At 60.3% G+C, this 40,781-nt stretch carries 34 protein-coding genes, 5 tRNA genes, 1 rRNA gene and 1 pseudogene; 29 read left to right on the forward strand and 12 right to left on the reverse strand.

Features of this window, described 5'->3' with window-relative positions:
* The first annotated feature begins 24 nt into the window (after positions 1–24).
* The 8 genes from rrf to SOR61_RS00840 all read left to right on the forward strand — a co-directional run bounded on the left by rrf (position 25) and on the right by SOR61_RS00840 (position 2,689).
* Positions 25–140: ribosomal RNA gene (rrf, locus tag SOR61_RS00805) — 5S ribosomal RNA — on the forward strand.
* Positions 141–176: 36 nt separating this feature from the next.
* Positions 177–252 (forward strand) — tRNA-Asn (locus SOR61_RS00810).
* A gap of 55 nt (positions 253–307) precedes the next feature.
* Positions 308–384 (forward strand) — tRNA-Ile (locus SOR61_RS00815).
* Between the two features lie 3 nt (positions 385–387).
* A tRNA-Trp gene (locus SOR61_RS00820) sits at positions 388–463 on the forward strand.
* A gap of 5 nt (positions 464–468) precedes the next feature.
* Positions 469–545: transfer RNA gene (locus tag SOR61_RS00825), tRNA-Asp, on the forward strand.
* A gap of 5 nt (positions 546–550) precedes the next feature.
* A tRNA-Thr gene (locus SOR61_RS00830) sits at positions 551–626 on the forward strand.
* A 229-nt stretch (positions 627–855) separates the two neighbouring features.
* Positions 856–1,248: a BlaI/MecI/CopY family transcriptional regulator gene (locus SOR61_RS00835; protein WP_320610806.1), complete on the forward strand. Its 393-nt coding sequence runs from the start codon at positions 856–858 to the stop codon at positions 1,246–1,248.
* The gene (locus SOR61_RS00840) at positions 1,241–2,689 is read left to right on the forward strand and encodes a M56 family metallopeptidase (protein WP_320610807.1); all 1,449 of its coding nucleotides are present in this window, start codon (positions 1,241–1,243) and stop codon (positions 2,687–2,689) included. Before SOR61_RS00835 ends, SOR61_RS00840 begins: the two co-directional genes overlap by 8 nt.
* Positions 2,690–2,844: 155 nt before the next feature.
* Here the strand turns inward: SOR61_RS00840 and SOR61_RS00845 are convergent, their stop codons facing one another.
* Entirely contained in the window at positions 2,845–3,768 is a 924-nt protein-coding gene (locus tag SOR61_RS00845; RefSeq protein WP_320610808.1) for a DMT family transporter, read from the reverse strand.
* Between the two features lie 242 nt (positions 3,769–4,010).
* Between SOR61_RS00845 and SOR61_RS00850 the strand changes: the two are divergent.
* A pseudogene (locus SOR61_RS00850) lies at positions 4,011–5,050 on the forward strand (threonine aldolase family protein).
* 47 nt (positions 5,051–5,097) lie between these two features.
* The gene (locus SOR61_RS00855) at positions 5,098–5,958 is read left to right on the forward strand and encodes a fumarylacetoacetate hydrolase family protein (protein WP_320610809.1); all 861 of its coding nucleotides are present in this window, start codon (positions 5,098–5,100) and stop codon (positions 5,956–5,958) included.
* A gap of 121 nt (positions 5,959–6,079) precedes the next feature.
* On the opposite strand, the gene gdhA is transcribed toward SOR61_RS00855, so the two are convergent.
* Both gdhA and SOR61_RS00865 read right to left on the reverse strand, forming a co-directional pair.
* Positions 6,080–7,429, reverse strand: a complete 1,350-nt coding sequence (gdhA, locus tag SOR61_RS00860) for an NADP-specific glutamate dehydrogenase (protein WP_320610810.1) — start codon at positions 7,427–7,429, stop codon at positions 6,080–6,082.
* A 322-nt stretch (positions 7,430–7,751) separates the two neighbouring features.
* Positions 7,752–8,294: an ECF transporter S component gene (locus SOR61_RS00865; RefSeq protein WP_320610811.1), complete on the reverse strand. Its 543-nt coding sequence runs from the start codon at positions 8,292–8,294 to the stop codon at positions 7,752–7,754.
* A gap of 246 nt (positions 8,295–8,540) precedes the next feature.
* Here SOR61_RS00865 and SOR61_RS00870 point away from each other — a divergent pair, with 246 nt between their 5' ends.
* From SOR61_RS00870 to SOR61_RS00955, 18 genes are all read left to right on the forward strand, one after another.
* A complete protein-coding gene (locus SOR61_RS00870) occupies positions 8,541–10,013 on the forward strand; it encodes an aminotransferase class I/II-fold pyridoxal phosphate-dependent enzyme (RefSeq protein WP_320610812.1) in 1,473 nt (490 codons plus the stop codon).
* A 136-nt stretch (positions 10,014–10,149) separates the two neighbouring features.
* On the forward strand, positions 10,150–10,686 hold the full coding sequence (locus SOR61_RS00875; protein WP_320610813.1) for a flavodoxin family protein: 537 nt from the start codon (positions 10,150–10,152) through the stop codon (positions 10,684–10,686).
* A 106-nt stretch (positions 10,687–10,792) separates the two neighbouring features.
* Positions 10,793–10,939 (forward strand): six-cysteine ranthipeptide SCIFF, encoded by a 147-nt coding sequence (gene scfA, locus SOR61_RS00880; RefSeq protein WP_320610814.1) that lies wholly within the window; start codon positions 10,793–10,795, stop codon positions 10,937–10,939.
* Between the two features lie 89 nt (positions 10,940–11,028).
* Entirely contained in the window at positions 11,029–12,408 is a 1,380-nt protein-coding gene (gene scfB / locus SOR61_RS00885) for a thioether cross-link-forming SCIFF peptide maturase (RefSeq protein WP_320610815.1), read from the forward strand.
* A gap of 16 nt (positions 12,409–12,424) precedes the next feature.
* Entirely contained in the window at positions 12,425–12,613 is a 189-nt protein-coding gene (locus SOR61_RS00890) for a hypothetical protein (RefSeq protein ID WP_320610816.1), read from the forward strand.
* A gap of 121 nt (positions 12,614–12,734) precedes the next feature.
* A complete protein-coding gene (locus SOR61_RS00895; protein WP_320610817.1) occupies positions 12,735–13,406 on the forward strand; it encodes an ElyC/SanA/YdcF family protein in 672 nt (223 codons plus the stop codon).
* 193 nt (positions 13,407–13,599) lie between these two features.
* Entirely contained in the window at positions 13,600–14,823 is a 1,224-nt protein-coding gene (locus SOR61_RS00900) for an adenine-specific methyltransferase EcoRI family protein (protein ID WP_320610818.1), read from the forward strand.
* Between the two features lie 3 nt (positions 14,824–14,826).
* A complete protein-coding gene (locus tag SOR61_RS00905; RefSeq protein WP_320610819.1) occupies positions 14,827–15,936 on the forward strand; it encodes a DUF262 domain-containing protein in 1,110 nt (369 codons plus the stop codon).
* A 267-nt stretch (positions 15,937–16,203) separates the two neighbouring features.
* A complete protein-coding gene (locus SOR61_RS00910) occupies positions 16,204–17,037 on the forward strand; it encodes a MoxR family ATPase (protein ID WP_320610820.1) in 834 nt (277 codons plus the stop codon).
* 19 nt (positions 17,038–17,056) lie between these two features.
* Positions 17,057–18,253: a VWA containing CoxE family protein gene (locus SOR61_RS00915; RefSeq protein WP_320610821.1), complete on the forward strand. Its 1,197-nt coding sequence runs from the start codon at positions 17,057–17,059 to the stop codon at positions 18,251–18,253.
* Between the two features lie 71 nt (positions 18,254–18,324).
* On the forward strand, positions 18,325–19,251 hold the full coding sequence (locus SOR61_RS00920) for a 4Fe-4S binding protein (protein ID WP_320610822.1): 927 nt from the start codon (positions 18,325–18,327) through the stop codon (positions 19,249–19,251).
* Between the two features lie 2,020 nt (positions 19,252–21,271).
* Positions 21,272–22,963, forward strand: a complete 1,692-nt coding sequence (locus tag SOR61_RS00925) for a response regulator (protein WP_320610839.1) — start codon at positions 21,272–21,274, stop codon at positions 22,961–22,963.
* Positions 22,964–23,321: 358 nt separating this feature from the next.
* On the forward strand, positions 23,322–24,761 hold the full coding sequence (locus SOR61_RS00930) for a sodium-dependent transporter (protein ID WP_320610823.1): 1,440 nt from the start codon (positions 23,322–23,324) through the stop codon (positions 24,759–24,761).
* A 282-nt stretch (positions 24,762–25,043) separates the two neighbouring features.
* Positions 25,044–25,883, forward strand: a complete 840-nt coding sequence (locus SOR61_RS00935) for a purine-nucleoside phosphorylase (protein WP_320610824.1) — start codon at positions 25,044–25,046, stop codon at positions 25,881–25,883.
* A gap of 3 nt (positions 25,884–25,886) precedes the next feature.
* Entirely contained in the window at positions 25,887–27,191 is a 1,305-nt protein-coding gene (locus SOR61_RS00940) for an amidohydrolase (protein WP_320610825.1), read from the forward strand.
* A gap of 27 nt (positions 27,192–27,218) precedes the next feature.
* The gene (locus tag SOR61_RS00945; RefSeq protein WP_320610826.1) at positions 27,219–28,811 is read left to right on the forward strand and encodes a polysaccharide biosynthesis protein; all 1,593 of its coding nucleotides are present in this window, start codon (positions 27,219–27,221) and stop codon (positions 28,809–28,811) included.
* Between the two features lie 63 nt (positions 28,812–28,874).
* Positions 28,875–29,675 (forward strand): nucleoside triphosphate pyrophosphohydrolase, encoded by an 801-nt coding sequence (gene mazG, locus SOR61_RS00950; RefSeq protein ID WP_320610827.1) that lies wholly within the window; start codon positions 28,875–28,877, stop codon positions 29,673–29,675.
* 21 nt (positions 29,676–29,696) lie between these two features.
* Positions 29,697–29,972, forward strand: coding sequence for an HU family DNA-binding protein (locus SOR61_RS00955; protein WP_320610828.1), 276 nt, complete (start codon positions 29,697–29,699; stop codon positions 29,970–29,972).
* A 64-nt stretch (positions 29,973–30,036) separates the two neighbouring features.
* Here the strand turns inward: SOR61_RS00955 and SOR61_RS00960 are convergent, their stop codons facing one another.
* The 6 genes from SOR61_RS00960 to rny form a co-directional block, all read right to left on the reverse strand.
* On the reverse strand, positions 30,037–30,276 hold the full coding sequence (locus SOR61_RS00960) for an RNA-binding S4 domain-containing protein (protein ID WP_320610829.1): 240 nt from the start codon (positions 30,274–30,276) through the stop codon (positions 30,037–30,039).
* Between the two features lie 18 nt (positions 30,277–30,294).
* On the reverse strand, positions 30,295–30,927 hold the full coding sequence (gene lepB / locus SOR61_RS00965; protein WP_320610830.1) for a signal peptidase I: 633 nt from the start codon (positions 30,925–30,927) through the stop codon (positions 30,295–30,297).
* Positions 30,928–31,038: 111 nt separating this feature from the next.
* Positions 31,039–32,919 (reverse strand): AAA family ATPase, encoded by a 1,881-nt coding sequence (locus tag SOR61_RS00970; RefSeq protein WP_320610831.1) that lies wholly within the window; start codon positions 32,917–32,919, stop codon positions 31,039–31,041.
* On the reverse strand, positions 32,916–34,013 hold the full coding sequence (locus SOR61_RS00975) for a DNA repair exonuclease (RefSeq protein WP_320610832.1): 1,098 nt from the start codon (positions 34,011–34,013) through the stop codon (positions 32,916–32,918). The genes SOR61_RS00970 and SOR61_RS00975 overlap by 4 nt, the downstream gene beginning before the upstream one ends.
* Positions 34,014–34,046: 33 nt before the next feature.
* Positions 34,047–34,832 carry a TIGR00282 family metallophosphoesterase gene (locus tag SOR61_RS00980; protein WP_320610833.1) on the reverse strand — a complete coding sequence of 262 codons (786 nt, stop codon included), beginning with the start codon at positions 34,830–34,832 and terminating at the stop codon, positions 34,047–34,049.
* A gap of 160 nt (positions 34,833–34,992) precedes the next feature.
* Entirely contained in the window at positions 34,993–36,540 is a 1,548-nt protein-coding gene (gene rny, locus SOR61_RS00985; RefSeq protein ID WP_320610834.1) for a ribonuclease Y, read from the reverse strand.
* Between the two features lie 533 nt (positions 36,541–37,073).
* Here rny and SOR61_RS00990 point away from each other — a divergent pair.
* Entirely contained in the window at positions 37,074–37,490 is a 417-nt protein-coding gene (locus SOR61_RS00990) for a hypothetical protein (RefSeq protein ID WP_320610835.1), read from the forward strand.
* A gap of 10 nt (positions 37,491–37,500) precedes the next feature.
* Here the strand turns inward: SOR61_RS00990 and SOR61_RS00995 are convergent, their stop codons facing one another.
* From SOR61_RS00995 to SOR61_RS01005, 3 genes are all read right to left on the reverse strand, one after another.
* Positions 37,501–37,929 carry a CBS domain-containing protein gene (locus SOR61_RS00995; RefSeq protein ID WP_320610836.1) on the reverse strand — a complete coding sequence of 143 codons (429 nt, stop codon included), beginning with the start codon at positions 37,927–37,929 and terminating at the stop codon, positions 37,501–37,503.
* A gap of 81 nt (positions 37,930–38,010) precedes the next feature.
* Positions 38,011–38,844, reverse strand: coding sequence for a QueG-associated DUF1730 domain-containing protein (locus SOR61_RS01000; RefSeq protein ID WP_320610837.1), 834 nt, complete (start codon positions 38,842–38,844; stop codon positions 38,011–38,013).
* A 14-nt stretch (positions 38,845–38,858) separates the two neighbouring features.
* The coding region (locus tag SOR61_RS01005; protein ID WP_320610838.1) for a polyribonucleotide nucleotidyltransferase at positions 38,859–40,781 on the reverse strand (1,923 nt) is incomplete at its 5' end.

Consider the following 40,781-nt stretch of genomic DNA (forward strand, 5'->3'; position numbering starts at 1 on the left):
GGGTGCGGAGCTCTCAAAAGAGCAGTTGGTGTTGATTGCAGTGAGGGTCCACCCGTTCCCATTCCGAACACGGAAGTTAAGCTCACTTGCGCCGAAGATACTTGTTTGGAGACGAACCGGGAAAATAGGTAACGCCAACACTTGGAGAGCTGATTCAGCTCAGCTCTCCACTCTATGCCTCCTTAGCTCAGTCGGTAGAGCACGCGGCTGTTAACCGCGGTGTCGTAGGTTCGAGTCCTACAGGGGGCGCCACTTTATCCATAACTTGGACTCCCAAGTGTTTATATAAGGGTAGAAAACCGGAAATGGGCCTTTAGCTCAGTTGGTTAGAGCAACCGGCTCATAACCGGTCGGGCCACGGTTCGAGTCCGTGAAGGCCCACCACATAGGGGTATAGCTCAGTTGGTAGAGCAGCGGTCTCCAAAACCGCGTGCCGAGGGTTCAAGTCCTTCTGCCCCTGCCAAATATGGCGCGGTAGTTCAGTTGGTTAGAACGCCGGCCTGTCACGCCGGAGGTCGAGGGTTCAAGTCCCTTCCGCGTCGCCATATTTGCTGCTGTAGCTCAGTAGGTAGAGCGCATCCTTGGTAAGGATGAGGTCGGCGGTTCAAATCCGCCCAGCAGCTCCAAAAACCTTGAAAACTTTGGTTTTCAAGGTTTTTTGTTGCAATTTTGAGTTGAGAGTGCCGGGCAGGAAGTTTGCGCTTCCTGCCCGGCTTTTTTGTTCTGCGTGATAATCTTTGATACGATTCTTTCTCTGTGCCAAAGAAACAATCCGAACTGATCTTTGCACTGTTGACATCTGTAAACAGTTGTGATACGATGTGTTTACAAAAGTAGACAGAAAGGAGGAAGGAAATGAAACAGGACAGAATGGGCCTGACCCAAGCAGAGTGGAGTGTGATGGAGTGTCTGTGGGAGGCGGGGCCGCTCACAGGCCGAGAAGTCATCCAGAGGATGGAACAAAGCTGCGGCTGGAGCCGAAGCACTACGCTCACCCTGCTGCGCCGTCTGGAAAATAAGGGCGTGCTGACGAGTGTTCTGGCGGAGAAGGGCCCTAAGGTATTTTCTCCCCTCCTGAGGCGGGAGGATGCTGCCCTGGAGGAGACAAAGAGTTTTCTTGATCGAGTGTACCAGGGAAGTTTGAGCCTGATGGTCAGTTCCCTGACAAAAAAACAGGCGTTGCCTCAAGAGGAGTTAGACGAGCTCTATGCGTTGCTGAAAGGATTGGAGGAGAAGGAGCATGATTGAGTGGGCAATTCCCTCCAGTGTTTTGATCTTGGTGGTGTTGGTGCTGCGGCGCTTGCTGAAGGGAAAGATGAGCCTGCGGCTCCAGTACGCCTTGTGGGCCCTGGTGCTCCTGCGGCTGCTCCTCCCCATAAGTTTTGGCGCGACGTCGGTGAGCGTACTCAATGCGATGGAGCGCACACAGATACAGATGAGCGATCCAGTGCCTGGTTATGTGAGAAGCGACACCCCGCCGGTCTTCGATCCTGTGATTCCTTTGGGAGCGCAGGAGGAACAGAACGTGTCGCAGAGAGTGGCAGAGAACGGGGACCGCCCCATCGACCGGGGGACTGTACTCCTGGGTGTGTGGGCGGTGGGGGCCGTGGGCATGGGCCTTTGGCTTTTGTGGGTGAATGTCCGCTTTGCCCGGAAACTCCGCCGCAGTCGTGTGCCGCTGGCTGTGGGTTGTTCCCGGCCGGTCTATGTGACCGGTGAGATCCAAACCCCGTGCCTCTTTGGGCTGCTTCGCCCCTGCATTTATGTGACGGAGGAGGCGGCTGCTGACGAGATGGTGCTGCGCCACACCCTGGCCCATGAGCTTACCCACTACCGTCACGGGGATCCTGTCTGGGCAGCTCTGCGGGGGCTGTGCCTGGCACTTCACTGGTACAATCCCCTGGTGTGGGTGGCCGCTGCGCTGTCTCAAAGGGATGGAGAGTTGTGCTGTGACGCGGCCACGGTAAAGAAACTGGGGGAGGGGGAGCGGGCTGCCTATGGCCGTACCCTGCTGGCTGTCACCTGTCAGGGCCGCATTGATCCCATGCTCGCTGCCACCAGCATGACAGGTAGCGGGAAGGGCATCAAAGAGCGCATCACCCTGCTGACCAAATATCCCAAAACGGCGGTCTATACCTTGGTAGTGGTGGGGATCGTCGCTGCCATGGCGGTGGGTTGTACCTTCACCGGGGCAGAGAAAGGAGAAGGTCAGATCACCCTGGGGCAGGAAATCCATGTGCCCCAGGCGGTAGCCGATTACGCCCGAGACTATGTACAGGAAGCATGGAACAACTATGAGGAGCAGGAGGGCTACCACATCACCGGCGGGGAGATCGTGGGCATAACCCAGATCGACACCGGTACCGCCGCCGAAAGCAGCGGTGTGAATCTGTATCGGCTGGAGTATCGTCTCTGGGCTTCTGACCCCGATCAGGTGGTGCTGGCAGACGGAATGACGATGGAGGAAGGCGCCATCACCGAGTGGAGCAGCGCTGGACAGCCTTACTTGTTGCTCTGCTGGCAGGATGGGGACAAAGGGAGAGATTGGGAGCCGGTGTGTGTGACCGACACCAACACCATTGCCCAAACGTACGGCACGCCGGAGATGCTGGAGAAATACGGGAACCAGGATACAGCGGCGGCCATGGAGCTGTATCTTCAGTTCCAGGGGGAAAGGAACGATGGATGAGACCGTTTATCTGCCCAGAAATCCCCGGCCTATCCCATAAAAAGAGCCTTGGACCCTTTTAGGGTCCAAGGCTCTTTTGCCGCATGAAAGAGGGGGATGGCAGTTTGTGAGGCTTTCTCCGCCTCTGTGTTTCGAATAAGGGCATCTTGAAAGGGTCAGGGTGTCTTGCTGCGGGTCAGGACGGTGGGCCCCAGGGCGGCGCAGACTACAACCACTGCCCCGATGATTTGCAGAGGGTTCATGGTCTCGTGGAAGGCCAGCAGCCCCACTACGGCCCCTACGATGACCTCCAGGGAGGAGAGGATGCTGCAAGTGGTGGTACTGATCCATACTGTGGCCTTGACCATAGCCGTGTTGGCCACCATGGTGCAGAGGAGGCCCAGGCAGAGGATGTTGACCAGGACCAGAGGGGCGGAGGGACTTTGCAGGCTGATGAAAATGGTGGAGAAATCTGTGAGGAACCCCAGGCCCACGCAGGCGCCCAGGAAGCCGTATACCAGAATGGTGTCCCGGTCGATGGTTTTGGCAAAGTACCGGGGGACCATGATCTGAAGGGCGACGCAGAATCCGTTGACGATCCCGGCCAGGAGGCCGAGGCCGTCCATGGTCCCAGCGGAGGCGGAAAAAACATCTGCAACCAGAGCGGCCCCCAGCACACAGACCAGGACGGTCACAACAGTTTTCTTGCGGACAGGGTCATGAAAGACCAGAACCCCCAGGACCACCACCCAGATGGGGCTCATAAACATAAGGACCGTGGCCACTGCCACAGGGATGCGGGCCACGGCCACGCTGTAGGTGAGAAAGCCCAGGCCATAGGCGGACAGCCCGTAGAGAACAGCAATGACCAGCCCCTTGGGGGTGATGCGCAGGGCAGTGGGTTTGGTGATGGCAGTGAGCAGGAACAGCCCGCTGCCGGCCAACAGACAGCGCAGGAAGGAGATCTCTGCGCTGGTGTACCCGGAGGCGGTCAGGTTCCGGACAAAGATCCCCATGATTCCCCACATGGTGGCGCCGGTGATGGCAAGAAGGCTTCCCTTGACGGCAGAATAGGGGGAAGCGGCGGGGACAGGTTTCATGGGAACACACTCCTTTTCTATCGTTTTCTCATTGTATTCTGGCCCGTTGGAAAAGTCAAGGAAGAGGGAGTTCCCGTGGTTGGGGGGATATTGACCTGGCTGAGGGAAGACCGTATAATGAAAGTATCTCTTCGCCCGGGTGAGCCCCAGGGCGGCCGGAAGGAAGGACGAGGGAGAGGTTTTTTCCGGGTAAGTGGACCAAATCGCGGAAGGCTGCTTACACTGGAATAGGAGGGATTGTTATGATTCGATTGGAATGTGATTACGCTGAGGGCGCCCATCCGAGAATTTTACGGCGCCTCATGGAGACCAACCTGGAGCAGACCCCGGGATACGGGGAGGACCCCTATTGTGAGAAGGCCAGAGCCAGCATCCGGGCGCTGTGCCAGGATGACCATCTGGATGTGCATTTCCTGGTAGGGGGGACCCAGACCAACGCAGTGGTCATCGCTTCGGCCCTGCGGCCCCATCAGGGGGTGATCGCTGCGGAGACGGGCCACATTAACGTCCACGAGACCGGGGCCATCGAAGCTGGCGGCCACAAGGTGCTGGCGGTCCCCAGCCAGGACGGGAAGCTCACCGCCCAGGATATCCAGCATGTGTACGGCGCCCACTGGGCAGACGTGTCCCGGGAGCACATGGTGCAGCCGGGGATGGTCTACATTTCTCAGCCCACGGAGACCGGTATGCTCTACTCCAGCCAGGAGCTGCGGGAGATCCGCAAGACCTGTCTGGACTGCGGCCTGTTCCTCTTTGTAGACGGCGCCCGGCTGGGCTACGGACTCATGAGCGAGAAATGCGACCTGACCCTGCCGGAGCTGGCCCAGCTGTGCGACGTCTTTTACTTAGGGGGCACCAAGCAGGGGCTCCTCTTCGGTGAGGCGGTGGTGATCTCCAACCAGACCCTCTCAAGCGGGACTTCCGGTATATCATGAAGCAGCGGGGTGCCATGCTGGCCAAGGGTCGGCTGCTGGGCCTTCAGTTTGCTGCCATGCTGGAGGATGGCCTCTACTTTGACCTGGCCTCTGCCGCCGACCGGCTGGCCATGGAGATCCGCCGGGCATTTGAGGAGCGGGGCTATCCCATGCTGTACGATTCCTACACCAACCAGCAGTATCCCATTCTGCCCGATCAGGTGCTGAAAGAGCTGGAGAAATCCTATGCCTTCACCTTCTGGAGCAAGGTGGACGCAGCCCATACTGCGGTACGGATCTGCACCAGCTGGGCCACGGAGCCCAAGGCAGTCCGCCAGCTGATCGCCGCCCTGGACCGGGCCAGATAAACCAAAGAACGCGGCCCCCTCCGGGCCGGAGAAAGGAAGCGCGTCTCATGAGACTGTATACCGTTGCCCACCAGGGAAAGGAACTGGTGTGTCTGGAAACTGCGGGGGAGCGTCTGGTCCCCCTGCCCTATGAAACCATGAACCATTTGCTGGGAGACGACCCGGACCACCGGGACAGGGTCCTGCAGGAGGCTGCGGGGCAGCCCGGCAGCCTGGACCTGGCGCAGGTGCAGGTGCTGGCCCCCATTCCGTCCCCCCGGCAGGACCTGATCTGCCTGGGGATGAACTACCAGAAGCACAAGGCGGAGGCGGAGAAGTTCCACGCCCAGGCCTTTACCCGGGAGAAGGAGCGGGCGGTGTATTTCTCCAAGCGGGCCAGCCGCTGCCCCGGCCCTGGGGCGCCCATCCCCGGCCACTTTGACATTGTGGAAGGGCTGGACTACGAGGCCGAGCTGGCGGTGGTTCTGGGCCGGGACGCCAGGAACGTGCCCCTGGAAGAGGCCTTTTCCTATGTGTTTGGGTATACGGTCGTGAATGACGTCTCTGCCCGGAATTTACAGACCGGCCACAAGCAGTTCTATTTCGGGAAGAGCCTGGACGGGTTCACCCCCATGGGCCCCTGCCTTGTGACTGAGGATGAATTTTCCCGTCCCCCTGCCCTGGCCATCCGCACCTGGATCAACGGGGAGCTGCGGCAGGATGGCATGACCGATGAGCTCATCTTCGGCATCGCCTATGTGATCCATGAGCTGTCTCAGGGGATGACCCTGCAGGCAGGGACCATCATCGCCACGGGGACCCCTGCGGGGGTGGGCATGGGCTTCGATCCGCCCAGGTTCCTGAAGCCTGGCGACGTGGTCCGCTGCGAGATCCAAGGCATCGGCGTACTGGAAAACACCGTAGAGTAATAAATTACCCCCGGCAGCCCAAAGGCTGCCGGGGGTAATTTATTACAGCGCATGAAAAACGGGACCAAGCCATTGGCTTGGTCCCGTTTGGGTTCAAAGAAGAATGGTCAGGAATCTTAAATTAGAAGATGCCCTGCTCCATCATAGCCTCAGCGACCTTCTTGAAGCCAGCGATGTTAGCGCCAGCAACCAGGTTGTAGCCCAGGCCATACTCCTCAGCAGCCTCAGCAGAGACTCTGTGGATGTTCTCCATCATCTTCTTCAGCTGGCCGTCAACTTCGTCAACAGTCCAGGACAGACGCTCGGAGTTCTGGGACATTTCCATAGCGGACACGCCAACGCCACCGGCGTTAACAGCCTTGGAGGGAGCGACGATCATGTGCTTCTGCTCCATCAGGAAAGCCAGAGCGTCGTTGGTGGTGGGCATGTTAGCAACTTCGATGTAGTACTTAGCGCCGCACTCAGCGATCTTCTTAGCCTGCTCCATGTTGACGTCGTTCTGCATTGCGGAAGGCATGATGATGTCAGCCTTGACGCCCCAGGGCTTCTGGCCTTCGAAGAACTCAACGCCGAACTTGTCAGCATAGTCCTTGACCTTGTTGCGGCCGGAGGAACGCATCTCGAGCAGGTACTCGACCTTCTCGTCGGTGGACACGCCGTCGGGATCGTAGACATAGCCGTCGGGGCCGGACAGGGTGATGACCTTAGCGCCCAGTTCCTTAGCCTTCTTGCAGATACCCCAGGTAACGTTACCGAAACCAGCAGCAGCGATGGTCTTGCCCTTGATGTCCTCGCCTTCGTGCTTCAGCACTTCGACCAGATAGTAGACAGCGCCGTAGCCGGTAGCTTCGGGACGAGCCAGAGAACCACCGTAGGACAGGCCCTTACCGGTGAGAACGCCGTTCTCGAAGGTGCCCTTCAGGCGGCGATACTGACCATACAGGTAGCCGATCTCACGGCCGCCCACGCCCATGTCGCCAGCGGGAACGTCGATGTCGGGACCGATGTAACGATACAGAGCAGTCATGAAGCTCTGGCAGAAACGCATGATCTCAGCGTCGGACTTGCCGGAGGGATCGAAGTCGGAGCCGCCCTTACCGCCGCCGATGGGCAGGCCGGTCAGGCTGTTCTTGAAGATCTGCTCAAAGCCCAGGAACTTGATGATGCCGGAGTAAACATTGGGCTGGAAGCGCAGGCCGCCCTTGTAGGGGCCGATAGCGCCGTTGAACTGGCAACGATAACCAATGTTGGTGTGAGCCTTACCAGCGTCGTCGGTCCAGACAACACGGAAGGTGAACATACGCTCGGGCTCAACCATACGGCCCAGCAGGTCAACAGCTTCATATTCGGGATGAGCATCCACAACGGGGCTCAGAGAGTTCAGAACCTCTTCAACGGTCTGCACGAACTCGGGCTCGTTGCCGTGCTTCTTCTTAACGGTTTCAATAACGCTTGCGATATAAGCATTCATGATGTTTTGGCTCCTTCTTTGATATTTTATTTTGACCTGCGCCGGGCAGGCGAAAATACAAGAACAAACAAAATACAAGGATACTTGCAGCCAGAAAGAAAAACGTTCCTTTTCTGTTCCGTTTGCATCTGAAAGTATATCACGTCCTCTTTGTGAATGCAACAATTATTTTCAAAAATCCGGCATAAAATTTGCGGCATCGCACAAAAATAGGAGACTTATCCAAGAATGAAAGATACTTTCGATGAGATTGCAAAAGACGCCGAAATTGCATCGGCGCCTTTTGCAAGACTGAAATACACAATGAAGGGGAGGCCTTCTCTTACCGCCGCAAGATGGTGTGGGAAGCGGCGATGCGAAGGGGCTCGATCACGATGAGCGTAATGACGGCGGCCACGCCGATCTGAATCAGATTGCCCGGGATGGAGGTCACCGGTGCGATCCAGTTTCCATAGATGATACCTTCGGCCACGTAATATCCGCCGATCTTAATGGCGCAGGCCAGCACCAGAGCCAGCAGATACAGAGGGAAGGATTTCTTCTTTTCGGTCACAGCACCTACCACAAAGCCCATAAGGCCCACGATCACCAGGGTGAAGGGAGCCCAGAGGGTGAAACTGGAGGTGAGATCAAACAGGGCCATGCCCACGCCGCCGGCAATGGCGCCGGTGCGCTTGCCGAAGAGGATGGCCGCCACAAACAGGGGGACGTTGCCCAGGTGGATGAGGCCGCCGTTGGGGGCGAAGGGGAGACGGATGTTTACCACCGCCGTAAAGACATAGACCAGCACAAGGCAGATGGCGGTGAGGGCCAGGGTTCGCACGCTCTCAGAGGAGCTGCTTCGGGTGACAGTTTTGGACCGCATGGATCACACACTCCTTTGTTCATGGGATAGGGGAATTTGCAGGAATTCTTGTTTCCAGCTCTCAGCCTATCATAGAACTGACCCGTTCAAAAGCGCCAAAACAGAACTTTTTGGCAGGTCAGATCATGCGCCTTCCGGTTCACCCACAGGCCAGATGCCTTCGATTGGTTGTCATCTGGCCTGCTTTCTGGTATCATAAGTCTATAAAAAAACTTACAAAAAACATCCAAGGGGAGGCTGCATCCTATGCCAAAGGAAGATCGCTCACTGTTGGAGCGCCTGTCAGACCATCATCGGGAGGGCTATCTCTCCCTGCACATGCCCGGCCACAAGGAAAACGTGGACCTGGCGCCCTATCTGAACACTCTGTCCGCCGGGCTGGACATCACGGAGCTGCCCGGATTCGACGATCTTCACGATCCCGAGGGGGTCCTGGCGGAGAGTATGCGCCGGGCCGCTGCCCTCTGGGGCAGCCGGAAGAGCTTTTTCCAGGTCAACGGCAGCACCGGCGGCCTGTTGGCGGCCATCCGGGCGGCTACCCGCCGGGGAGATACCATTTTAATGGCCCGGCATTGTCATAAGGCCATTTACCACGCAGTGGAGCTGTGCGGCCTGAACCCGGTGTTCCTGCTGCCCCCGGTGGAGGAGACCTTCGGCCTGTCCGGGTCCATTTCCCCGGAAATGGTGGCCCAGGCCCTGGAGGCCCACCCGGAGACCAAACTGGTGGTGTATCCCAGTCCCACCTATGACGGGGTGGTGAGCGACACCGCCGGGATCTGCGCTGTGGCCCACGAGAAAACCATTCCGGTGCTGGTGGACGAGGCCCACGGAGCCCATCTGGGCTTTTCCTCTGCCTTTCCCCCCAGCGCTGTGGCCCAGGGGGCGGACCTGGTGGTGGCAAGCCTCCACAAAATGCTCCCCAGTCTGACCCAAACCGCCATTCTTCATGCCAGCGGACAGCGGGTCCCCATGCCCGAGGTGGCCCGGCAGACGGGGATCTTCCAGTCCAGCAGCCCTTCTTACCTGCTCATGGCCTCCATGGACGGGTGTGTCCGGCTGTTGGAAGAGCAGAAAGACGCCCTTTTTGCCGCCTGGACCCGTCGGCTGGAGACCTTTGACCGTCTGGCAAAGGACCTGAAGTTCCTCCGCCTGGCGGGACACGGGAAGGAGGCGGGGGCTTCCTATCCGGGGATCTTTGCCCTGGACCCGGCCAAGATCGTGATCTCCACCCGGAACAGCGCCCTCACCGGAGTGGAGCTCAAGGAGAAGCTGGCGGAGCAGTACCATATTGAATTGGAGATGGCCCTGGACCACTATGCCGTGGCCATGACCGGGCTGGGTACCGACGACACCATGCCAGAGACCCTGGCTCGGGCTCTGCTGGAGCTGGACGAGGCCTATGGCCCGGCCCAGGAGGAACCTGCCCCCCTGGAACAGGTCAACCAGCTGCCTCCCCGGCGGATGCCCCTGGAGGAAGCGGCCCGGACCGCAGGGGGACTGACCTTCCTGTACGACGCCATGGGCAAGGTGTGCGGAGAGTATATCTGGGCCTATCCTCCCGGCATCCCCCTCATTACCCCGGGAGAGGAGATCACCACGCCCCTGGTGCAGACCATCGAGAAGCTGTACCGGGCGGGAGTCCACCTCATCGGGACTCGGGGGAAGCCCCCCTTCACCACCGCGGCCCTACAAGATGAAGAAGCCAATCCCACGCCGTAATTGTCTCTCAAAAGGAAAGAGGAGTCCGGGGGCTGATACTGGTCTTTTTCGGCGCTCTGTGGTATGATAGCCTCAGAAAATCGAGAAATGGCCGGACCCAAGGCCCCGGCCTGTCAGGAAAAGGATGTGTTTCACCATGAAAATTGTAGTGCTCAGCGGCAGCCCCCATAAGAAGGGGACCTCTTCGGCTCTGGCTGACGCCTTCATCCAGGGAGCCCAGGAAGCAGGCCATGAGATCTTCCGGTTTGACGCTGCCTTCCAGGATGTCCACCCCTGCATCGCCTGCGAGCGCTGTCATAAAACCGACAAGGGCTGTGCCTTCCAGGACGATATGACCACCCTGAACCCCCATCTGCTGGCGGCAGATGCGGTGGTGTTCGTGTCTCCCATCTATTACTACGACTGGAACGCCCAGCTGAAAACCGTCATCGACCGGTTCTACGCCAACAGCGCCGCCCTGCGGTCCAGCAGCAAAAAGGCGGTTCTGATGCTCACCATGGGGGATGAGACCATGGAGTCCGCCGACGGTGCCATCCTGACCTACAAGGGCATGACCCGGTTCCTGGGCTGGGAAAACGTGGGCATCCTCCCTGCCCGGGGCTGCTCCGACCTGGAGGACCTGGAGGCCAGCGACTATCCCCGCCAGGCCTACGAAATGGGCAAAACAATCTGAGGGGTTTCCCCGGAAGCCCTGGGGGCACCCATTGACATCCCAGGGAAAGTACATTATAATACTTTCGATTAACATCATGAAACGGTAACGAAAGGAGTTGCTTCCTATGAAGAGAATCCAGACTCTGCAGACCCGGGATCTGTCCAAGAGCCTGAAGACCGGCGGCTGCGGCGAATGCCAGACCTCCTGCCAGTCTGCCTGCAAGACCTCCTGCGGCCTTGCCAATCAGCAGTGCGAGAACGAAAATCGCTGATTTTTTGAACGCGAGGAAAGCTGCCGCCTGATCGGACCCGATCAAGCGGCACTTTTTTCTGCCTCATCGGACGGAAGTGAGAATAACCTATGATTCATCAGTACAAACTTAACGGATACAACATCGTGCTGGACGTGTACAGCGGTTCGGTCCACCTGGTGGACCCGGTGGCCTACGACATCATCGGCCTGTACGAGACCACCCCCAAGGAGGAGATCGTGGCCCGGATGCTGGAGACCTACGGCCACATGGACGGGGTGGACGAAGGGGAGATCCGGGACTGTCTGGCAGACATCGAGGAACTGAAGCAGGCGGGGAAGCTCTTCTCTGAGGACCTGTGGAAAGAGGTGGAGCAGGAGGCCTTCCGCCGCTCCAAGCCGGTGCTCAAGGCCCTGTGTCTCCACGTGGCCCACACCTGCAACCTCAACTGCAACTACTGTTTTGCCAGCCAGGGCAACTACCACGGGGACCGTGCCCTCATGTCGTTTGAGGTGGGCAAGCAGGCTCTGGACTTCCTCATCGCCAACTCCGGCACCCGGGTGAACCTGGAAGTGGACTTCTTCGGGGGCGAGCCCCTTATGAACTGGCAGGTGGTGAAGGACCTGGTGGCCTATGCCCGGACCCAGGAGCCCATCCACCACAAGAACTTCCGCTTTACCCTCACCACCAACGGCCTGCTACTGGACGACGAAGTGACCGAGTTCTGCAACAGGGAGATGCACAACGTGGTGCTGAGTCTGGACGGCCGGAAGGAGGTCCACGACCGCCTGCGGAAGAACCTGGCCGGTCTGGGCAGCTATGATATCATCGTGCCCAAGTTCCAGCGCTTTGTGGAGCAGAGAGGGGACCGGGAATACTATATGCGGGGAACCTTCACCCACAACAACGTGGACTTCACCCAGGATATCTTCCACATGGCGGACCTGGGCTTTACCGAGCTGAGCATGGAGTCGGTGGTGAGCGCCCCCGGTGATCCCTGGGCCCTCACGGAAGAGGACCTGCCCAAGCTCTTCGAGCAGTATGAGATCCTGGCCAAGGAGATGATCCGCCGGGAGAAGGAAGGCCGTGGCTTTACCTTCTACCACTATATGATCGACCTGGAGGGGGGCCCCTGCCTCCACAAGCGGATGTCCGGCTGCGGCTCGGGTACGGAGTACCTGGCTGTCACCCCCTGGGGCGAGCTCTTCCCCTGCCACCAGTTTGTGAACGACCCCAACTACTCTATGGGCAACGTCTGGGACGGGGTGAAGAACACCCAGCTGGGGGAGAAGTTCCACCGGTGCAACGTGGTGGCCAACCCCGACTGCCGGGAATGTTGGGCCCGTCTTTACTGCGCCGGCGGCTGCGCAGCCAACGCCTACCACGCCACAGGCGACATCAACGGCACCTATCAGTACGGGTGTGAGCTCTTTAAAAAGCGCATCGAGTGCGCCATCATGATCAAAGCGGCCCTCATGGGTCAGGAATAAAAGGAGAACGACCGCCATGGAAATGAAGAAAGTGATCTATTCCGGCCAGGACACTGAGGAAGTGACCCTGGAGATGGAGAAGGGCGAAGCCAAGATGGCCAAGAAGGGCTGGGAGGCTCGCCGGGTGGACATGCTCAGCTCCTCCACCGTGCAGGTGACCTACGTCCGCGGTCCTGAGGACGACGAGGACGAGGAAGAGGACTGAGACAGAAAGGAAGCGCGCAATGGCCATCGGACTGGTGGTAGGGATCGTGTTCATTGCGGCGGTGCTCTTCCTTCAGCACCGGAACCGCTGACCCCTCCCTGCCGTATTTGAGAGCATAGCAATGAAAGAAAAAACAAAGAAATGGATCTGGCTGAAACGGTGTGTGGTGGCCCTGCTGGCGGTGGTGGTACTGCTGGTTGGGCTGGTCTTTGGCGGCAGCGCCTGGGTGGTGACCTCTACTCAGGACCGGCTGCTGTCCACAGAGGACACCCCGCCGGAGGGGGCAGAGTGCATCCTGGTCCTGGGGTGCAGCGTCCGTCCGGACGGCAGCCCCAGCCTGATGCTGGCCGACCGGCTGCGCCGGGCAGTGGAACTCTACCAGGCAGGCTGGGCCCCGAAACTTCTCATGTCCGGAGACAACGGGCAGGAGGAGTACAACGAGGTGGCAGTGATGAAGGCCTGGGCCATGGAGCACGGGGTCCCCTCCGAGGACATCGTGCTGGACTACGCCGGGTTTTCCACCTATGACAGCGTGTACCGGGCCCGGGACATCTTCGGCGTGTCCCGGATGATCGTGGTCACCCAGGAGTACCACATGTACCGGGCTCTGTACCTGGCCCGGGCGCTGGGTGTGGAGGCCTGGGGCGTGGCCGCTGAGGGGCAGAACTACCCCGGCCAGCAGGCCCGTGACCTGCGGGAGATCCTGGCCCGGGATAAGGACATCCTGTCCGCCCTCCTCCAGCCCCAACCCAAATACCTGGGGAAAAAGGAACCTCTCACCGGAACCCCATAACCAAATCCTGCGCCGCAGACCCCTTTGGGGCCTGCGGCGCTTTTCTATGGGATTGATTTTTTCGCTATTTTGCGATACGCTATTAGACAAATATATGGCAGAGTAGAGTTATCTGTTGAGAGGGAGAGAACGGTCACAGAAAATGTATTGCGCTTGACAACTGTGATAAACGAGAGAAGGAGATGGGGCAGTGATGGCAAATACAGCTTTGGGGGCTGCTAAAACAGCGAAAAATGATGAATTCTATACGCAACTGACCGACATCGAAAAGGAAATGCGGCATTACCGAAAGCATTTTCAAGGCAAGACTGTGCTGTGCAACTGCGATGATCCTTTTGAGAGCAATTTCTTTAAATATTTCGTTTTGAATTTCAATCGTCTAGGGCTGAAAAAGCTGATTGCGACCTGTTACTATTCCTCTCCGATAGCAGGCAGGCAGCTGAAATATAGTTTTGACCCAGATGGGCAGCTGACTTTTGTATTTGAAACGAAAACTGATGAAGAAAACAAAGACCAGCGTCCCTACAAGGCCGTAGTTACACGGGTATATGATGCGACTGGCGACGGCAGCGTGGACATGTTAGATGTAGCAGAACTGTTCCGCTCTGGCGAAAACGAGTTGGTGGAGTTGGAAGATGACGGGGATTTCCGTTCGCCCGAATGTCTGAATTTGTTGGATGAAGCCGACATTGTGGTCACAAATCCCCCGTTTTCGTTATTCCGGGACTATATTTCTGTTTTGATGGAGCATCAGAAGTATTTTATTATCATTGGAAATATGAACGCCATCACATATAAGGAGTTTTTTCCGCTGCTGAAAGATAACAAAGTATGGATTGGTGCAAAATCCTTGAATCAGGATATGTATTTTGATATTCCGGATGAACGCAAACAATGGTTGCTTGCAAATAAGAAAGAAGGCTCTGCTTACAAGATTATCAACGGTGTGGTCATGGGAAGATTGGCATCCGCGTGTTGGTTTACTAATCTCGATATTAAAAAGCGCCATGAAGAAATGATTCTGGTAAAGCGCTACAATCCGGAAGAGTACCCTACTTATGATAACTATGATGCTATCGAGGTATCTAAAACTGCTGATATTCCATGCGATTTTAGTGGAGTGATGGGTGTGCCCATTACTTTTCTGGATAAATACAACCCGGATCAATTTGAAATTGTGGGTATTGCAAAAACATGGTTTGGAGCAGCAAGTAAGGTGTATGGCCAGCAAATACAGGTTGATAAAAATGGGAAACAATCTGTTGTAACAAAATTAAATGATGGACCTGTCCTAAAAGTATCGACTCCGCCAGTAGGAAAAACCTATTATATTGTAGACAACGAGTTTTATGTACAAGGGTATGCCCGCATTCTTATTCGCAACAAACACCCAGAGCCGCCGAAAGAGGTGAAATGATATATGCAGATCGATGAGTTGAAAGTGACTGTCGGTGAAGTCTGTGAGAAATACTTCAATGACGCAGAGGAAGGTGTTGTCGGTTATAACGAGCGCCTTGATATAAGACCGAAGTATCAGCGGGAGTTTGTCTACAAAGATGCCCAGCGGGATGAAGTCATTCGCACCGTCATGAAGGGCTTGCCGCTCAACGTGATGTACTGGTGCAAGGTGAAGAAAGAGGACGGTTCCGACGGATTCGAGGTGCTGGACGGCCAGCAGCGCACCATTTCTCTGTGCGAATACGTGGACGGTTCTTTCTCAGTGGATGACAAGTATTTTTATAATCTGCCGGCTGACAAGAAGCAGCAGATTCTTGACTATCCCCTGTTCGTGTATGTTTGCGACGGTACAGACAGCGAAAAGCTGGAGTGGTTCCGCATTATCAACATTGCAGGCGAAGAATTGACCGATCAAGAACTGCGGAACGCTGTCTATGCCGGTAGCTGGACTGCTGACGCAAAGCGGTATTTTTCCAAAAGTGGCTGTGCAGCAGGGGTTTTGGCTGGCGATTATCTGAAAGGTTCCAGTATCCGGCAGGAATATCTGGAAACAGCTATTTCCTGGGCAGCCAGTGCCGAAGGGAAAACCATTGAAGCGTACATGGCAGAGCATCAGCATGACCGTAGTGCAGTGCAGCTGTGGAATTATTTCCGGTCCGTCATCGACTGGGTGCAGGTTGTATTCCCCAAAGTTAGAAAAAAAGAAATGAATGGTCTGCCGTGGGGCCTTTTCTACAATCAGCACGGCAAGCGGACAGACCTTGACCCCAAAAAGCTGGAAATGGAAATTCAGCGACTCATGGGGGATGAAGATGTAAGTAAAAAATCTGGTATTTATGAGTATTTGCTGACAGGCGAAGAGAAAAAGCTGTCAATCCGTGCCTTTGACCGGCGGGATGCCTTGGCTGCCTACGAGAAGCAAGGACATAAGTGTGCTATCTGTGGTGAAGAATTTGAGTTTGAACGGATGCACGCCGACCATATCACGCCGTGGAGCAAAGGCGGCAAGACGATTCCCGATAACTGTCAGATGCTCTGCCGAGACTGCAATTTGAGGAAAGGCTCCCAATGAGCCGTTGATAGGGGCTTATGCCGGAACCCCATAACCAAATCCTGCGCCGCAGACCCCTTTGGGGCCTGCGGCGCTTTTCTCTGCCGGGCTTTTCCTCAATTCACAAAAAAAGGGGAGGGGATTTCCTGAGAATTGGCGTGGAGAATAGGGAAAAGGCCATGACTTCCCCGGGGGTTTATGGTACAATGAAAGAGATTGTAAACAGCAAACAACGAGGGCTCCCTCGTCGTCATACCACATTTTACCAAGGGAAAGGAACACACTGCTATGAAAGAATTCAAGGGAAGCAGCAATTACGTGGTCTCTGAGGACCTGCTGCGCATCGTCAACATCTCCATCGCCCTGCAGAAGCCTCTGCTCATCAAGGGCGAGCCCGGCACCGGCAAGACCATGCTGGCCGACGCCATCGCCGAGGCCCTGGGCAAGAAGCTCATCATCTGGAACATCAAGTCCACCACCAAGGCTCAGGACGGTCTGTACGTGTACGATACCGTCCAGCGTCTGTACGACAGCCAGTTCGGCGGCGAAGGCGTGGACGACATCAAGAAGTATATCAAGCTGGGCAAGCTGGGCGAGGCCTTCAACTCCGACGAGCAGGTGGTCCTGCTCATCGACGAGATCGAAAAGGCCGACCTGGAGTTCCCCAACGACCTGCTGTGGGAGCTGGACAAGATGGAGTTCTACATCCCCGAGACCAAGCAGACCATCTCTGCCAAGCAGCGCCCCATCGTCATCATCACCTCCAACGCGGAGAAGGAGCTGCCCGACGCTTTCCTGCGCCGCTGCATCTTCCACTATATCGCCTTCCCCAACCAGGACATGATGACCGACATTGTCCACGCCCACTTTGACAACATCGAGGACCACCTGCTGGATATGGCCATGCGTGCCTTCTATCAGGTGCGCGATCTGCCCACCGTGGCCAAGAAGCCTTCTACCTCTGAGCTGCTGGACTGGCTCCAGGCCCTGCGCCTGGGCGGCGTGGACCCGGACAAGATCGAGAAGGAACTGCCCTACGCCGGCATCCTGCTGAAGAAGACCGAAGACCTCACCGCCGTGAAGAACGCCAAGAACCGGGTGAAGAACGGCTACCGCTGGTAAGAGCCAAGGAGGGGACACCGTGTTTACCGATTTATTCTACCTCATGCGTGCCCGGGGGCTGAAGGTGTCCATGAACGAGTGGCTTTCCCTGATGGATGCCCTGGAAAAGGGCCTGTGCCGGAACAGCCTGCTGGAATTCTACTATGTCAGCCGGGCCATTCTGGTGAAGACCGAGGCGGACTTTGACAAGTTCGACGAGATCTTCCTGGAGTATTTCGACCGCATCCAGCACATCGAGGACATCCCCAACGAACTCATGGACTGGCTCCACGACCCCAAGAACATGAAGAAGTACGACAAGGACGAAGTGGACGCCCGAACCACCTACGACCTGGAGAAGCTCCGCCAGATGCTGGAGGAGCGGCTGCAGGAGCAGCACGAGCGCCACGACGGCGGCCAGTACTGGGTGGGCACCGGCGGCACCTCCACCATGGGCCACTCCGGCTACGCCGCCACCGGCATCCGGGTGGGAGGCAAGGGCCAGCACCGCCACGCCCTGCAAGTGGCTGGCGAGCGGGACTTCCGGGACTTCCGGGAGGACAATGTGCTGGACCAGCGGTCCTTCCAGCTGGCCTTCCGCCGCCTGCGGCAGATGACCACCCGGCAGGACGGCCCCATGGACGTGCTCAACCTGGACCGGACCATCGACGAGACCTGCAACAACGCCGGATACCTCCAGCTGGAGTTTGACCGACCCAGAACCAACGACATCAAGGTCATGGTCCTCTTTGACTCCGGTGGTTCCATGACCCCCTACGCCCGCCTGTGCAGCCAGCTCTTCCAGGCGGTGAACCGGGCCAACAACTTTAAGGACCTGAAGATCTATTACTTCCACAACTGCTTCTACTCCGAGCTGTATACCGACCCCCGCTGCATTTACGGCGAGTCGGTGCAGACCCAGTGGGTGATCAACAACCTCAGCCGGGAGTACAAAGTCATTGTGGTAGGCGACGCTTCCATGGCGCCCTCGGAGCTGACCTGGATCGGCGGCAGCAGCTTCTATAACCGCTACAACGCTGAGACCGGCCTCACCTGGCTCAACCGCTTCCACAGCCGGTTTGAGAAAATGGTGTGGTTCAATCCCATCCCCGAGGCCATGTGGGAGTATGATTACGGCTATCAAACCATCGAGATGATCCGCAACGTGGTGGATATGTATCAGCTGACCGTGGAGGGCCTGGGCCGGGGCCTGAAAAAGTTGGTGTCGGCCAGATAAGAACTTCCAAACGGCTTGTCGGTATTCCCGACAAGCCGTTTTTTCCCAAGAACATCCAGGAGGAATCTGTCATGAACGTATATGAACTCTGTTTCAGTCCCACCGGCGGCACCCGCAAGGTGTCCCGCTGCCTGGCAAACGCCCTGAGCCCCGACCCGGTGTTCGTGGACCTCACGGACCGGAAGGAGGACTTCTCCCTTCGGACCTTCTCCCCGGAGGACCTGTGCATTGCGGCGGTCCCCTCTTACGGCGGGCGGGTCCCCGCCCCGGCGGCAGACCGGCTGCTGGCCATGAAAGGCCAGGGCGCCCGGGTGGTGCTCCTGGCGGTGTACGGCAACCGGGACTACGACGACACCCTTCTGGAACTGGATGAAGTGACCCGGGAGGCAGGCTTTGTCCCGGTGGCCGGGGTGGCGGCGGTGGCGGAGCACTCCATTGTGCGGGCCTTCGGCCAGGGCCGTCCGGACGAGGCCGACCGGGAAGCGCTGGCGTCCTTTGCCGAGACCATTCTGGCCCGCCTGGACCAGGACGATCTGACCCTCTCTCTGCCGGGCAAGCGGCCCTATGTGGACTACCACGGGGTCCCCATGAAGCCGGCCGCCGGTGAGGCCTGCACCGGCTGCGGGGCCTGCGCCAAGAACTGTCCCGTGGGGGCCATTCCCGAGGAAACTCCGGCGGAAACCGATCAGGCAGTCTGCATTTCCTGTATGCGCTGCGTGGCGCGCTGTCCCAAGAAGGCCCGGACCATTGGGGAGGCCGCCCTGGCCGGCGCTGCCCAGATGCTCCAGAAGGTGTGCAGCGGACGGAAACCCAACCAGCTGTTTTTGATCCCGGCCCCCGCCGGGGAGAAGAGAGAAAAAGGGGGAGTGCCCTGTGAAGCGGCAGAAAAAGAAGACCCACCGGAAAGCGGTGGGATACATTCGGACCCTGGCCATTCTGGTGGCCTGTTTTGTGGCGACTACGGTCATCCTGCGGCTGGAGCTGGAAAAGCGGGATGAGCAGGCCGCCCTGGATAACCTGCCGGTCTTTGCCCGGCAGAGCAGCGCCAGCGTGGAGACGGCGGCCCGGGAGCTGGCGGGGCGACTGGAGACCGCCAGCCGCCTCATTGGAGCGGGGAGCGACCCCAGCAGCCAAAAGACCATCGCCATTTTACAGGCGTTGGAGGAGTCGGACCCCTTTGTGGAAGCGGGAATTCGGATGAAGGACGGCTCGGCCATCTTACAGGATGGGACCGTCCGCCATGATATGCAGTGGACAGAGATCAGCGACTGCAACCTGGACACAGGGATGTTCCGGATCGGACGGGTCCAGGAAGTGGAGGTGGACGGAGTGCGCCTCTGGGCGGTGCGGCTGTTTGTCACCGACACCCTGTCCGGGGTGGAAACCTTCGGGACCGTGGAGCTGAGCAAGCTCTTTGACTACTCCTACTTCCGGGGCCTGGGAGAGCAGGACCGGCACATTGTGGTCTTTGAGCAGGAGAGCGGTGCGGTGCTGCTGGATACCCTGTACCAGGAGGACCTGATCGGCCAGAGATTCTATGACTGGAACCTGCTGGACCAGGTGCAGAAGGAGCAGCTGGAAAAGCCGGCCAACGGCCTCTGGGATGGGACCGTGACCCACCAGATGGCGGACGGGCAGAAGATCTACCTCTATGCCCAGAGTACCGGCATCCCCGGGTGGAGCCTGTGCGCAGCCCTGCTGGAGGATGACATCGACAGCGCAGTGGGGATCGGGATCCCCTCTGTGCTGGCCTATGTGCTTCTGGTGCTGCTGTATGTGGTGGCCACCGTGGCGGTGCTGCTGTACCAGGCCATGCGGGAGAAGGCTGGCAGGGCCCAGCTGGCCCAGGAGGTGGCCCGGAACAACACCCTGATGAACGCAGCTTTGCCCAGCTCGGATGTGCAGCTGTTTGAGCTGCTCCCGGACGGAATGATCCGCCTGATCTCCCCGGAGAAGGGGCAGGGCCAGCTGCTGAAGACCACCCTGGAGACCCCCCGGCAGCTGCTGGCCTTCCTGAACTGTTCCGGGCAGTGGGAGGGGGCTTTTCTGGCCGCCCTGGAGCAGGCAGCCCATGGGCAGGACAGCGAGGTCACCTTCCAGACCGTGGATGACCAGGAGACCTGGATCCAGCTGAAGTTGGAACCCCTGTCCGACAACGAGGGGACCACGGCGGTGGGCACCATCCGGGATATTACCGAGGACGTGAAGCAGAAGCGCCAGAGAGAAGCGGCCTCGAAACTGCTGAACCGGATGATGCTGGGCACGGTGGCAGGCATTGAGATCTCTCTGGAGGAGGACACCTGGCGGATGCTGTGGGGCTGGGACACCTACGCAGATCTGCTCCGGGAGGCGGGGGAGAACCAGCCGTACAGCGCCTTTGTCAAGGAGCAGATCGCCCCCACCATCCATCCCAAGGACCGGGAGAACTACTGCTACTCCATGGACCGCCGGGCCCTGCTGAGCCTCTTCTTCAGCGGTACCACACGGGTGGTGCAGGAGTACCGGGTGAAAACCGACGAGGCCCCGGGGTATGAGTGGCACTCGGCAGAGCTCTACTTCTTCCGGGACCCGGAGAGCCGGCAGGCCAAGTGCAACTTCTTCATCCGTCAGGTGACCGAGGAGAAGATGCGGGAGCTGGAAGAGCGCCGTGAGCTGGAGGAAAAGCAGCAGGAGCTCTTCCTCCGGGCCAAGAAACTGGTGGAGTCCGAGGACGAGCTGGACTTTGTCCACGTGATCGCCGACTACTACCAGGGCATCTATGTGGTGAACCTCAACGACGACCTGGCCCGCAGCATCAAGGTCCCCCGATACTTTGCAGAGCTGCTGGCCAGCGAACACAATCACCTCAGCGCCACCCTGCAGCGGTACGGGGCAGAGCTCATGCAGGAGGAGTACCTGCCGGCCATGGATGAACTGCTGGACTATGACCGCCTGCGGGAGAAGCTGGACACCGAGCGGCAGATGGAGGTCACCTACCAAAAGCGCAACGGGACCTGGATCTGTGTCCGGGTGCTGCCCATGCCCGGGTATTCCCCCCAGAAGCCGGACACCCTCTGGGTCTTTGAGGACGAGACCGCCACGGTGAACCTCCGCCACGAGGAGGAGAAGGCCCGGGTCACCGCCCAGGCGGCGGAGGCGGCCAGCCGGGCCAAGAGCCAGTTCCTGGCCAACATGAGCCACGACATCCGCACCCCCCTCAACGCCATTCTGGGCATGTCGGAGCTGGGCCTGCGGGAGGATTCTGCGGAGAAGAAGGACAACTGCTTCCGGGACATCCGGGGCAGCGGCCGCATCCTGCTGGAGAACATCAACAGCATCCTGGACCTGTCCAAGATCGAGGAAGGAAAGATGGAACTGGCCCCCGAGAACTACAACATCCTCAGCACCCTCCACGACACCATTACGGTGCTGCGGATGCGGGCCCAGGAGAAGAAGCTGGAGTTCCAGGCGCAGGTGGACGAGACCATCCCCACCACCCTCTACGGAGACGATGTGAACATCAGCCATATCATCATGAACCTGGGCAGCAACGCAGTGAAGTACACCCAGGAGGGGACCATCACCATGACCGTCACCTGGGAACCCCAGCCGGAGGACGGCATTTTGGTGATCCATATGGAGGATACGGGCATCGGCATCCGCAAGGAGGACCTGCCCTACATCTTCCAGAGCTACGGCCGGCTGGACAGCAAGGAAAACCGCCACATCGAGGGAACCGGCCTGGGCCTGCCCATCTGTCAGAAGCTCACAGAGCTCATGGATGGCCAGCTGGGCGTTGAGAGCGTCTATGGGGTGGGTAGCGACTTCTGGGTGCGTCTGCCCCAGAAGGTGGTGAACCCCCTGCCCTGCGGTCCCTATCAGGAGGGCGTCCGCCACGAAAACGACCAGAACTACAACAGCTTCATCGCCCCCGAGGCGGCGGTGCTGGTGGTGGACGACCAGCCCTTGAACCTGAAGGTGTGTCAGGGCCTGCTCCAGCCCTACGGCATGGAGGTGTACACCGCCCGCTCCGGCCGGGAGGCCCTGCGGCAGATGACCCAGGTCTGGCCGGACCTGGTGTTCATGGACCATATGATGCCCGACATGGACGGGGTGGAGGCCACCCGGGCCATTCGGGAGATGGGGAAGAAGGACCCCTACTTTGCGGTGGTGCACATCATCGCCCTCACGGCCAACGCCATGAAGGGGGTGCGGGAGTTCTTCCTGGAAAACGGATTCAACGACTTTGTCTCCAAGCCCATTGAGCTGGACCGGCTGGACGATGTGCTGCGGGTGTGGCTCCCGGAGGACAAGCAGAAGGCCCCCACTCTGCCGGAGAAAGCCCAGGAGGACGAGGTGCTGACCCAGGCCATCGCCCACCTGCCCGGGGTGGACACCGCCCAGGGTATGGCCTACTGCGGCACGGCGGCCATTTACCAGAGCACCCTGACCCTCTTCTTCCAGCAGCTGCCCGAGCGGATCACCCAGCTGGAGGCCACCTGGAAGAGCGAAGATTGGGAGACCTTCAGCCGGGAGGCTCACAGCCTGAAGAGCGCCTCCCGCTGGATCGGCGCCATGGAGCTGGGCCGCCAGGCCGAGCAGATGGAGATGGCCGGACGGGCAGGGGACAAGGCCCAGATCGACCAGGGAGTCCCCCTGCTGCTGCTGCTCTGCCGCCAGCTGGAGGAGGCCATGGGCTATCTGGAGACGGATCTGCCGCCGGAGGCCTGAGGAACTGCCCTGACAGAGGAAAAAATTTTGGAAAAGGACGGGCCCGGCAGGGTGTTGATTTGGTAGATCGTCACCTTTTTAGATAGAAATAAACAAATTGTTTCAAATGTATGGCCCGTCCTTTTCTCTTGTGCGGCAAGGGATTTCAGAAGCCCGCCCCCGATTTTTTGGGAAAAAAGTTGACAGAAACTGTAGAAAAAAACATTATCTTGCAATCTTTGTTGGTTTAGTGTAAAGTGGTAGCAAGCGAACGGTGCCGCCTCCCTGTCTCAGAGGGAGGCGGGCCCTCTTGTTTCCGCGGCGCTGCCTCCCGCTTCCCGGGGAGGCGGCAGATTCGAACAAAGGAGAGAGAAAACCTATGGAAATGTCGAAACGAGGGCAGTGGGGCAGCAACTTTGGCTTCCTCATGGCCTCCATCGGTTCCGCCATCGGTCTGGGCAACCTCTGGGCGTTCCCCTATAAAATGGGTAAGACCGGCGGCTTTGCCTTTCTGATCGTTTACCTGATCCTGGTGGTTCTGGTGGGCTCTGTGCTGATGCTGGGCGAGTTCGCCCTGGGCCGGAAGACCGGCAAAGGTGTGGGCGCATATGCGGCCCTGTCCAGGAAGTATTCCTTCGTGGGCTATATGGCGGTCATATCCCCCTTCCTGATCCTCAGCTTCTACTCCGTGCTGGGCGGCATGGTCCTGCGCTACTGCCTGGGCTTTTTGGTCCAGCTCTTCGGCGTGGACGGCTTCTCCGGTCAGGGCAGCGACTTCTTTTCCTGGCTGCTCTATGACGGCAGCAGCATGATCCTGTTCTTTGCCATCTTTATGGTCTGCACCATGGTGGTGGTCATGGGCGGCATCAAGGGCGGTATCGAGAAGTTCAGCAAGACCGTGATGCCTGCGCTGGGTGTGATCCTGGTGATCATCATCGTCTTTGTGGCTCTGCAGCCCGGCGCCATCGAGGGCTACAAGTTCATGTTTGTGCCCGATATGAGCCTCTTTTCCACCCCTGAGAGCTTCTTTAACGTGCTGAAAACCGCCTCCGGGCAGGTGTTCTTCTCCCTGTCTCTGGCCATGGGTATCAACATTACCTTTGGTTCCTATCTGGACAAGCAGAAGAGCCTGCAGAGAAACGCTACCATCGTGCCCCTGTCCGACACCCTCTTTGCGCTGCTGGCCGGTATGATGATCCTGCCCGCCTGCGCAGCCTTTGACGTGGACTACGCCCAGGGCCCTGGCCTGCTCTTTGCCTCCATGCAGAAGGTCTTCCTGGACGGTATGGGCGGCTTTACCGGCAACCTCATGGGCTTCCTGTTCTACTTCCTGGTGTTCATCGCCGCCATCACCTCCTCCATTGCGCTGCTGGAGGTGTGCACCGCCAGCGTGGTGGACCGGCAGCTGGATAAGGGCAAAGAGCCCAACCGGAAGAAGATCGCCCTGGTCTTTGCCGTCCTCATCTTCCTCATCGGCATCCCCGTGGCCCTGGACGCACTGGGCAGCGGCGACGCTGTGGTGAAGGCGCCCTATGAGCTGCTGGGCATCGCCAAGGACAGCGCAGGCTTCGCCATGTGGAACGACTGCTGGCTGGACTTCTACGACATGATCTCCGAGGGCATCCTCATGCCCCTGGGCGCTCTGTGCATGAGCATCATCCTGGGCTGGCTCCTGCCCAACCTGGTGAAGGACGAGTGCGAGGAGAGCGGCCATACCTTCAAGGGTGCAGGCTTCCTGAAGGTCTGCTTCCGCTTCATCATCCCCGTGGTGATGGTCATCGTGCTCTACACACAGATCACGTCCTTCTTTAACTTGTGAACCGCAAATACCCTGTTTGAAAAAGAAAAGGATCGCCGCAGAACCATGGTTCTGCGGCGATCCTTTTTGGGCTTCCAGCATCAGGAATCCCTGTCATCCAATGGATGACCACCCGGGGAAGGGGAGGGGGAAAACGGAAAAAGTCCTGATTTTCAAGGGATTTTCATTGCTTTTTCTATGGCATGGGTGTAATATAGTCCAATATGACCATAAAGGAAGACTATCTGCCCCGGCCGGTTGGCCGGGAGGATCGGGGCGCTGCCCCGAGATGGAGGTTATCACATGAACTATACCTACGCACAGTATGAAGAGAGCGCAGCGTATCTGCGGGGCAAACTGAACGGCTTCCGGCCCAGAGTTGCCATGGTCCTGGGTTCCGGCCTGGGCTACCTGGGCGACCAGGTGGAAAACCCGGTGATCGTCCCCTATGGTGAGATCCCTCACTTTAAACACTCCACCGCGCCGGGCCACAAGGGCCAGCTGGTGTTCGGCACCCTGGCCGGCCAGCCTGTGGCGGTGATGCAGGGCCGGATGCACCACTACGAGGGCTACTCCTATGAGGAAGTGAGCTACGGGGTGCGGGTGCTGCGCCTGCTGGGCTGCGACACCCTCTTTGTCACCAACGCCGCCGGCGGGGTCAACTTTACTTTCCACGCCGGAGACCTGATGCTCATCACTGACCAGATCAAGATCTTTATGGAGTCTCCCCTTCGGGGCGAGAACCTCCCGGAGTTTGGCGTGCGCTTCCCCGACGCCAGCTATCTCTACACCCCTGCTCTCCGGGAGCTGGCCCGTCGGCAGGCCCGCCGCCTGGACATGGACCTGAAGGAAGGCGTGTATATGTACTTCCCCGGTCCTCAGTATGAGACCCCTGCGGAGATCCGCATGGCTCGTGTCCTGGGGGCAGACGCTGTGGGCATGTCCACCGCTCCGGAAGTCATCGTGGCAGGCCACTGCGGCATGCAGGTGCTGGGCTTTACGCTGGTGGCCAACATGGCTGCCGGGATGCTGCCCCAGCCCCTGAGCGAGCAGGAAGTGCTGGACGCTGCGGAAGCGGCCCGGGAGAAGTTCTCTGCTCTGGTGCTGGCCTGCCTGGAGCACCTGCCCGCAGAGGAGGCGTAAGCCATGGGGACCATTCTGCTGCACAACTGCCGGGCTCTGCTCATGGATGAGGCGGGCACCCTGCTGGACAACGCCTATGTGGCGGTGGACGGGGCGAACATCGCTTCCGTGGGCACCACCCGCCCGGAAGGGACCTTTGACCGGGAAATCGACTGCGGCGGCAACGTGCTGATGCCCGGCCTGGTGAACGCCCATACCCACATCCCCATGACCCTTCTGCGGGGATACGGCGGGGGCTGCGACCTGCACACCTGGCTCAACCAGTGGATCTTCCCGGCGGAAGACAAGCTGGACGGACGGGCCGTCCGGGCAGGCACCGGTCTGGCCCTGGCGGAGCTCATCGCCTCCGGCGTGACCACCATCGCAGATATGTACATGTTCTGCGATGAGATCACCGATGAGGTGGTCAAGGCGGGCATTTCCGCCAACATCGCCCGGGGCGCCACGCTGTTTGCCCAGGACTTTGATTTCCAGACCTATCCCGCCTGCGTGGAGACCCGCGAACTGGTGGAGACCTGGCACGGGTACAACCAGGGGCAGATCCTGGTGGACGCCTGCATTCACGGGGAGTATACCTCCCGCCCCGACCTCTGGATCGCCATGGCCCAGTACGCCAGGGAGAAGAATCTGGGCATGCACGTCCATGTGTCGGAGACCCAGTCGGAGCACGAGGAGTGCAAGAAGCGCTGGGGCAAGACCCCCTTCCAGATCCTGGACCGCCATGGCGTGTGGGACACCCGGGCCATTGCTGCCCACTGCGTCTGGACCACCGAAGAGGACTGGGCGCTCATGGCGGAGAAAAAGGTCTCCTGCATCCATAACCCGGTCTCCAACCTGAAGCTGGGGTCTGGTGTGGCCTGGATCCCTGCCATGAAGAAGGCGGGGGTCAACATTGGTCTGGGTACCGACGGAGTTTCCTCCAACAACAGCCACGATATGTTTGAAGAGATGAAGTTTGCTGCGATCATCCACAACGGTGTGACCCACGACCCGCTGGCCCTGCTGCCCATGGACGTGCTGCGGATGGCCACCTGCCAGGGCGCCCAGGCCCTGGGCCGCCGTACCGGCCGGATCCAGGCGGGTTACACCGCAGACCTGATCCTGGTGGACTTTGACCGCCCCAATCTGACCCCCTGCCACAGCGTGGCGGACAATCTGGTGTACTCCACCCGGGGCAGCGACGTGGTGATGAATATGGCCCGGGGTAACATCATATACAAGGATGGGATCTACTTCACCCTGGACCTGGAACGGATCAAACGAGAGGTGTCGGACTATGCCATGCCCCTTTTGTTTGGCGCTCCTTAACCCTTGCGCGACCGGAGGAATTGACCGTTGAAACAAGCATCCAAAAACACCTTTTTTGGCGGGGCTGCCATCCTGGCGGCCAGCATCGCCATCGTAAAAGTCATCGGCGCCCTGTACAAGATCCCTCTGGGCCGAATTTTGGGTGACGTGGGCTTTGGCCACTTTAACAACGCCTACGCTATCTATAATTTGCTGCTCATGATCTCCACGGCGGGCCTGCCGGTGGCCATGTCCAAAACCATCTCCGAGGCCAACGCCCTGGACCGGCGCAACCAGGTCAACCGGGTCTTCCGGGTGGCCCTGGTGACCTTTGTGATCCTGGGTGCGGTGAGCAGCCTCATTATGTTCGTCTTTGCCCAGCCCCTGGCGGAGCTCCAGGGGGACAGCCTGGCCGCTCCGGCGGTGCGGGTCATGTCTCTGTCCTGCTTCTTTGTGTGCACCATGTCTGCCTACCGAGGCTATGCCCAGGGCCACTCTGACATGGTGCCCACGGCGGTATCCCAGGTGCTGGAAGCCCTCATCAAGCTCTCCGTGGGCCTGCTGCTGGCCTGGTATATCCTGAAGCTGGGCTTTGGCAGCGAGTACTCCGCCGCCGGCGCCATTGGCGGCGTCACCACCAGCGGCCTGGTGGCCCTGCTCTACCTGATGGTCCGCCACCACCGAAGAAACACGGCCCGGATGCGGCTGGCGGGCCAGGACACCCCGGAGTCACCGGGGCGTATCATCAAAACCCTGGCTGCCATCGCCGTGCCCATCACTCTCAGCTCTTCTGTGGTGCCTATCACCACCTATCTGGATACCATCCAGGTGCAGAACCTGCTCCAGAGCGCCCTGGGCTACCCGGAGGAGCTGGCAGTGAGCCTCTACGGCTGTTACCAGAAGGCCGTGACCATCTACAACCTGCCCTCGGCCTTCATGGTCTCTCTGACCGCTTGTATCGTCCCGGCCGTGGCAGCAGCCCTGACCCAGAAGGATAAGATCGGCGCCGGCAAGATCGCAGAGTCCGCCCTGCGGGTGGGGGCCATGCTGGCCCTGCCTGCCGGCGTGGGTCTGGCGGTCCTCAGCGCCCCCATCATCCAGTTCCTCTATCCGGAGACCAACCAGGAAGTGGCCAGCCACTGCCTCTTTATCCTGGGCATCGCTTCGGTCTTCGTCTGCATGATGCTCCTGTGTAACGCCGTCCTCCAGGCCAACGGCCATGCGGCCCTGCCCATCTGGTTTATCGCCATCGGCAGCGCCACCAAGCTGGTGGTGAACTTCATCCTGGTGCAGATCCCCGCTGTGGGCATCAAAGGCGCACCCATGGGCACCCTGGTCTGCTTCCTGCTGGTGGCGATCATGGAACTGGTGGCCATCAAGAAGGTCACCCCCCACCCCCCCAAGTATCTCCGTGTCTTTGTGAAGCCCACTCTGGCTGCCCTCATCATGGGTGCGGCCGCCTGGGCCAGCTACGGGATGCTGTCCCGCCACCTGGGCGTGAGCCTGTCGGTGGTGGGGGCCATCGCTGTGGGCGGTGTGGTCTATGTGATCCTGGTGGTCCTGCTGCGGGTGGTGTCCCGGGACGACCTGGCCCTTATGCCCAAGGGCGATAAGATCGCCAAGCTCCTGCGGATCAAGTAAAGAAGATATCTCTGAGACGAGAGAAAAAATTATCCCATAAAGGCTTGTGAGAAAGGGAATAATATGATAAATTTTGAAGACAAAGCGTCCTATACGGTAGAAGATCTTCGGGAGATCGTCCGCCTCCTGCGGGGGCCGGGCGGTTGTCCCTGGGATCAGGTGCAGACCCACGAGAGCATCCGCCGGAACTTTATCGAAGAGGCCTACGAGGTGGCGGAAGCCATCGACGAGGCCAGCACCCCCCACCTGAAGGAAGAGCTGGGCGATGTGCTGCTGCAAGTCTTCTTCCATGCCTCCATTGAGGAGGACGCCGGCCGGTTTACCCTGGACGACGTGGCGGATGGGATCTGCAAAAAGCTCATCTTCCGCCACCCCCATGTGTTTGGGACCGGCCAGGCGGACTCGGTGGGGGAGGTCCTCACCAGCTGGGAGGAGCTCAAGCGCCAGGAGAAGGGACAGGCCACCCACACCGACACCCTGAAGAGCGTGGCGCGCAGCCTGCCCGGCCTGTGGCGGGCGGAGAAGATCCAGTCCAAGGCAGAAAAGGCCGGGTTCGAGTGGCCCAACGTCCAGGCCGCCATGGACAAGCTGGAGGAAGAGCTGGGCGAGCTGAAAGCCGCCGTGGCAGAGAACAGCAACGTGGAAGAGGAGCTGGGCGACCTGCTGTTTGCAGCGGTGAAGATCGCCCGCTTCTTCGGGATCGACCCGGAGACTGCGCTGGCGGGCACCTGCGATAAGTTCATCCGCCGGTTTTCCGGCGTGGAGGCGGCTGTGGCCGCCCAGGGCCAGCAGATGGACCAACTGTCTGTGGACCAGCTTATGGCACTGTGGAACCGGGAGAAACACCCGGAGGATGGAAACTGAAGAGAGAAAGGGAAATGGAATATGAATAAGACGGAATTGATCCTGAGTGTAGCGGAAGAGACCGGATTCTCCCGGAAGAACGTGGAGATCGGCCTGAACGCCGCCATCAACCTCATCACCAAGGCACTGGCCGAAGAGGAAAAGGTACAGATCGTGGGCTTTGGCGCCTTCGAGACCAAGACCCGGGCAGAGCGCATGGGCCGCAACCCCAAGACCGGGGAGGACATTCCCATCCCCGCTACCAAGGTCCCCACCTTCAAGGCCGGTAAGGCACTGAAGGACGCTGTGGATCAGTAAGCAAAAGAAAAAAACCCCGCCTTACGCCGGAAGAGACCGGCGCAAGGCGGGGTTTTTGTTTGGATCAAATCTCCTGATACATGGAGGCGGCGTTTTCCTTGCCCTTCTGCTCGGTCACGGAAAGGATCTCGACCGACACGGTGCGGGCGCCGAAGCGGATCTCCAGCTTGTCGCCGACCTTCACGTCGTAGGAGGCCTTGACCACCCGTCCATTGGCGGAGATGCGCTCGTTGTCGCAGGCCTCGTTGGCCACGGTGCGGCGCTTAATGAGGCGGGAAACTTTCAGCCATTTATCCAGTCGCATTGTGTTGTTACGCTCCTTTTACGAAATGACGCCCATGTGCTGGAAGGGGAGGACGATGCACAGGGCTTTGCCCAGGATATAGCGGGTGTCCACCGGACCCAGCCGGTAATCCCGGCTGTCGGAAGAGGCGTTGCGGTTGTCGCCCATGACAAACACACATCCTTCGGGGACGTCCCACAGGGTATCCTGGCTGTTGGGGCTGGTGGGCAGCTTCATGGGTTCGTTGATGTAGGGTTCGTCCAGGGGCTCGCCGTCCACGTAGACGGTGCCGGTGCCGTAGTCGATGGAGACCGTCTGCCCCCCTACGGCGATGACCCGCTTGACGATGGGGCCGGAGATGTCCCCGAAGTCCTTTCGCAGCACCACCACGTCGCCCTGTTTGGGCTCGTAGGCAATGCTTTGCAGCAGCAGCATATCATGGTTGTTCAGGGTGGGGTCCATGGAGTGGCCGTCTACGCCGATGAGACGGCCCACAAAGGTAAAGACCAGAAGGAGCACCACCAGGGCGGAAGCCATGGCCTGCAGCCAGGCGTAGAGGTCTCCGCCGGGGCCGAGAGATTTCTTGGCGTTTTTTTCTTCCTTGGCCTCCGACTGGGACGCAGCGGCGCCCTCCGGGCGGGGTTCCTCGGGGGGAAGATGGGATCGAGACATAACAGGGAAAACCTCCTCTGGGACAGTAAAACAAAAAGATAGCCTGTCGGACCGGTCAATACAGGTCCGACAGGCCATATTATACACGTCTTTTCTCCGGATGGCAACCGCTTAAAACCCGTGGAGGCTCTGGCAGGCCACGCCGTCCAGATCCTGCAGCATCCGAAACTCCCGGTGCTGGCAGGTGAAGAGGAGGATCTGCCGCCCCTCTTCCTGGGCCAGACGGCAGAGCAGGGCCAGCGCCCGGGCCAGGTTCCGGTCGTCGAAGGTGAGCAAAGCGTCGTCCAGGATCAGCGGGCAGTCCCGGGGATCGGGGAACACCAGGTCGGCTACCGCCAGACGCAGAGCCAGATAGAGCTGGTCGGCGGTGCCCTGGCTCAGCAGGGCCAGGGGATGGCGGGCCAGACTGGGACCCTGGCGGAGGGTGACTTCCATGGAGCGGGTCAGGGAGAGGTCGTGGTAGTCTCCCGGGGTCAGCTGGGTGAAGTAGCCTTCGGCCCGGCGGCTCACCTGGGGAGAGAACCGGGCGTGGAGCTGGTCGTCCGCCTCCTGCATGGCCTCCATGGCGATGGTGAGGGCGTCGTACTCCTCCTGGAGCCTTGCCTTCTCCTCCTGTACGTTGTCCAGCCGGGCGTCAATGAGGGCGGGGTCCCCCAGGGCGGAGAGCTGGCCCTGGAGCTGGGCGATCTCCTGCTCGGCCCGGTGGAGGGACTCCCGGCAGACCTCGGCCTCCGGGGGGAGGTAGGGGCCGCTGCCCCTCTGCTGGCTGATGGCTTCGAAGAGCTTTCGGGCCTGGTCCCGCAGGAGGAGGGCTTCCTGGAGGGAGCGGGCCTGCTCGCTGTGGTCTTTTTCGCTGGTGTCCACCAGATAGTGCAGGTCCTTCAGGTCCTTGTGGTCCTGCCGGTCGCAGAGGACCTTGATGATGGAAAAGATGAGCACCAGAAGCCACAGGACGCCAGCCACCACGGCGGGGATCCAGAGGGGAATGGTGGGCAGGGACAGGGGGAACTGGGGAATATGCGGGAGGATATACAGGGCGGCGGCCACCAGGGTCAAAAGGAGGATGACCACCACAAACCCCACCATCATCCGGTGGCGGCTGCGGAGCTCGTCTTGGATCTCCTGGATCTCCTCCTCCCAGTTGCGCTGGGAGTCCGGGGTGTGGGGGGCTTTCTCCATCTGGCCGCGCAGGGTCTGGACCCGCAGTTCGGCGGCGTCCAGCTCGGCGGCGGCCTGGGCGTACCGCTGCTGGCTCACGGTCTTGAACTTGTCGTTTTCAATGGATAGGCGGCTGTCCCAGTGCTCCTTCTGCCGCCGCAGTCCAGCGGCCCGGGACTGCACCTGGGCCAGTTCCTGGCGCAGGGAGGCCGTCTGCTCCAGGGAAGCCCGGAGCTGGGCCTCTTCTTCCTCCAGCTGGGGGAGCAGGCCGGTCTTATGATAGCGCCGCCGCCGCTGCCAGGTTTTCAGCCGCTCGTCGGACTCGGACCAGGATACGTCCTCTTCCCCGGCAGCCACCAGGGCGGCGATGCGCTTTTCCAGGTCCTGGCTCTGGCTCACCGCCAGACCGGTCTGGCGGAGAAAGACCGAGCGGTCGAAGATCTCCCGGCTCACTCCGGTGAGAACTTCCCCTACATTGTCGGCGGTGAGGCCGGGGACCGGCAGGCCGGTCTCCTGGTCGGTGGCGGAGAAGTCCCCCATGGGGACTCCGCCGGCAGAGGTGCGCTGCAAGAGGATGGTGCGGCCCTGGTGCTCGCAGAGCAGCTGCCCTTCCATGGGGGCGCCGCTCCAGGGACGGTACCGGTTTTTGTCCGCGGGCGCCCCTTTCCGGTCCCGCTGCCGGGTGTCCAGCCCGTAGAGCATGGTGCGGAGAAAGGCGCACCAGGTGGATTTTCCGCTGCCGTTGGGGGCGCCGATCAGGTTCATTCCCGGGGAGAACTCCAGGGTTTCATGGTCCAGACACCCAAAGGTGGCGGTGAGTTTCAAGAGTTTCATCGGGGCTCTTCCCTCCCTTCCAGGGCGGCCAGACCAAAGCGAACGGCCCGCTCCAGCAGGGGGTGCTCCTCCTCAGGGGCATCCTCCATCCGCTGGCGCATGTTCCGCAGAAAGAGCCCGGTGAGGGTGTCCTCTTCCATCCGGGCCCAGAGGGCCTGGCTCAGCTGGGTCTGGTCGCGGAGGCTGGCGCTGTAAAAGTAGGAGGAGGCCAGGGCGGTAAGAGCGGTGAGATTGGGCTCGTTGTCCGGGTCCCGCTGGCCCACCAGGGCGATGCGTACAATATCCTCCGGGCGGCTGCGATCCATGAGATCCTCCATGGCCTGGGCCGGGTCCCGCCCGGTGATGTCCAGGGAAGGGGTCAAGTACCGGCGGCGGGCCAGGGGGAGGAAGTCCAGGGCCACGTGCCCGCCTTCGATCTGGCCCACATAGACGCCTTTTTCTCCGGTCTCGTCAAAGCCCCGGCCCTCGGGGCAGCCGGGCCAGGCGTACCAGGTGCGGCCCGCCCGCTGCAAGCCGCTGGCGGCGTGGATGTGGCCCAGGGCCACATAGTCCAGGCCGGAACCGGCCAGCTCCTGGGAGGAGATGGGGCCGTAGCGGCTGTGGGGGGAGGTGGGGTCCCCGTGGAAGCAGCCGAACTTCAGGGCATCCTCCGGCTGCGCACGGAACCCGGCCAGAGGGCTGTCCATCCGGTAGAGGGAGGTGAAGGCGCTGCCGTAGACCACGGCGCCCAGATGGGGCAGGTCCACCCGCTCCGGGGTGGGGGTGGTAAAGATATGAACGTGGCTGGGCCAGGTGAGCTTTCCGTAGGGAGAGGCGGGGGAGTAGGGGTCGTGGTTGCCTGGGGCAAGGAAGATCTCCGCCTCCAGTTCCTCCAGCACCTGGTAAAGGGTCTGTAAGGTCTCCGGCCGGGCCCGCTGGCCGTCAAAGAGATCGCCGGAGAGAAAGATCAGGTCAGCCCGGGTCTCCCGGGCGGCGTCCGCCAGCCGGGTGAGCAGCTGCCGCTGCTCCTGCCGCCGCTCGGCGGCCTGGTCTGGGGACAGAGAATGAAAGGGGGAATCCAAGTGGAAATCCGCACCATGAAGAAAGGTCAGCATACCATCCCTCCTTTGCGTGGGAAAAACGGGGGGTTACTCCAGTACGTCGCACCGGGTGACTTGGGTGCAGCGACCGGTGTCGGTGTCGATGACAAAGAGGACAGCGTTGAGTTTGCAGGGGCCGGAGGCCGCCTCATACCGCCGGGGCAGCCCGCCCAGGAACCGCTGGATGGAGTTTTCCGGCCGTACGCCTAAGATAGACTGAGCGGGGCCGGTCATGCCCAGGTCGGTGATGAACCCGGTCCCCTGGGGGAGGATCTGTCCGTCGGCGGTGGGGACGTGGGTGTGGGTCCCCCACAGGGCCTGGACCTGTCCGTCCAGATACCAGCCCATGGCCCCTTTTTCGCTGGTGGCCTCTGCGTGGAAGTCCATGAGCCAGACCTGGGCTTTCCCGGCGTTCTCCTTCAGGATGCGGTCCGCCGTCTGAAAGGGGGAGTCCAGGTTGCTGTCCAGTTCAAACCGGCCCATGAGGTTGATGACTCCGATTGTCAGGCCCCTGGGCCCCTCGTAGATCCCAAAGCCCCGGCCGGGCAGGGGAGAGGCGAAGTTGGCCGGGCGGAGGATATAGGGGTTGGTGTCCAGGTACTCTGTGATCTGCAGCTTGCCCCAGGTGTGGTTGCCCAGGGTCACCACGTCTGCGCCAGCGTCGAAGAGCTCTTCCGCGTGGCGGGGCAGCAGGCCGATGCCTGCGGCATTTTCTCCGTTGACCACGGTGAAGTGGACGTCATGTTGCTTTTTCAGGGGACGGAGGTGGCGGTGAAGGCAGTCCAGACCGTATTCCGACACCACATCACCCACCGCAAGGACACGAAGCTGCATACAGAAACCCTCCCAGAGTCATCGTCTTGTTGTTCCCTATTATATGCCATTTTTCGAGAAACCAAAAGAACCAACCGGGGAATTTTCCAAATTTTCTTTGGGGAAAGGGGACAAAAAGACCGCCGCTCCTTTTGGGAGCGGCGGTCTTAGCAGGCAGGGGTTATTTTGCGTATTCCACGATCTTGACCTCGCGGAGCAAATGGACTTTGATCTGGCCGGGGTATTCCAGCTCGTCTTCGATCCGTTTGGCGATGTCGCGGGCCAGGAGGATCATTTCGTCCTCGGTGACCACCTCGGGCTTGATGATGATCCGGACTTCGCGGCCGGCCTGGATGGCGTAGGACTTTTCTACGCCGCGGAAGGAAGAGGTGACTTCCTCCAGCTTTTCCAGGCGCTTGATGTAGTTTTCCAGGTTTTCCCGCCGGGCGCCGGGTCGGGCGGCAGAAATGGCATCCGCAGCCTGCACCAGGCAGGCGATGACGGTTTGGGGCTCCACATCGTTGTGGTGGGCGTGGATGGCATGGACCACGTCCTTGCTCTCCTTGTACTTCCGGGCCAGCTCCACGCCGATGGTGACGTGGGAGCCTTCCACTTCATGGTCCACGGCCTTGCCCAGGTCGTGGAGCAGACCGGCCCGCTTGGCGGTGGCCACGTCCTCTCCGATCTCGGCGGCCATGAGGCCGGCCAGCTGGGCGACCTCGATGGAGTGGTTGTATACGTTCTGGCCGTAGCTGGTGCGGTACTTCATGCGGCCGATGAGCTTGATAAGCTCGGGGTGCAGGCCCATGACGTTGGTTTCCAGCACGGCCCGTTCACCTTCGGCTTTGATGGTGGCGTCCACTTCGCGCTTGGCGCTCTCCACCATTTCCTCGATGCGGGCGGGATGGATCCGGCCGTCCAGGATGAGTTTTTCCAGGGCCAGCCGGGCGATCTCCCGGCGGACAGGGTCGAAGCAGGAGACGGTAATGGCCTCCGGGGTATCGTCAATGATGAGGTCCACACCGGTGAGGGTTTCCAGGGTGCGGATGTTCCGGCCTTCCCGGCCGATGATCCGTCCTTTCATCTCATCGTTGGGCAGGGGAACTACGGACACGGTGGCTTCTGCCACGTGGTCAGCGGCACAGCGCTGGATGGCAAGGCCTACGATCTCCTTGGCCTTGGCGTCGGCCTCCTCCTTGAAGCGGGCCTCGATCTCTTTGATCTTCATGGCGGCTTCGTGGGTGACCTCGGTCTCCAGCTTGGAGATCAGGTAGGCTTTGGCCTCCTCGGCGGTGTAACCGGAAATTCTCTCCAGGGTCTCCATCTGCTCAGCCTGGAGCTTGGCGACCTTTGCGCGGGCGTCTTCCAGGTTGGCCAGACGGGCGGCGTAAGATTCCTCTTTCCGCTCGACGTTTTCCAGCTTCCGCTCCAGGGTCTCTTCCTTCTGCTGGAGCCGGCGCTCGTGCTCCTGCAGTTCGGAGCGGCGCTCTTTGACTTCACGTTCGTAGTTGGTTTTTTCAGCCAGGATCTTCTCCTTGGCTTCTACCAGGGCTTCCCTCTTTTTACTCTCTGCGCCTTTGATGGCATCATTGATGATTCTCTTGGCCTCTTCCTCTGCGCTGATGATCTCTTTTTCCGCAACCTTTTTGCGGTAGAGCACGCCGCAGGGAATCCCTATCACAAGCGCGACCAGAAATGCGATCACGCCAGTCAGGACATAGGGCAGCATAGTGTCGGGACACACCTCCGTTTCTATAAAATTTCGCATAAAATCGCGGAAACGCTGCACCTGGGAAAGGACGGCGACTCCGCAGGAAACGGGGACAAGACCCCGGGTTCTTTTTTGCTAAGAACTGCCTTGTCAACCGCATTTTATACTGATTTTATTTTAAAGCGCAAACCCCGCTCTGTCAAGGATATTCGCATTGGCTGGAGAAATTCTTACGAAAAACCAACGGAGTCCTGACGAAGGACGGACCGATGGCCCGGGGGGTGCATAGGATGGAAAAACGGAACAGGAGGTATGTACCATGGAAGCGAACACGGTGACAGCAGCCCGGCAGGAAGCGGAGCGAAAAGAACTCTTTGACCGGGTGTGGAAACGGGTGATGGGAGACCATCGAGAGGACTGCCCCATCACCTGGGAGGAGGGCCCCGCCCCGGCGGCCGCTCCCCAGGCAGAGGGGGAGGCGCCGGAGACCACCAACGCCCTGGTTCCCGTCCCTGCGCCCGCCCCGGAGCGATTTCCCTCGGGGAGAGGCCATGGGCATGTTGGGGGCAGGGTGCATGGACTGTGTCCCCCTGCTCCAGGAGCTCATCGGACGGGAACTGGCAGATTGGCGGGGGTACCAGGCCCTGGCCCGGCGGACCGGAGGGGCGCCCGCCCGGTCCATTGCGGCCCTGGCAGGGAGCAAAAAGCGCCGGGCCAGACGGCTCTCGGCGGCATGTTTCCTCATTTCCGGGGTGAAATACTGGCCGGAAAAGGGGAGAACCCCTGCCATTTCGTCGTACTTAGGGGAACTGCGCCAGCGGTTCATGGGGGAGCAGGAGACCATGGCCGCCTATCTGGCGGGGGCGGAGAGCACCAGCGACCCCTGCCTGCGGCAGCTCTTCTGGGACCACGCCCGGGAGAACTGGGACCACGCCTGCCAGATTCGGACTTTGGTGGAGCAGATGTAACAGGCGGCGGTCACAGCCGCCGGATGGGCTCGGAGATGTCCGACAGGGCTTTGGAGATCTCCATCTCGTACCGGCCGCACTTGGCCAGGTCCCCCAGAGAGACCACGCCCACCACCTTACCCTGGTCCACCACCGGCAGCCGCCGGATCTGTCCTGCGGACATGAGATGGGCGGCCTGGCGCACATCGTCCTCCGGAGAGACCCAGGAGGGGCGGCGGGTCATGATGTTTCGCACCGGGACAGAGAGGGGGTCCTCTTCCGGGGCCACGCACCGCAGCACGATGTCCCGGTCGGTGATGACCCCGTGGAGCCGTCCGTCCCCGGAGCAGACGGGCAGGGCGCCGATGTTGTGCCGGGCCAGGAGCCGGGCCGCCAGGGCGGCGCTCTCGGTGGGGTCGATGGTGACCACATGGGGATTCATAATGTCTCGTACCTGCAAAGCATACACCTTCCTTCCTGGTTCTTAGTTTGGACCGAAAGGCAAGGGGTTATACGGACAGAACACGAGGAGGAAGGCCCGTCAGGGTCCTTCCTCCTCGGTTTTCCAGGTCAGGTTTCGTTTTAAGGGGGCGATGCCCCGCCAGGAAAAGGCCCGGTGGGCGTACTGGCGGCGGAAGGTCTTGTTGCTCAGTCCTTCCAGATCTTCCAAAGTGAGAGAGGGGAGCAGATCCTCCCGGAACTCCGGCAGGGGGGTAAGGGTAGCCTTCCGGTTGTGGGGGCAGGCTTTCTGACAGAGGTCACAGCCCCACACCGTGGGGCTGCGGCGGACGGCCCCTTCCGCCTGGGGGGACAGGTCCCCTTTTTCCTGGGTGAGGGCGGACAGGCATCGGGAGACGTCACACCCCGTTTCGCACAGAGCCCCGGTGGGGCAGGCCTTTTGGCAGGCCCGGCAGTCCGGAGGACAGAGGGTCCCCTGGGTGGGGCCGGTGGGTGGGACATCCAGGTCGGTGAGGATGGTACCCAGAAACACATAGGAGCCGTAAGGGGGGACGATCCGCAGGCCGTGCCCACCCCGGTAGCCCACTCCCGCCAGATGGGCGGCCAGCAGCTCGGGGATGGGGGAGTTGTCTGCCCCGGGGACGAAGGTGTGGTCCGGGTGCTGTGCCCGCAGAGCCTGGCACACCCCTTCCAGCCGCCGGGTCAGGACCTGGTGGTAATCTTCTCCCCGGCAGTACAGGGAGAGGTTGCCTGGTGTGTCCCCGGCGTAATAGGGGAAGGCGGCCACCAGCACGGTTTTGGGGTCAGGGCACAGGCGGCGCAGCTTTTCTTCGTCTTCTAAAAACGGCTGGAGGCCGCCAAACCCGGCGGCACCCCATGCCGCCGCGCCAGCGGCCTTCCAGAGTTCATGCATCATAGTTGGTTAGGGAATTACCCGTTGTTCTTCTTGGCGTCCCGGGCTTCCATGGCGGCGATCTCCCGCTGTGCGTCCCGCAGGGACAGGTTCACACGGCCCTTTTCGTCGATGTCGGTGACCTTCACCCATACCATGTCGCCGATGTTCACCACGTCTTCCACTTTCTCCACCCGCTTTTCTGCCAGCTTGGAGATGTGGACCATGCCGTCCTTACCGGGGGCCAGCTCCACGAAGGCGCCGAAGTTCAGGATACGGACCACCTTACCGTAGTAGAGCATACCCACCTCGGGGACAAAGACGATGGTGTCGATCATCTTCTTGGCAGCGTCGCAGCAGGCGGCGTTCTCTGCGGAGATATAGATGGTGCCGTCGTCCTCGATGTCCACCTTGGCGCCGGACTCGGCGGTGATCTTCTGGATGACCTTGCCGCCGGAACCGATGACTTCCCGGATCTTGTCGGGGTCGATCTTCATGGTGAGCATCTTGGGGGCGTACTGGCTGACCTCGGGACGAGGCTCTGCGATGCAGGGCAGCATGATCTCGTCCAGGATGGCCTTCCGGGCGTCGCCGGTGATGTCCAGCGCTTCCTTGATGATGGCGTGGGACAGGCCGTCGTTCTTAATGTCCATCTGGATGGCGGTGATGCCGTCCTTGGTGCCTGCCACCTTGAAGTCCATCTCGCCGTGGAAGTCTTCCACGCCCTGGATGTCGATGAAGGTGGTGAAGGAGCCGTCGTCGTCCTGGATGAGGCCGCAGGAGATGCCGGCCACGGGGGCCTTGATGGGCACGCCTGCGTCCATGAGGGCCAGGGTGGAGCCGCAGATGGAGCCCTGAGAGGTGGAACCGTTGGAGGAGACCACTTCAGAGACCACGCGGATGGCGTAGGGGAACTCTTCCACAGAGGGGATCACCGGGTCCAGAGCCCGCTCGGCCAGGGCGCCGTGGCCCTTCTCGCGGCGGTTGACGCTCCGGGCGCCCCGGGCCTCGCCCACGGAGTAGGCGGGGAAGTTATAGTGGTGCATATACCGCTTTTCCTCTTCCTCCCAGATGGTATCCAGCTTCTGGCAGGCGGAAAGGGTGTTCAGGGTAGCCACGGACAGGACCTGGGTCTGGCCGCGGGTGAAGAGAGCGGAGCCGTGGACGCGAGGCAGCACGCTGACCTCGGCGGCCAGAGGACGGATCTCGTTCTTCTGACGGCCGTCTACACGGTGGCCCTGGAGCAGCCAGGCCTTGACGATCTTCTTCTGGAACTTATAGGTGATCTCGTCCAGGTACTGGTCCATCTCGGGATACTCTTCCAGGAAGAGCTCGTGCCAGCGGTCGATGAGGGCGTTCCAGCGCTCCTCCCGGACGTTCTTGTCGTCGGTGTCCATGGCGGCCTTGGCCTGGTCCATGGTGGCTTCCACGATCTTGTCGAAGAGCTCCTGGTCAAAGTCGGCGTGGTCGTAGGTCATCTTTTCCTTGCCGATCTCAGAAACGATGCCGTTAATAAAGTCCACCTGGGCCTTGATCTCCTCGTGGGCCTTCACGATGGCTTCGTACATCACGTCGTCGGGGATCTGGTCAGCGCCCGCCTCGATCATCACCACCTTGGCGCCGGTGGCAGCCACGGTGAGGTCCAGCTTGGAGGCATGCTTCTGCTCCTGGTTGGGGTTCATGACGATCTGGCCGTCCACGTAGCCCACTTCCAGACAGCCGATGGGGCCGGCCCAGGGAATGTTGGACACGGACAGGCAGGCGGACACGCCCGCCATGGCGGCGGCTTCGGGAGAGCAGTCCCGGTCCACGCTCATGACGGTGCAGGTGACCACCACGTCGTTGCGGAAGTCGCCGGGGAAGAGGGGACGGATGGAGCGGTCGATCACCCGGGAAGCCAGCACGGCGGGCAGGGAAGGCTGACCCTCCCGGCGCATGAAGGAGCCGGGGATGCGGCCCAC

Origin of the sequence: Evtepia sp. (assembly GCF_034090835.1) — a bacterium.
Lineage (GTDB): Bacteria > Bacillota > Clostridia > Oscillospirales > Oscillospiraceae > Evtepia.

What these genes read in the sequence shown, in the direction of transcription:
- lepB (WP_320610830.1), bottom strand. Translation starts at nt 30,927, where the DNA reads ATGTCTCGATCCCATCTTCCCCCCGAGGAACCCCGCCCGGAGGGCGCC.
- SOR61_RS00980 (WP_320610833.1), bottom strand. Translation starts at nt 34,832, where the DNA reads ATGCAGCTTCGTGTCCTTGCGGTGGGTGATGTGGTGTCGGAATACGGT.
- SOR61_RS00895 (WP_320610817.1), top strand. Translation starts at nt 12,735, where the DNA reads ATGAAAGAAAAAACAAAGAAATGGATCTGGCTGAAACGGTGTGTGGTG.
- SOR61_RS00975 (WP_320610832.1), bottom strand. Translation starts at nt 34,013, where the DNA reads ATGCTGACCTTTCTTCATGGTGCGGATTTCCACTTGGATTCCCCCTTT.
- SOR61_RS00845 (WP_320610808.1), bottom strand. Translation starts at nt 3,768, where the DNA reads ATGAAACCTGTCCCCGCCGCTTCCCCCTATTCTGCCGTCAAGGGAAGC.
- SOR61_RS00940 (WP_320610825.1), top strand. Translation starts at nt 25,887, where the DNA reads ATGGGGACCATTCTGCTGCACAACTGCCGGGCTCTGCTCATGGATGAG.
- SOR61_RS00910 (WP_320610820.1), top strand. Translation starts at nt 16,204, where the DNA reads ATGAAAGAATTCAAGGGAAGCAGCAATTACGTGGTCTCTGAGGACCTG.
- scfB (WP_320610815.1), top strand. Translation starts at nt 11,029, where the DNA reads ATGATTCATCAGTACAAACTTAACGGATACAACATCGTGCTGGACGTG.
- SOR61_RS00900 (WP_320610818.1), top strand. Translation starts at nt 13,600, where the DNA reads ATGGCAAATACAGCTTTGGGGGCTGCTAAAACAGCGAAAAATGATGAA.
- SOR61_RS00935 (WP_320610824.1), top strand. Translation starts at nt 25,044, where the DNA reads ATGAACTATACCTACGCACAGTATGAAGAGAGCGCAGCGTATCTGCGG.
- SOR61_RS01000 (WP_320610837.1), bottom strand. Translation starts at nt 38,844, where the DNA reads ATGATGCATGAACTCTGGAAGGCCGCTGGCGCGGCGGCATGGGGTGCC.
- SOR61_RS00970 (WP_320610831.1), bottom strand. Translation starts at nt 32,919, where the DNA reads ATGAAACTCTTGAAACTCACCGCCACCTTTGGGTGTCTGGACCATGAA.
- SOR61_RS00855 (WP_320610809.1), top strand. Translation starts at nt 5,098, where the DNA reads ATGAGACTGTATACCGTTGCCCACCAGGGAAAGGAACTGGTGTGTCTG.
- SOR61_RS00870 (WP_320610812.1), top strand. Translation starts at nt 8,541, where the DNA reads ATGCCAAAGGAAGATCGCTCACTGTTGGAGCGCCTGTCAGACCATCAT.
- SOR61_RS00905 (WP_320610819.1), top strand. Translation starts at nt 14,827, where the DNA reads ATGCAGATCGATGAGTTGAAAGTGACTGTCGGTGAAGTCTGTGAGAAA.
- SOR61_RS00890 (WP_320610816.1), top strand. Translation starts at nt 12,425, where the DNA reads ATGGAAATGAAGAAAGTGATCTATTCCGGCCAGGACACTGAGGAAGTG.
- SOR61_RS00920 (WP_320610822.1), top strand. Translation starts at nt 18,325, where the DNA reads ATGAACGTATATGAACTCTGTTTCAGTCCCACCGGCGGCACCCGCAAG.
- SOR61_RS00925 (WP_320610839.1), top strand. Translation starts at nt 21,272, where the DNA reads ATGCCCGGGTATTCCCCCCAGAAGCCGGACACCCTCTGGGTCTTTGAG.
- SOR61_RS00875 (WP_320610813.1), top strand. Translation starts at nt 10,150, where the DNA reads ATGAAAATTGTAGTGCTCAGCGGCAGCCCCCATAAGAAGGGGACCTCT.
- SOR61_RS00955 (WP_320610828.1), top strand. Translation starts at nt 29,697, where the DNA reads ATGAATAAGACGGAATTGATCCTGAGTGTAGCGGAAGAGACCGGATTC.
- rny (WP_320610834.1), bottom strand. Translation starts at nt 36,540, where the DNA reads ATGCTGCCCTATGTCCTGACTGGCGTGATCGCATTTCTGGTCGCGCTT.
- gdhA (WP_320610810.1), bottom strand. Translation starts at nt 7,429, where the DNA reads ATGAATGCTTATATCGCAAGCGTTATTGAAACCGTTAAGAAGAAGCAC.
- SOR61_RS00960 (WP_320610829.1), bottom strand. Translation starts at nt 30,276, where the DNA reads ATGCGACTGGATAAATGGCTGAAAGTTTCCCGCCTCATTAAGCGCCGC.
- scfA (WP_320610814.1), top strand. Translation starts at nt 10,793, where the DNA reads ATGAAGAGAATCCAGACTCTGCAGACCCGGGATCTGTCCAAGAGCCTG.
- SOR61_RS00990 (WP_320610835.1), top strand. Translation starts at nt 37,074, where the DNA reads ATGGGCATGTTGGGGGCAGGGTGCATGGACTGTGTCCCCCTGCTCCAG.
- mazG (WP_320610827.1), top strand. Translation starts at nt 28,875, where the DNA reads ATGATAAATTTTGAAGACAAAGCGTCCTATACGGTAGAAGATCTTCGG.
- SOR61_RS00930 (WP_320610823.1), top strand. Translation starts at nt 23,322, where the DNA reads ATGGAAATGTCGAAACGAGGGCAGTGGGGCAGCAACTTTGGCTTCCTC.
- SOR61_RS00865 (WP_320610811.1), bottom strand. Translation starts at nt 8,294, where the DNA reads ATGCGGTCCAAAACTGTCACCCGAAGCAGCTCCTCTGAGAGCGTGCGA.
- SOR61_RS00835 (WP_320610806.1), top strand. Translation starts at nt 856, where the DNA reads ATGAAACAGGACAGAATGGGCCTGACCCAAGCAGAGTGGAGTGTGATG.
- SOR61_RS00840 (WP_320610807.1), top strand. Translation starts at nt 1,241, where the DNA reads ATGATTGAGTGGGCAATTCCCTCCAGTGTTTTGATCTTGGTGGTGTTG.